Annotated in this window: 50 protein-coding genes (1 of these 50 running past the window's edge); 19 read left to right on the forward strand and 31 right to left on the reverse strand. The window is 64.4% G+C overall.

Annotation, left to right across the window (positions count from 1 at the left end; all coding sequences use genetic code 11):
* The first annotated feature begins 578 nt into the window (after positions 1 to 578).
* On the forward strand, positions 579 to 1,574 hold the full coding sequence (locus P1T08_07855; protein ID MDF1595994.1) for a hypothetical protein: 996 nt from the start codon (positions 579 to 581) through the stop codon (positions 1,572 to 1,574).
* Positions 1,575 to 1,588: 14 nt separating this feature from the next.
* Here P1T08_07855 and P1T08_07860 read toward each other — a convergent pair whose 3' ends face one another.
* The 6 genes from P1T08_07860 to P1T08_07885 all read right to left on the reverse strand — a co-directional run bounded on the left by P1T08_07860 (position 1,589) and on the right by P1T08_07885 (position 5,899).
* On the reverse strand, positions 1,589 to 1,930 hold the full coding sequence (locus tag P1T08_07860) for a hypothetical protein (protein MDF1595995.1): 342 nt from the start codon (positions 1,928 to 1,930) through the stop codon (positions 1,589 to 1,591).
* A 10-nt stretch (positions 1,931 to 1,940) separates the two neighbouring features.
* A complete protein-coding gene (locus P1T08_07865) occupies positions 1,941 to 2,627 on the reverse strand; it encodes a hypothetical protein (protein MDF1595996.1) in 687 nt (228 codons plus the stop codon).
* Positions 2,627 to 3,055 carry a hypothetical protein gene (locus tag P1T08_07870; GenBank protein MDF1595997.1) on the reverse strand — a complete coding sequence of 143 codons (429 nt, stop codon included), beginning with the start codon at positions 3,053 to 3,055 and terminating at the stop codon, positions 2,627 to 2,629. Before P1T08_07870 ends, P1T08_07865 begins: the two co-directional genes overlap by 1 nt.
* 125 nt (positions 3,056 to 3,180) lie before the next feature.
* On the reverse strand, positions 3,181 to 4,077 hold the full coding sequence (locus P1T08_07875) for a hypothetical protein (protein MDF1595998.1): 897 nt from the start codon (positions 4,075 to 4,077) through the stop codon (positions 3,181 to 3,183).
* A gap of 84 nt (positions 4,078 to 4,161) precedes the next feature.
* Positions 4,162 to 5,430, reverse strand: coding sequence for an MFS transporter (locus P1T08_07880; GenBank protein MDF1595999.1), 1,269 nt, complete (start codon positions 5,428 to 5,430; stop codon positions 4,162 to 4,164).
* A 121-nt stretch (positions 5,431 to 5,551) separates the two neighbouring features.
* A complete protein-coding gene (locus tag P1T08_07885) occupies positions 5,552 to 5,899 on the reverse strand; it encodes a TfoX/Sxy family protein (GenBank protein ID MDF1596000.1) in 348 nt (115 codons plus the stop codon).
* 250 nt (positions 5,900 to 6,149) lie between these two features.
* On the opposite strand from P1T08_07885, the gene P1T08_07890 reads away from it, so the two are divergent.
* The gene (locus tag P1T08_07890) at positions 6,150 to 6,629 is read left to right on the forward strand and encodes a CoA-binding protein (protein ID MDF1596001.1); all 480 of its coding nucleotides are present in this window, start codon (positions 6,150 to 6,152) and stop codon (positions 6,627 to 6,629) included.
* 10 nt (positions 6,630 to 6,639) lie between these two features.
* Here P1T08_07890 and P1T08_07895 read toward each other — a convergent pair whose 3' ends face one another.
* The 3 genes from P1T08_07895 to P1T08_07905 form a co-directional block, all read right to left on the reverse strand.
* The gene (locus tag P1T08_07895) at positions 6,640 to 7,413 is read right to left on the reverse strand and encodes a hypothetical protein (protein MDF1596002.1); all 774 of its coding nucleotides are present in this window, start codon (positions 7,411 to 7,413) and stop codon (positions 6,640 to 6,642) included.
* 266 nt (positions 7,414 to 7,679) lie between these two features.
* A complete protein-coding gene (locus P1T08_07900; GenBank protein ID MDF1596003.1) occupies positions 7,680 to 9,995 on the reverse strand; it encodes an aminotransferase class III-fold pyridoxal phosphate-dependent enzyme in 2,316 nt (771 codons plus the stop codon).
* Positions 9,996 to 10,030: 35 nt separating this feature from the next.
* Positions 10,031 to 12,376, reverse strand: coding sequence for a 1-deoxy-D-xylulose-5-phosphate synthase N-terminal domain-containing protein (locus P1T08_07905; protein ID MDF1596004.1), 2,346 nt, complete (start codon positions 12,374 to 12,376; stop codon positions 10,031 to 10,033).
* A gap of 181 nt (positions 12,377 to 12,557) precedes the next feature.
* Here P1T08_07905 and P1T08_07910 point away from each other — a divergent pair, with 181 nt between their 5' ends.
* Positions 12,558 to 13,631 carry a HAMP domain-containing sensor histidine kinase gene (locus P1T08_07910; GenBank protein ID MDF1596005.1) on the forward strand — a complete coding sequence of 358 codons (1,074 nt, stop codon included), beginning with the start codon at positions 12,558 to 12,560 and terminating at the stop codon, positions 13,629 to 13,631.
* Here the strand turns inward: P1T08_07910 and P1T08_07915 are convergent.
* Positions 13,547 to 15,412, reverse strand: a complete 1,866-nt coding sequence (locus P1T08_07915; protein MDF1596006.1) for a TM0106 family RecB-like putative nuclease — start codon at positions 15,410 to 15,412, stop codon at positions 13,547 to 13,549. The genes P1T08_07910 and P1T08_07915 overlap by 85 nt on opposite strands.
* Here P1T08_07915 and P1T08_07920 point away from each other — a divergent pair.
* The 4 genes from P1T08_07920 (at position 15,386) to P1T08_07935 (ending at position 21,633) form a co-directional block, all read left to right on the forward strand.
* On the forward strand, positions 15,386 to 17,509 hold the full coding sequence (locus P1T08_07920) for an FAD-dependent oxidoreductase (protein MDF1596007.1): 2,124 nt from the start codon (positions 15,386 to 15,388) through the stop codon (positions 17,507 to 17,509). The two genes, P1T08_07915 and P1T08_07920, sit on opposite strands and share 27 nt — an antisense overlap.
* A gap of 69 nt (positions 17,510 to 17,578) precedes the next feature.
* Positions 17,579 to 18,472, forward strand: coding sequence for a GNAT family N-acetyltransferase (locus P1T08_07925; GenBank protein ID MDF1596008.1), 894 nt, complete (start codon positions 17,579 to 17,581; stop codon positions 18,470 to 18,472).
* An 87-nt stretch (positions 18,473 to 18,559) separates the two neighbouring features.
* Positions 18,560 to 20,116 (forward strand): FGGY-family carbohydrate kinase, encoded by a 1,557-nt coding sequence (locus P1T08_07930; GenBank protein ID MDF1596009.1) that lies wholly within the window; start codon positions 18,560 to 18,562, stop codon positions 20,114 to 20,116.
* A gap of 11 nt (positions 20,117 to 20,127) precedes the next feature.
* On the forward strand, positions 20,128 to 21,633 hold the full coding sequence (locus P1T08_07935; GenBank protein ID MDF1596010.1) for an aminotransferase class V-fold PLP-dependent enzyme: 1,506 nt from the start codon (positions 20,128 to 20,130) through the stop codon (positions 21,631 to 21,633).
* Positions 21,634 to 21,648: 15 nt separating this feature from the next.
* On the opposite strand, the gene P1T08_07940 is transcribed toward P1T08_07935, so the two are convergent.
* Positions 21,649 to 22,014 carry a potassium channel family protein gene (locus P1T08_07940; protein ID MDF1596011.1) on the reverse strand — a complete coding sequence of 122 codons (366 nt, stop codon included), beginning with the start codon at positions 22,012 to 22,014 and terminating at the stop codon, positions 21,649 to 21,651.
* Between the two features lie 118 nt (positions 22,015 to 22,132).
* Between P1T08_07940 and P1T08_07945 the strand changes: the two genes are divergently transcribed.
* Complete coding sequence (locus tag P1T08_07945) at positions 22,133 to 22,528, forward strand: PAS domain-containing protein (GenBank protein ID MDF1596012.1); 396 nt, start codon at positions 22,133 to 22,135, stop codon at positions 22,526 to 22,528.
* On the forward strand, positions 22,525 to 23,352 hold the full coding sequence (locus P1T08_07950) for an MBL fold metallo-hydrolase (GenBank protein ID MDF1596013.1): 828 nt from the start codon (positions 22,525 to 22,527) through the stop codon (positions 23,350 to 23,352). The genes P1T08_07945 and P1T08_07950 overlap by 4 nt, the downstream gene beginning before the upstream one ends.
* A gap of 84 nt (positions 23,353 to 23,436) precedes the next feature.
* On the opposite strand, the gene P1T08_07955 is transcribed toward P1T08_07950, so the two are convergent.
* Complete coding sequence (locus P1T08_07955; protein ID MDF1596014.1) at positions 23,437 to 24,603, reverse strand: MFS transporter; 1,167 nt, start codon at positions 24,601 to 24,603, stop codon at positions 23,437 to 23,439.
* Between the two features lie 76 nt (positions 24,604 to 24,679).
* On the opposite strand from P1T08_07955, the gene P1T08_07960 reads away from it, so the two are divergent.
* Positions 24,680 to 25,369, forward strand: coding sequence for an MBL fold metallo-hydrolase (locus tag P1T08_07960; GenBank protein MDF1596015.1), 690 nt, complete (start codon positions 24,680 to 24,682; stop codon positions 25,367 to 25,369).
* A gap of 80 nt (positions 25,370 to 25,449) precedes the next feature.
* Here the strand turns inward: P1T08_07960 and P1T08_07965 are convergent, their stop codons facing one another.
* Positions 25,450 to 26,526, reverse strand: a complete 1,077-nt coding sequence (locus P1T08_07965) for a DUF389 domain-containing protein (GenBank protein ID MDF1596016.1) — start codon at positions 26,524 to 26,526, stop codon at positions 25,450 to 25,452.
* Between the two features lie 241 nt (positions 26,527 to 26,767).
* On the opposite strand from P1T08_07965, the gene P1T08_07970 reads away from it, so the two are divergent.
* Positions 26,768 to 27,151, forward strand: a complete 384-nt coding sequence (locus P1T08_07970; protein MDF1596017.1) for a hypothetical protein — start codon at positions 26,768 to 26,770, stop codon at positions 27,149 to 27,151.
* Between the two features lie 46 nt (positions 27,152 to 27,197).
* On the opposite strand, the gene P1T08_07975 is transcribed toward P1T08_07970, so the two are convergent.
* Positions 27,198 to 27,467, reverse strand: a complete 270-nt coding sequence (locus P1T08_07975) for a hypothetical protein (GenBank protein ID MDF1596018.1) — start codon at positions 27,465 to 27,467, stop codon at positions 27,198 to 27,200.
* A 107-nt stretch (positions 27,468 to 27,574) separates the two neighbouring features.
* Between P1T08_07975 and P1T08_07980 the strand changes: the two genes are divergently transcribed.
* Complete coding sequence (locus P1T08_07980) at positions 27,575 to 28,021, forward strand: heme-binding domain-containing protein (GenBank protein ID MDF1596019.1); 447 nt, start codon at positions 27,575 to 27,577, stop codon at positions 28,019 to 28,021.
* A 106-nt stretch (positions 28,022 to 28,127) separates the two neighbouring features.
* Here P1T08_07980 and P1T08_07985 read toward each other — a convergent pair whose 3' ends face one another.
* Positions 28,128 to 28,508, reverse strand: coding sequence for a VOC family protein (locus P1T08_07985; protein ID MDF1596020.1), 381 nt, complete (start codon positions 28,506 to 28,508; stop codon positions 28,128 to 28,130).
* A gap of 154 nt (positions 28,509 to 28,662) precedes the next feature.
* On the reverse strand, positions 28,663 to 29,682 hold the full coding sequence (locus tag P1T08_07990) for an LLM class flavin-dependent oxidoreductase (protein MDF1596021.1): 1,020 nt from the start codon (positions 29,680 to 29,682) through the stop codon (positions 28,663 to 28,665).
* A 119-nt stretch (positions 29,683 to 29,801) separates the two neighbouring features.
* Between P1T08_07990 and P1T08_07995 the strand changes: the two genes are divergently transcribed.
* On the forward strand, positions 29,802 to 30,143 hold the full coding sequence (locus tag P1T08_07995; GenBank protein ID MDF1596022.1) for a hypothetical protein: 342 nt from the start codon (positions 29,802 to 29,804) through the stop codon (positions 30,141 to 30,143).
* Between the two features lie 36 nt (positions 30,144 to 30,179).
* Here the strand turns inward: P1T08_07995 and P1T08_08000 are convergent, their stop codons facing one another.
* Together P1T08_08000 and P1T08_08005 are read right to left on the reverse strand one after the other, a co-directional pair.
* Complete coding sequence (locus tag P1T08_08000; GenBank protein MDF1596023.1) at positions 30,180 to 31,178, reverse strand: tocopherol cyclase family protein; 999 nt, start codon at positions 31,176 to 31,178, stop codon at positions 30,180 to 30,182.
* 105 nt (positions 31,179 to 31,283) lie between these two features.
* Positions 31,284 to 35,018: an adenylate/guanylate cyclase domain-containing protein gene (locus P1T08_08005; GenBank protein MDF1596024.1), complete on the reverse strand. Its 3,735-nt coding sequence runs from the start codon at positions 35,016 to 35,018 to the stop codon at positions 31,284 to 31,286.
* A 138-nt stretch (positions 35,019 to 35,156) separates the two neighbouring features.
* Between P1T08_08005 and P1T08_08010 the strand changes: the two genes are divergently transcribed.
* Positions 35,157 to 35,558 carry a pectinesterase family protein gene (locus P1T08_08010; GenBank protein ID MDF1596025.1) on the forward strand — a complete coding sequence of 134 codons (402 nt, stop codon included), beginning with the start codon at positions 35,157 to 35,159 and terminating at the stop codon, positions 35,556 to 35,558.
* Positions 35,559 to 35,696: 138 nt separating this feature from the next.
* On the opposite strand, the gene P1T08_08015 is transcribed toward P1T08_08010, so the two are convergent.
* The gene (locus P1T08_08015; protein MDF1596026.1) at positions 35,697 to 36,920 is read right to left on the reverse strand and encodes a thiolase family protein; all 1,224 of its coding nucleotides are present in this window, start codon (positions 36,918 to 36,920) and stop codon (positions 35,697 to 35,699) included.
* A gap of 468 nt (positions 36,921 to 37,388) precedes the next feature.
* Here P1T08_08015 and P1T08_08020 point away from each other — a divergent pair, with 468 nt between their 5' ends.
* The 3 genes from P1T08_08020 (at position 37,389) to P1T08_08030 (ending at position 42,920) form a co-directional block, all read left to right on the forward strand.
* Positions 37,389 to 40,703 (forward strand): adenylate/guanylate cyclase domain-containing protein, encoded by a 3,315-nt coding sequence (locus tag P1T08_08020; protein MDF1596027.1) that lies wholly within the window; start codon positions 37,389 to 37,391, stop codon positions 40,701 to 40,703.
* Positions 40,704 to 40,983: 280 nt separating this feature from the next.
* Positions 40,984 to 41,469, forward strand: coding sequence for a hypothetical protein (locus P1T08_08025; protein ID MDF1596028.1), 486 nt, complete (start codon positions 40,984 to 40,986; stop codon positions 41,467 to 41,469).
* 317 nt (positions 41,470 to 41,786) lie between these two features.
* Positions 41,787 to 42,920, forward strand: coding sequence for a mechanosensitive ion channel family protein (locus P1T08_08030; protein ID MDF1596029.1), 1,134 nt, complete (start codon positions 41,787 to 41,789; stop codon positions 42,918 to 42,920).
* A 472-nt stretch (positions 42,921 to 43,392) separates the two neighbouring features.
* Here P1T08_08030 and P1T08_08035 read toward each other — a convergent pair whose 3' ends face one another.
* From P1T08_08035 to P1T08_08085, 11 genes are all read right to left on the reverse strand, one after another.
* On the reverse strand, positions 43,393 to 44,127 hold the full coding sequence (locus tag P1T08_08035; protein MDF1596030.1) for a DUF4386 domain-containing protein: 735 nt from the start codon (positions 44,125 to 44,127) through the stop codon (positions 43,393 to 43,395).
* A 576-nt stretch (positions 44,128 to 44,703) separates the two neighbouring features.
* Positions 44,704 to 45,276: a WHG domain-containing protein gene (locus P1T08_08040; protein MDF1596031.1), complete on the reverse strand. Its 573-nt coding sequence runs from the start codon at positions 45,274 to 45,276 to the stop codon at positions 44,704 to 44,706.
* Positions 45,273 to 46,091, reverse strand: coding sequence for an alpha/beta hydrolase (locus tag P1T08_08045; GenBank protein MDF1596032.1), 819 nt, complete (start codon positions 46,089 to 46,091; stop codon positions 45,273 to 45,275). Before P1T08_08045 ends, P1T08_08040 begins: the two co-directional genes overlap by 4 nt.
* Before the next feature lie 557 nt (positions 46,092 to 46,648).
* Positions 46,649 to 48,364 carry an ATP-binding protein gene (locus P1T08_08050; GenBank protein MDF1596033.1) on the reverse strand — a complete coding sequence of 572 codons (1,716 nt, stop codon included), beginning with the start codon at positions 48,362 to 48,364 and terminating at the stop codon, positions 46,649 to 46,651.
* Between the two features lie 65 nt (positions 48,365 to 48,429).
* The gene (locus tag P1T08_08055; GenBank protein MDF1596034.1) at positions 48,430 to 49,566 is read right to left on the reverse strand and encodes an FIST N-terminal domain-containing protein; all 1,137 of its coding nucleotides are present in this window, start codon (positions 49,564 to 49,566) and stop codon (positions 48,430 to 48,432) included.
* 185 nt (positions 49,567 to 49,751) lie between these two features.
* Positions 49,752 to 51,140 carry a serine protease gene (locus P1T08_08060; GenBank protein ID MDF1596035.1) on the reverse strand — a complete coding sequence of 463 codons (1,389 nt, stop codon included), beginning with the start codon at positions 51,138 to 51,140 and terminating at the stop codon, positions 49,752 to 49,754.
* 73 nt (positions 51,141 to 51,213) lie between these two features.
* Positions 51,214 to 51,447, reverse strand: a complete 234-nt coding sequence (locus P1T08_08065) for a hypothetical protein (protein ID MDF1596036.1) — start codon at positions 51,445 to 51,447, stop codon at positions 51,214 to 51,216.
* Positions 51,448 to 52,461, reverse strand: coding sequence for a terpene cyclase/mutase family protein (locus tag P1T08_08070; protein MDF1596037.1), 1,014 nt, complete (start codon positions 52,459 to 52,461; stop codon positions 51,448 to 51,450). It abuts the gene before it with no gap.
* Positions 52,458 to 53,366 (reverse strand): hypothetical protein, encoded by a 909-nt coding sequence (locus P1T08_08075; GenBank protein MDF1596038.1) that lies wholly within the window; start codon positions 53,364 to 53,366, stop codon positions 52,458 to 52,460. Before P1T08_08075 ends, P1T08_08070 begins: the two co-directional genes overlap by 4 nt.
* Before the next feature lie 11 nt (positions 53,367 to 53,377).
* On the reverse strand, positions 53,378 to 53,827 hold the full coding sequence (locus P1T08_08080) for a hypothetical protein (protein ID MDF1596039.1): 450 nt from the start codon (positions 53,825 to 53,827) through the stop codon (positions 53,378 to 53,380).
* Positions 53,817 to 56,348: a hypothetical protein gene (locus P1T08_08085; protein MDF1596040.1), complete on the reverse strand. Its 2,532-nt coding sequence runs from the start codon at positions 56,346 to 56,348 to the stop codon at positions 53,817 to 53,819. The genes P1T08_08080 and P1T08_08085 overlap by 11 nt, the downstream gene beginning before the upstream one ends.
* Before the next feature lie 63 nt (positions 56,349 to 56,411).
* On the opposite strand from P1T08_08085, the gene P1T08_08090 reads away from it, so the two are divergent.
* Positions 56,412 to 56,582 carry a hypothetical protein gene (locus P1T08_08090; GenBank protein MDF1596041.1) on the forward strand — a complete coding sequence of 57 codons (171 nt, stop codon included), beginning with the start codon at positions 56,412 to 56,414 and terminating at the stop codon, positions 56,580 to 56,582.
* On the opposite strand, the gene P1T08_08095 is transcribed toward P1T08_08090, so the two are convergent.
* Positions 56,562 to 57,185, reverse strand: a complete 624-nt coding sequence (locus P1T08_08095; GenBank protein MDF1596042.1) for a hypothetical protein — start codon at positions 57,183 to 57,185, stop codon at positions 56,562 to 56,564. The genes P1T08_08090 and P1T08_08095 overlap by 21 nt on opposite strands.
* Positions 57,186 to 57,312: 127 nt before the next feature.
* On the opposite strand from P1T08_08095, the gene P1T08_08100 reads away from it, so the two are divergent.
* Positions 57,313 to 57,671: the 5' end (the start) of a class I SAM-dependent methyltransferase gene (locus tag P1T08_08100; protein MDF1596043.1), read on the forward strand. 397 nt of this gene lie beyond the right edge of the window; the window shows 359 of its 756 coding nt (coding positions 1-359); the start codon lies at positions 57,313 to 57,315; the stop codon falls past the right edge of the window.

Below are 57,671 nucleotides of genomic sequence, written 5' to 3' on the forward strand. Positions count from 1 at the left end.
ATCAGTGGTGGACCCGACCAGGAGGGGGTCAAAATTCGAGCGGTGATAAAGGGTCAGTATTCACCCGGTGGCGACAGCGGCTTCGGTTGGTCTTGTGGTTGAGACCTTTGAGAGGCAGTCGTGACGGTTCATGAGTCGTGGTGGCCGTAGACCTCGAGATGGGTCTCGTCGCCAGCCGATACCCTGATGGAGCTGCGGTGCCGATTGGCATGTGCCATGGCGGCTAGATCACTTCCAGTCGGGTGTGGAGCGGGATCGAAAGGGTCTTATTCCTCTGGTCGGGTTGCGTGGATCGGACTATCGATGCTGTTGCCGAGCTCTCTACAGCCATTGGGGGTGGTGGATGACCGACTCCGGGGCGCACATGTCGGGAAGCACGGTCGCCGATGCGGGCACGAGGTGGGAGCCGGGTCCGTCCCTTCCCCGGCTGGAGGCTCGGGGCGATGAGTCGCCCGGGCATACCGAGGCGTTCGACGCTTGTGTGGAGGACATTCGCAGGCGGTTGGCCTCGGACATTCCCTTCCTCGTTCCTCGTCTGGAGGATCAGATTCGGCGGCGGCTGGGAGTGGCACCGCTGAGTGCACGAGCAGCAGTGCTCTTCGGTTCGCTGGGTCGTTCTCAGGCTGGCTCTGGTGCTGCTGGTCACCGCGCTGGCCGGACAGTGGGCCGGGATTCCCTGGGGCCGGTGGGCGGTGATCCTCGTGTTCTACGGTCTGAACGACGCCACGCAACCGCTGAGGATGCCGCCCCTCGATGTCCAGCTGGGGCCGTGGCAAACGCGGACAATGGAGGACTGGTTGGCGCTGCTGCCGACCATGGTGCGGGAGTCCGATGTGCGAGAGCTGGCCGACTTCACTCGCCGCTGGCATCGGTTGCCTTGGGTGGCGGTGCCGGGCGTGGCGGTGGCCGCCATCATGCTGGTGGCCTGCGCGCTGTTCACCCCCACCGCCATCGGTGAGCTGCCGGCGGGCAGCATCGTCCTGCTGGCCTTGCTGCTCTTCGACTTCGGGGTGAACTTCAACCCGATCGACTGGGCGGTCATGACCCGTGAAGCCAGATATGAGCATCACCTCTTCTTGTCCAGCCCGGTCGACTCGCCCGAAGTCCAGAAGGCAGTGCGGACGACGAATCTTTTTGGGTTCGCCTCCGGAATATGGATCACCATCCATCTGGTGCTGGCGGTGGTCCTGGTGTCGTGGGAGTCGCCGCTGGTGCTTCCCCTGGCGGTGGGGTTCGTCGTGTTCGGCTACCTCACCGCCATTGGTTCGACCCTCGGTTTCCGGGCCGGTATCGAGAAGATCGTCCGGCGGGCCCGCGACCAGCGCCTAGCGGTGCTGCGGCGTCGCATCAATGCGTTCGAGCCACGGTTCGGGGAACTATCTCCCGAGGAGTCCGAGCAGCTCCGGGGTCTCATCGATCTCCACAACGTGATCCGGGACGCCCCCACCACCCCCACCGCCACCCACACCCTCCTGCACGCCGCAGTTGGACTGACCGTCCCCACCATCATGTTCGTGATAGCCGTGTTCGGCGAGGTTTACGCCGAACGCATCCTCGACGCCCTCCTCCCCTAACGGCCACCGGCCGCTCAACCGTCCATCTGATCGAGGTCGCACAGGGCTTGACGGGCAGCATCCCCGATCGCCCCTCCCTGGTCGGTCAGGGACTGGAGCCCTCGACGGGCGCGGGCGGACCCGATGCTCGTCAACACATCCACCAGTTGAGGTGATCCCGTGCCGCCGGTCAGAGCGTTCGTGACTGGATCAACCGATCGGTCGCCCGCCCGGACCAGCAGCATGCCGGCCAGCATCTGGTTGTTCTCGTCGGTTGAGCCGGCCGCTTCGATGAGGACCGTTCCGGCCCGGGAGGCGCCGGTGAGCCGCCACACCGCTCCGGCGGTGAGCACCCTGGCCGAGGCAGCGAGACCCATCAGCCTGTCCTCACCGGTTGGCCAGCTTGGCGGGTAGATCGTGCATGTCCCAGTAGCCGGGATCGTGGGTGTGCCCGTGGTCAAACCACCCGTGTTTGTAGCTCTTGACCTTGGCCCGGTGGGCGGCCGGCGGGTTGAATGTCTGCCCTCCCCGGTCGGCAACTATCACGAGATCGAACCTCACTCGCACGTCGATCACAAGGCGAGCGTTGCTGAAGTTCGGGATCCATCCCTGGTGAACCGGCCAGCTCAGCAGGACGAGACGATCGAGCCGCAGCCCGTCACGCGTCGCCAGGTTGCCCACGGTCCCTCCGTGGCTGTGGGCGATGAAATCCGGTGTGTCCAGTTGCTGATCGACGGTCCAGGCTCGCAGTTGATCAGCGGCCAGTTGCCGTCCGGTCTCCGAATAGAGACCCGACCATCGGAAGCTCGGATCGTGGAGGTGCAGAGGCGGTGCAAGGCCATCGAGATACTCGTAGAAGTCACCGCCGGGTCGCCACCAGCGACTCCGTGAGGCGAACGTTCCGTGGGATAGCAGCGCGGTATTCGACTTCTCCAGTCGTCCCGTGAGCTTCGCCGGCCGTCCGACGACGTTCTTCAGCGCCTCATGCGTGTGATCGATCCGGCCGAGCGCGACTCGTGCGATGTCCCTGGTGAGAGGATCACGGGCGCCGGCGCCTTCGGACAGGCAGTGCATCACGTCGGGGCGCGGGCGGTCGTATCGAGGGCGGCGACTGCCGCAGCCGTCCGGACCAACTGATGCCGGCTGTGCATGCTGGCCTCGACGAGTGAGGCGGCGCGGATCGGGTCGGGACGATCGATCAGCTGACGGGCGAGGGCGGCTCCTTCCGCAGCCGGGACTTTCAAGTTCTGCTGCTCGGTGTAACCCGCGGTATCGACGTCGAGGTAGGTCGGGGCTCGTTCGACAGAGATCTTCCGCTTCCGTTCCAGCTTGGCGAGTTCAGGGAGCACCATCTCCTTCTGGTGAGGGAGGCGATCGGCGTACCCGGCTACACCCGAACCGGCGGCCAATACGAAGGCCGCTTGAGAAAGCTGGGCCGAGCGGCTTCGTTCCTCGAACGCCTCCGGTCCCGGTATTGGTATCGCTTCTCGATAGGCGGCCATGCGGTTCCCCTCTCTCGACTGGCTGGTCTGTGGCTAGCCGTCTGGCTCCAAGGTAACGCACCGCGCCGCTTCTGTTCCTCCCCCGGGTCGATGCCGGACCCTGGGGCGCTCCGTGAGCGATGTGCTCATGCCATTCCGTAGACCTGGTGCGGGGTCAATACCTCCGGGAAGCGGTGCAAGAGCGAGCGCCGCGTCTCGAAACAGAGGTGGCACTCATCGACGTACTCATCATCCGGATCAAACCCGTACGAAAGTGCCAGCGCGGCCGGCCCGCCTTCGACGAGCGGGCCACAAATCGGATGGTCGGCGGCTCGGTAGTGCTCCATGATTTTGCGGACCGGCGCCTTCCACACGTTGCCGATCGAAATCCCCTGACACAGCTGTACGTGCCCGTAGGGATCGACGTGGATCCGGGTGGGAGTCTCTAGTTCTTCGAATGGGCACTCCTTCATGGTGTCCCACGCCCGGCCGGGCAAACCCGGGGCGAGGCGGTCGACTGCCCTACCTCTGAACATGACGGACCCACCCGCCACAGGTTCGCCTTTCGCCTGTCCGACGACTCCGAACCCGTTGGGAGGATCGATGGAGATCGAGCCGGTTGGAATCCCGAGATGCTTTGCGACCCTCATTGTGCGTTTGGCCGGGTTGTCGGTCTCCTCACCGTGGTGGAATACGTCGTCACTGACGCTGAGATCGGCGATGCCGAGCCCGGCGAGCGGACGCAGCCAGAGTTCGGCGTCTGCCTCCGTCGCCGCGAAGAAGCCACTGGTCACGATTCCGACTTCGAATCCGCGCTCCCGCGCGGAGCGCACACCCTCGACCAGGAGCGGGTAGAACAGGAATGACTCGCCTCCCTCGAAGTAGATCCAGTCGATTGTGGGGACATCCTGTGCCTGGTCGAGCAACTGGTTGAGCCGACCTACGCTGAAGGTTCCCTCGGCGTAGGGACTCGAGTACACAAAACAGTGGTCGCACTCGAATGGGCATGTGTAGGTGAGCAGGATGTGGAGCTGGGCAAGCATCGTGTCCTCTCTACCGGTACCACCGAACATAGCGGAGCGGCGCACGCGGCGACCCAAAATTCGTTTTCGCGCGGGATTCCCACCCTATGGGGTGGGATCGCCGCGCGAAAACGGGTCGGTTGCTTTGTCGAGGTTGCCGAGGATCATGGGGGATTCGTCGAGGAAACTCGTTAGAGCAATGACGAGTGCCGTCAGGGCGATGAACACCACCATCGAGCCGGTCATCGAGTCGGTCGTTTCGGCCTTGAAGGCGTCCATGCCGAGGATGAACAGGACTCCCGAGACCTGCCCGGCCATCACAATGATGCCCTGGGAAGTGGATTCCGGCGCCGGATAGCTGATCTCCGCGCTGTACTGAAACCCCAGCGGATAGGCGCTCATCAGGAAGAACCCGAACACGAAACTCGACAGAAGCAGCAGCGGATAACCGGAGGCGAAAGTCAAACCGATCAGTCCGGGAGCCATACCGGCCACCGCCAGAAGCAGGAACGGTTTGCGCCGGCGTCGACGATCAGACAACACCGGCAGGATCCCGGCGCCGAAGATACCTCCGACCACCATCAAGGCGCCGATCATCCCGGCCTCCCCCGGCCCGAATCCGCGAGGGGCGACGATCTGCTCGATCCACGTGCTGATCGCGTTGAACATCCCCAATCCGACGAAGAACAGCAGCAGCAGGATCAGCATGTCTTTCTGCCGGAAGATGTGTCGCAGCCCCTCGAACACCCTGGTCCGTTCATTGTCGTCGGTGAGGCTCGGTGGCGTCGGCGGCCGCTCCCGAATCAACACCAGGGCCACAACCGCTCCGACCACCGAGAGAACTCCGTAGATCATCAGCATCCCGATCATCCCCTGGCCGCTCACCAGGTACGGCGTAGCCGCCATCGCCACGATGATCCCGACGAATTGGGCTAGAGAGGGGATAGCCGCGGCAGTCGCTCGCTCCTCGAGGGGAAACCAATGGGCCGCCACTTTGGTGATTGCGTTCATCACGAATGGCTGCCCGACGGCCAATCCGATCTGGCTGATCAGGACGGGCGTGTAGGCGTCGGCGAACATGCCGCGCGTCAGGGCGAACACGCCGGTCAAAAGAGCACCGATCCCGATACCGACCCGGATCCCGTAGGTGTCGATGATGTAGGAGGCCGGGATTGAAACGACGATGAACACCACCATGAACACGAGCGACAAAAGACCGATCTCCAGTTCGCTCACTCCGTAGAACAAAGCTGCGTCCCCGGTCACCGGCGCGAACGTGATCCAGTTCATTTGGACGAGAGCGTTGAGAAGGGAAAAGCCGCCCAGTACGACCCAGCGGTATTCGTACAGCCGAAGGGTGGTCGTCTCTGCCATCACTCCCTCGCGATCGGGTGATCGTCACGGTAGTAAGAAGCCCGGACGGAGGGGATAGGGATCGAGGAGTTTGCCGTCGTCCGGAGAGAACTGGCGAGCGTCAGTTAGACCGTCGAGCGGATTACTTCTTCGCTTTGGGGGGCAGGCTTGCCGTGTGATCGAGTGCCTTCTCTACCCATTGCGCCGTGGGTTGTGGCTCCGCCCGCCAGGAAGGTGGAAGTGCCACGTACTCCTTCATAGGACGTTCCTCTGGCCCGAATGGACCGGCCCCATCAAACGCCAGTAATTCGTCTCGGTCGTTTTCAGGGAGTCGGACACCCACAGCCGGGCCGAACAAGCCCATGAACATATTGCCGTTCACAAAAGCGGCAACATTCCCGAACGTCGGCTTGATCTCGACGGCGCGGTGATCCGGAACGATCGACCGCAAGTACACCTTGTCCTCTTCGGTTGGCTTGGGCATCTTCATATCTGTCCTCCTCGGGCTTCGACGGCGCCGGACCTCCGCCGGACTCGGTCGTCAGCATGGTCAGGATGAGGGCTGCGGCGCTAGAAAGAACCATACGGATGTGAGCGCAGTCCGGCCGCAGGAGCGGGCCACCGGGAACGGTGCGTTTACTCAGCTGAGAGGGCCATTCGCCTCTGGACTATCCCGTCAAGGTTCGAGAGACTCGCGGTGAGGCGCCGCACTTCGGCGCCTGCGAATTGGAGGGTTCAACATGGTGACAATTAAGGAAGCGGCCGCCGACTTCCTGGCTCAGAAGCGAGTGGCGGTAGCCGGCGTATCCCGGAATCCGCAGGGACACGGAAGCAACATCGTCTATCAACGACTCCGGGACCGCGGTTACGACGTGTTCGCGGTGAACCCCAACGCAGATGAGATCGAAGGGGACCGGTGTTACCACGATCTCGGCTCGATCCCGGGTGGAGTCGATGCGGTTGTGATCGGAACGAGTCAAGACAACGCGGCTGCCGTCATGCGCGACGTCGTGGCGGTGGGCGTGAAGCGAGTATGGATGCACCGCTCATTTGGACCGGGCAGCGTTTCCGAGGAGGCGACCCGCCTCGGCCGCGAAAACGGCGTGGTCGTCATCGATGGCGGTTGTCCGCTGATGTTCGACCCGACTGCCGACTTCGGTCACAAGTGCATGCGGCCGGTCATGTCGTTGATGGGGGCGGTCCCGAAACAGGTCTCCTAGTCACAGCCGTTCAATCGTCGTTGTCGTCACCTTGTGAGTCGGCACCGCCGGTCTTGTCCGTCTTGTCGGACTTCTCTCCATCGGCCCGGGCCTGATCGGGGACGGGCTTGTCGATCTTCTCCGGTTTGTCGGTGTGCTTCTCATCGGCGGGGTCGAGTGCGTCGCTGTCGTCGAGTGACTCTAAGTCGTCGGCGGAATCGAACTCCTCGTGGTCGTCCGATTGCTCTGCGCCGGACTCGTCGTCATCGTCGAGACCGAACTGGGACGGGCGCGGGTGGGGGCCACAGACATCCGTCGGATTCAGCCCCTCTTCGTGGTAGCCCTTTGCATAGTCCGAAACACAATCGGCCCACTCCTGGGCGGCCGCGGCGAGTTCACGGGCGCTCACAGCCTGGCTCTGCGCAGACGAAACCAGCGCGATCATCTCGTCGAAGGTGAGGTCGGTCGAAGGAGCGTCGATCTGATCGCCGGGTGCGTCGATCTGGACGCCGGCCACGGTCGATTCCGTTTCTCCTGCGAACGGGTTGGGAGCCGGGACCACGGATGCGGAGGCGAAGCCACCGACCGCCGCCAATGCCACAGACCCCATCATCAATTTGATGACGAGGCCGGATGAGAAAATGCCAATGACGGCCGTTCTGCGGCGTCGGGGTGGGGGGATCGTGATCGGGCCATTCCCGAAGGTACGGCGGACACCGCATCGACCACAAACCAGCGCCCCGCGCTGGTAGGCGACGGCCTGCCCGTTGCAGAACTCGCAACGCTCGGTTGTGATTGTTTTCATGTGCCCGCTCCTTACCCTTCTCATCGTCAACCACCGAGAGTGGTTGAGAGCCAAAGGCCCTGGTGACGAAAGGACTAGTCAGCCCCGGGAGGGGCGGAAGCCACCCGGGGCGCTCGTCGCGGCTGGGTCAACCGCTCAGGAATCACGCAGGGCATCAACCCGGATTGCTGAGAGGACCGCCGGCCCGATCCGTTCCCTCTCGTTTGGCAAGGCCCCCAGGAAGGCGGTACCCGAACCTTGACGAGGGCTGGCTCCGCCCAGGCTGGTCAGCCGTTTCGCTCGCTGAGAATCGTGTCGAGCGCTTCGACCACGATATCGGCATGGGATTCGTCGAACACCAGGGGAGGACGGATCTTCAGGACGTTCTGATGCAGCCCGGTCCGACCGATGAGCACGTGTCGACGACGCATCTGGTTGACCAGCCATTCGGCGGTGTCCGGATCAGGCTGATCACCTGAGACGAGTTCGACGCCGACGAAAAGGCCGGCACCCCGGACGTCGCCAATCGACGGATGACGGATTGCCAGCGTACGGAGTTCGCCTCGCAGGTATTCGCCCACGCGCTCGGCGTGCGCCGGGAGATGCTCCGCCTCCATCACGTCCAGCACCGCCATGCCGGCCGCCGCGGACACCGAGTTGCCTGCGAAGGTCGAGAAGAAGTACCCGCGCTCCGTGAATGCTTCTGCGATCTCGGTCGACGTGACGACCGCTGCAACAGGATGTCCATTACCCATCGGTTTGCCCAGGGTGACTATGTCGGGAACCACGCCCTGCTGGGCAAAGCCCCACATGCGCTCACCGACCCGGCCGAAGCCCCCCTGGACTTCGTCGGCAATGAACAACCCGCCGGATCGGTGGATGTGGCCTGCCGCGGCTTCGAAATACCCGGAGGGAGCGTCGTAGATCCCGTCGCTGGCGAAGATCGTGTCACAGATGAAGGCGGCCGGTTGGTGCCCGGCCTCGCCGAGAGCCTCGACGGCACCGGGCACGAATCCGGCGTAGTAAGACCCGACTTCTGCGTCGCGACCACGGCGGGTGTCGGGTGCCGGAACCGTCGCAACCCAGGACTTGAGACCGTCGTGTCCCAATTCCTCCGGCGAGGTGGCCATGGTGAGGTAGGTCGAGCCGTGATAGGCGTAGCGAGTGATGACGAAGCCCTGATTGCCGGTCACGGTTCGGGCGATCCGCCAGGCAAGGTCGTTCGCTTCGCTTCCTGAGTTGACGAAGAGGACGACTTCGAGCCGGTCCGGAAGGAGTCCAACCAGCCGGTCGGCGTATTCGACCACGTCGTCGACGAGGTAGCGCGTATTCGTGTTCAGCACGCCCGCCTGGCGGGCGATGGCGGCCGTCACGGTCGGATTGCTATGCCCGACATGCGGCACGTTGTTGTACGCGTCCAGGAACCGATCTCCTGCGGCGTCGAATATCCATACGCCCTCCGCCGACGCTGCGTGGACGGGTTCTGCATATGACAGTCGAAGGCCCGGGCCGAATCTTCTCTCCCGATGCGCGATCAGCTCGCGTTCGGGCAGGCTTGACGGTGCCGATCGCCGACGGCACCGCCTCCGGATCTTCTCAACGAGCTCATCAGGGTCGACGTCGGAGAGGCGTTCCAACGCAAGCCAGGTGCTGTCGGAGTAGGCGAGGATGTACTCGGTGTTATCCTCGTGATGCCCGACACGCCACGCACCGATCACCAGCGACTGCAGCAGTCTGCCTACCACCAGATCCGGGAGAACTTCCAGATCTCCGGATTCGAGTGGGATCAGCTCGTGATACGCAGCCGCCATTTCTGCGATTACGTCGGTCGGGTCTTCGTCACCGAGGATCTGGTAGGCGATGGCGACCGCCAGGTCGATAACCAGAGGACCGTGGACCATGTCGCCGAAGTCGATGATGCCTGCGATGCGGTCGGGGTCCTCGGGGTCGACGAGGAGGTTGTCCGGGTTGAAGTCGTTGTGGATGATCTGTGCTCGCAGGTGAGGTAGGCGCGGGGCAACCAGATCGTCGAACCGGTTGAGCCAGTGCTCGATGAGGGGTTGCTGGGCGGGTTCGACGTGGTGGAGCTTCGGGCGGAGCGCGGCGAGATGGGCCAGATCCCAGAGGAGCACTCGCCCGGCAGCCGGATGGAAGAACCCGCGTAGTGCCAGCTCGAGGCGGGCCAGTGTGGTGGCAACGCTGTGACGAAGCGAGGCCGATGAGACACCCTGTTCAAGCGTGGCCCCCGGGAGGTAGCTCACCATCCGCACCGGCAGATTTGCTTTCCCCGCCACGTAGGTACCCAGGGTTTGATCATCGAGAGTCCGGCGCGGCCGGGGTACCGGCAGGTCCGGATCCATTGAAGCGATGTGTTCGAGAGCCGCCGCTTCCATGAACAGCACTTGGGAGCCCTCAGCCGGGTTGGCGAACTTGAGGACGTGGGCCCCGTCCGGGCCCATGATCAGGAAATTGCGATCACGCTCGCTGTCCAACGGACGGACGTCTCCGTCCACGCCGAACATACGGGATGCCACGTCTGTGGCCTCCGCGGTGGTGACTTCTGGGACCGGTTGCTCGAGCAGTTCGTCTGCCGGATGGGACATACGCAGACGATACCGTGCTCCACCCATACCGTGGATCAGCTGCGTAGGTTCACTGCCGCTACGGCCGCGTTGACGATCTGATCGGGTAGTAATCCGAAGGACTCGTAGAGTTCGTCGATCGTCCCGGATTCGCCGAACCTGTCGACTCCAATCGGCATGACCCGTTGCCCGAAAACGGAGCCGATCCATGACATGGCGTGACTCGATGCATCATGGATGGTGACGATCGGTAGGCGCCGCTCATTCTCCGGAATCAGGTTCTCCAGGTGAATCGTCGCGCTCGCAGGTTGCATTGACCGGACCGCACTTGCCAGGTGGCGACGCCACTCATGAAACAGGCGGTCCAGGCTGGTGAGGTCGAGAACCGTGGCGATGATGCCTTCCTCCTCGAGCAGGTCGGCAGCGGCGAGGACCTCGGGCATGGTCGGCCCGCTGCCCGCCAGGACGACTCCGGCCGACCCGCCGGCGGACGGCTCCCGGAGCCGGTAGCCGCCGGCCAGCACGGCGGCGCGCAGATGTTCGGGGCCGTACCGGTCGACGGCCTCCTCAAACGGGGTCTGGTCGATCGGCCGGGTCGACAGACGGAGGTACAGGCTGGTGCCGTCGGGGTCTGCCAGACTCGAGATGCCGGCAGAGAGCTGCCAGTCGAGTGCCCGACCGTAGGTTGGTTCACAGTAGGTGATGCCGGGCAACTCCAGGCCTACGGAAGGAGTGATGCTCGACTGATGAGCGCCTCCTTCCGGGGCGAGGCTGACTCCCGATGGAGTGCCGGCGACGATGAACCGGCTGTCGTTGTACAGCGAATACACCAGACCGTCGAGCCCGCGCAATACGAACGGGTCGTAGACGGTGCCGATCGGAATCAGCATCTCGCCGTGATGGTCGTGAGCAAGACCGAGTTGACCGAGCAGCAGGAAGAGATTCATCTCGGAGATACCGAGTTCGATGTGGTGGCCCGATGGCCCCGGCTGCCAGCGGAGTAGCCGGCCGTCGCCGAAGTAGTCGGTGCGCTCGGTCGGAGAGAAGACGCCCATTTTGTTGATCCACCCGCCGAGGTTGGTGGACGTCGCCACGTCGGGTGAGACGGTGACGATCCGGCCGGCGACCGCCGGATCATTCCCGAGTGCGACCAGCGCCCTGCCGAATTGCTCCTGGGTCGACGTTGGTCGACTTCCACTGTGCGATGAGATCTCGGAAGCAATCGGGACCACCGGTCTCGGAGGCGAGGGACGGTTGTTGATCTCGCCACCGACCGCGGCACACAACATGCCCTCCGGTGAGTCTGCGGGAAGACGGTCCCACTCCGTGTCCGGCGTCAGGCCGGCCGCATTGCGAAAGCGGTCTATTTGCGCGGGGGAGAGCAGCGCCGAGTGATTGAGCGGATCACCGGCAATCGGAAGTCCCCATCCTTTCACGGTGTAGGCGAAAACAACGCTGGGCCGGTCGGTTTCGGCATCGCAGGTGCGATACGACCGGATGAGGGTGTTGAGGTCGTGGCCGCCGAGGTCGCCGATGAGCGTGGCGAGGTCCTGGTCGGCGACGTCGTCCAGGAACGTCTTCAGCTCAGCAGGGGCACTCGCCAGAAACCTCGATCGCAGGTCGGCGCCTTCGAACGCGAACAGGCTCTGGTACTCCTCATTCGACATGTCATCGATGTGCCGGCGGAGGCTTTCGCCGCCGGGCCTGGCAAAGGCGGCCTCGAGTCTGTTCCCGTACTTCGCCTCCACGACATGCCAGCCGGCGTCGCCGAAGAGCCGCTGGAGTCGGCCGGACTGGATGCCGGGGACGACCCGGTCGAGGCTCTGCCGGTTCAAGTCGATGATCAGCGTCACGTTGCCCAGGCCCTGCAGTGCGGGTTCCGAGATGGCCTCCCAGACGTTGCCCTCATCGAGTTCGGCGTCTCCCACGGTGGCGATGAACCTTGCAGGCGGGCGCGACCCGAAGTGGTGGTCGACGTAGCGGCGGGCGGCCGCAGAAAAGAGAGGAGCGACGGCCCCGAGCCCAACGGAGCCGGTCGAGAAATCCGCAACGTCCGGGTCTTTGGTCCGGGAAGGATACGCCTGGAGGCCGCCCAGGCGGCGGAGCCGGGTCAGGTAGGAGCGGTCGAGTTCGCCGGTCAAGTACTTGATGGCGTGGTAGACCGGCGAGGCATGCGGCTTGACGGCGACCTTGTCATCGCCTCCGATGTGGGCAAACCAGAGCGCGGTCATTATCGAAACCATCGAGGCCGACGACGCCTGGTGACCGCCCGTTTTGATGCCGCCTGCATCAGTTCGATTGGCATGGTCGACCATTCGGACGGCGAGCCAGAGAACTCGCTGTTCGATGGTTCTCAGCACGGCAAGATCGGGAGGGTGGCTCAGTCGGTCGGTGGCTGCCATCGTGGGCGCATTCTCGCGTTTCACGGGTCCGACTGCTGGATGGTCCCACTTCGGTAGGACCTAATCAGATCCGGGGGAGGCGGCGAACGGCCACGAAACGGCTTGCCAGGCCCGCGGTCGAGGTGATCGGATCAGACCCCGGCAGGCCAATCCGAGATTTCCGTTCAGTTCGGCTCGCCGGTTGCCGATATCTGAACTCGTGGATTCAAAGCGCAACACCGTGGCCCGATGGGGGATCTACGGTTTCCTGTTCGGAGCTCTCTTTCCTGCGATCGGGTGGACCGCGGCTACGCGGACCGGGGCGCAGACTCTTGCAGACGCTCACGCCGCACAACCCGTTCTGTGGATCGTGGATCTCGCTCCCTTCGTACTCGCCATGGCCGGGTTCCTCATCGGAATCCAGCAAGCCAAGCTGGCGGCGGCCCTCAAAGCAACAGATCAAAAGGTGCACGACCGAACCCGGGAGTTGCGCGTCGCCAATGATCGACTCCAACACCTCATCCAGTCGAAGGACCAGTTCCTGGCAACGGTGAGCCACGAACTGCGTACGCCGCTGACCGTCGTCTGTGGATTTGCGCAGGAATTGCTCGACGACGAGGTGCGGATTTCCGGACTCGAAGCTAAGGAACTGATCGGCGTTATCGCCGACCAGAGCCATGAACTCAGCAACATCATCGAGGACCTCCTCGTGGCTGCTCGCGCCGACATCGGAGCGGTGTCCATTTCCAAGGTGGAAGTCGATGTCGCCGCCGAGGCGGAGATGGTCGTATCGGGTTGTGTCTGCACGAAGGACGAGCGCGCTTCCATCCGTCTGGACCTCGAGCCCGCCGTGGCGGAGATCGACCCCACCCGGCTACGCCAGATCGTCCGGAATCTATTGACGAATGCCATCCGTTACGGGGGGCCCGTGCGGTCGGTCGAGACCCGGACCAGCGATGGGGTCGTGACCATCCGCGTTCGTGACAACGGGCGAGGGATCCCGGTTGAGGATCGCGAGCGAGTATTCGAGCCGTATCAGAGCACCGGAGCCGAACGCGGGGTGTCCGGTTCGGTTGGGCTCGGCCTCACGGTGTCACGCAAGCTCGCCACACTGATGGGCGGCGACCTGTCCTACACATACGATGACGGAATCAGCACGTTCGTGTTGTCGTTCCCCGCACTGGAGTCGGGTCAGATCTCGGTGATCGAAGGAAACGAAGAGCCGTCCATCCAGTCCCGGAGTGCCTTCGTCGCTCGCACATCGTCCTCGTTGTAGGCGAGAACCCGCTCCCGCGCGGCGGCGTCGCCGGCCACTGCCTGCTGGTACCAGACCATGGAGTTCCCGCCTCCCGGCTGTGCGTCCCTCCAGGCGAATCCGGCGAGGGCGGCCACCGTCTTCAAGCCTCCACTTTCGCCGGTAATGAGTTGCGACTCGAACTCCTTTCGCATATCGACCCAGCGCCCTGATTGGATGAAGGCTTCGACGGATTCGGCCGTTGCGGTGTCGTCGCCGGCGATGCCTCTCCGCATGTGGCGCTCCTCCGCCTGGCTCGAGTAGCAGTAGACGGCAACAGTTCCTCCGGCCGACTCGGTGGATTCGATCAACGTGGTGATCCAACTCCAGAAACGGTGGAACACTTCCTGCCGGGCGGTGCCATCGGAATCCATCGGATCCCACCGAACAAATGGGTGGTAGATGGTCCCCGACCTATCGGTAACGAGCGCCCCCCAGAGGTAGGCCTGCTCATCGATGGTGTTCTCCATGTCTATGTCGATTTCGACATCGGCGCGTGGCACGCTGACCCGGTCGATGTCGCGCTTTCGGTAGGCCGTCTCGGTGCCTATTCGGGCCCGGGCCATCTCGATGTGAGCCGGCAAGGTTCGTAGCGACGAACCTGCGCGGGCCGTTGCGACCTCCACCGTATGTGCGTCGAGCCGAGCGGCATCTCCGGCCGTGGTGAATCCGGCTTCGGAGAGCACCCTGATCTGTTTGGCCCGTCGCCTGCCGATCACGTCGGCCACCGGCGTGGCAGGCTCTGCGACGGCGGCTCCCTCGAGGTAGGTGGCGACGTCGACGCCCTGACGGATCAGGTCGGCCGTCTGCCAGTCGAGTTGGGCCAGTTGCTCGGTAGTTGTGATTCCGCCGAGATGAAGGTCGCGCCACTGTGGCCATCCGATGCGAGGGAGAAGGCTGACATCGTCGGAATCCTCGAGAACCGGCCGGCATACCTCCCACCATTCGCAGGTGCCGCAGTCGGTGATCTTGACAGGCACCACCAACGGCTCGATCGTGGCGTCGATGCCGCGTTTCTGCGCGATGGCGATGATGTCGAGTCGGAAGTCGAACTCGAAGTCGTACCGTTCGAGAGTGGTGCGAATCCGACCGCCCGATCGCCACATCGGTTCGTGGAAGTCGTACCAGACCACCACAAGCTCTTTGCCGATGATGCCACCGGCCGGACGCGGCGAAGCGTGGGCGCAAGCTTCGAGCATCCGGTGGTAGTGGGCGAGTTGTAGTGCGTCTCCTTCGTGTGGGCGGATTGTGGAGCCGGCCGGATTGGCGGCCGATGCGAGGGCCGGGGAAGACAGCGGGCTCGTCCGGGCTCCAGCGGCCCGGTCTTCGGCTGCGAGCGTCAGGTGATGCTTCACGTCGATCGGGTGGTAGGTCCACCGACCGTCGACGGCTTCGTCGCGTACCAGCAAATCCGGTTCACCGACCCGCCGGCCGGCGGCGTCCGCTGGCAGCCTCCCGCCCACAATGAGCATGACCCCACCGTCCATCGCGGCTTTGGTTCTTGCCTCGCGGTCGGCCCTGGAGGAGTCCCTATCGACGATCGTCGCCTCCGGGTGGAGTTTGCTCAGTTCGGCGAAGATCTGTACTTCGAACTCGATACCGCGGTCCATTCGCAACTGCACGTCATCAGGCCGCTCGATGAGTACGACGTCGATGGTCGGGTCGTTGGCGAGGTGGGCGACCACGGGGCATTGCTTGGCGATGTACCCGCCCTGAGGTGGGACGGTGCTGATGTCATGGCGGGTCGGCACGATCTCGAGCATAGGGCGGGAGGTAGCCTGGATCCCGTGTCTACTGCGCGAGATCCACGCTACGACGTCTTGTTCGAACCGGTCGCCATCGGACCTGTCACGGCACGCAACCGATTCTTCCAGGTGCCGCACTGCAACGGTATGGGATATCGAGACCCGAATGCCCTGGCGGCCATGCGGGGCGTCAAGGCAGAAGGAGGATGGGCGGTCGTCTCGACCGAGGAAGTAGAGATCCATCCCTCGTCTGAGACGACCCCCTATGTCGAGGGCCGGATCTGGGACGACGCCGACCTCCCTGCTCACTCGCTGGTCGTGTCGAAGATCCACGCGCACGGATCGCTGGCCGCTATCGAACTGGTTCACAACGGGATGTCTGCTCCCAACTTCTACACGAGGGTCCCGCCGATGGGACCCGATCACTTGCCTCTATCCGGCAGCCACTTTGAACCGGTGCAGGCACGGCGAATGACCAGGGACGACATCAATGAGTTGCGTGGCTGGCATCGAGCGGCCGTGCGGCGGTCTGTGCAGGCCGGCTACGACATCGTCTACGTCTATGCCGGGCACAGTCTGAGCACCCTGCAGTTCTTTCTCTCGCCTCGCTACAACCACCGGACCGACGAGTACGGCGGGTCGCTCGAAAACCGGGTCCGGCTACTGCGGGAGGTCCTCGAGGACACACTCGAAGAGGTGGATGGCCGGGCCGGCGTGGCCTGCCGGATCGCCGTTGATGAACTGCTCGGCACCGAAGGCATAGATCGAGACGACATCGAGGGCGTCCTCGGACTAGTGGGGGAACTGCCCGATGTGTGGGACTTCATGGTTGGCACCTGGCCGGACGACTCGGTGACGTCGCGCTTCGGGCCGGAGGCCGGGCAGGAGGAGTATGTGCTGGGGTTGCGGCAACTCACCACCAAGCCGGTAGTAGGGGTGGGCCGATTCACTTCACCTGACACGATGGTGCGCATGATTCGCCAGGGCGTGCTGGACTTCGTCGGGGCCGCCCGTCCCTCAATCGCCGACCCGTTCCTGCCGAACAAGATCGCCGAAGGGCGTCTCGACGAGATCAGGGAATGCATCGGCTGCAACATCTGTGTGACCGGCGATTGGACCATGGCGCCTATTCGCTGCACTCAGAACCCGGCGATGGGAGAAGAGTGGCGCCGCGGCTGGCATCCCGAGACCTTTCGGAAGACCCCCGAACCGGAGCGGGTCCTCGTGGTTGGGGCAGGTCCGGCCGGTCTGGAAGCGGCCATGGCAGCGGGCAAGCGGGGCTATGAAGTCGTTCTCGTTGAAGCCGGCCGTCAACTCGGCGGCCGGGTTGCCCGTGAAGCAAGTCTCCCGGGTCTGGCTACCTGGAGGCGGGTCGTGGACTACCGGCAAGGACAGATCGACCGGCTTCCGAACGTCGAGTACTACTTCGAGAGCCCGATGACGACAGATGAGATCCTCGACTACGGCTTCCGCCACGTTGCGGTAGCGACTGGTTCGACCTGGCGACGGGATGGGGTCGGGCATCGGCACACCAGCCCGATGGTGATCGACCCATCAATGGAGATACTGACTCCAGATGACGTCCTGTCCGGGTCTCGCCCACTCGGGCGGCGGATCGTGCTTTTCGACGACGAGCACTACTACATGGGCGGTGTGCTGGCGGAATTGCTGAGAGGCGAAGGCTTCGAAGTGACCCTGATAGCCCAAACCGCCGAAATCTCTGATTTCACCCGTAACACCATGGAGCAGCACCGGATCCAGCGGCTTCTGCTGGAAATGGGTTGCCACCTTCTGACTCGTCGGACGGTCGAGCGAGTCGAGGAGGGGGCGGTCTCGACCAGGTGCGTGTTCACCGGCCGTGAATCGGTCGTGGAGTGTGATGCGGTGCTTCTGGTGACCGCCCGGCTGCCAAACGAGCAACTGGCGATCAAATGTGAAGACCGCAAACAGGAGTGGGAGCAGGCGGGACTCCACACGGTACGTGCTATCGGCGACGCGCTGGCGCCGGGAACGATCGCGGCGGCGGTGTGGGACGGCCGGCGATTCGCGCAGGAACTCGACGGCGCCGATGAGGGCGCCCTGTATCGCCGCAATGTGCCCGGCCTCGTGGTCTGAGGCGGCTCCAGACCCACCGGAGTCAACGGCTTTCGGTAGCGTGAGGGGAGCCTCCGCCGCGGAGCCGCTATGAGGATTCATTCGTACAACCATGTCGCGGACTACGACCGGGTCGGCCGGTTCCTGGTCGACATCTATCGGCCCGAAGTGTTGCGCGCCTGGCTGCAGCCGCGCTGGGAATACATGCATTTTCATCCGATGTCGGAGGGATTGCCGTTCGATCGATGCGGGTTGGCTGAGGAGGGGGGCCGCGTCATCGGATTCATCCATTTCGAAGACAACCCTGCGTTCAATTACCTACAGATTCGACCCGGACATGAATCTGTGGCATCTGAGTTGCTCGATTGGGCCGACGTTCACCTCGGTGGAGAATCCAGATCGTTCGGACGAGAGGTGCTCGGGGTCTTTGTCGACGACTCCGACCCGGGCTTGGAGGAACTCGTGGTCCGGCGCGGGTTTGAGTGCTCTGATCGGATATCCGAGGAGCATGCACGGTTGGAGATCGGGGTGCCGCTTCCGGAGGCCCCGTTGCCCGACGGGTTCCGGCTGCAGTCTCTCGAAGACGACAACGATCTCCACAAGATCAACCGTGTCCTGTGGCGCGGGTTCAATCATGAGGGGCCGCCTGAGAAGGAGGCGGTGGCCGGGCGGGAGCTGGCGCAGCGGGCACCCAGCTTTCGCAAAGATCTCACCATCGTCGTCTCGGCCCCCAACGGTGACTACGCGACTTTCGCCGGGATGTGGCTGGTGGCTGCCAACCGGGTGGCCTACGTGGAACCTGTGGCAACGGATCCGACCTACCGCCGTCTCGGGCTCGGTCGGGCGGCCGTGGTTGAATCGATTAGGCGGGCGGCTGAGGATGGCGCCGAGGTCGTGTGGGTCGGGTCGGGCCTGCATTTCTACCAGTCGATGGGATTCGCGATTCGGGCAAGGTCGAGGTTGTGGGTCAAATCGCTGGATTGAGCACGCCCATTGGGATGCTGAGCCGTTCGGCCAACAGAATCCTGGTTGCGGCGAGAGCCGGGACGACCAGCTCGCTAGTGTCGCAGCATGTCTGTCGGATCGTTCGTCCTCGCTATCGATCTCGGGACCTCAGGCCCGAAAGTGGGGCTCGTTTCGACGTCGGGGGAGGTGGTGGAGTGGGGCTTCGAGCCGGTGCCCGTCGTCTTGCCTCCTGACGGTGGCGCCGAGCAGGATCCCGAGGCCTGGTGGCAGGCGGTGGCGGCCACAACCAGGCGGGTGATAGAGCGCGGGTCCGTCGACGTTGCCGGCATCGTGGCCGTTGGCGTCACCGCCCAGTGGTCCGGGACGGTCCCGGTGGCCGGATCCCGCCACCTGAGCAATGCCCTCATCTGGATGGACTCCCGTGGCGCTTCCGAGATGCCCGCCCTCAACGGTGGACCCGTGGCGATCTCCGGGTATGCCGTCTCCAAGCTGATCCGGTGGATTCGGCGGACGGGCGGTGCTCCGGGGCATTCCGGAAAGGATCCGATCGCCCACATCCTGTATCTGAAACACCATCGTCCGGAGTTGTACGCCGAAGCGACGATGTTCCTCGAACCGAAGGACTACCTGAATCTGCGGCTGACCGGTATGGCGGCAGCCGGTTACGACTCGATCACCTTGCACTGGGTCACCGACAACCGGGACCTCGATCGGGTCCACTACGACCCTGACCTCGTCAAGCTCTCCGGCATCGATCCTGCCAAGTTGCCGCCGCTCCGACCTCCCGACGACGTGCTCGCCCCGCTCTCAGATGAGGCAGCCGGTGAACTGGGCCTGCCCGCCGGAATCCCGGTTGTGATGGGCACGCCGGACACCATGTCGGCCGCCATCGGCGCCGGGGCAGTACGCGACTTCCAGGGTCATCTGTATCTCGGAACCTCATCTTGGATCAGCTGTCACGTGCCGTTCAAGAAGACCGACCTGTTCCATGGAATCGGGGCACTTCCTTCCGCCATTCCAGGCCGTTACTTCGCAGCCAACGAGCAGGAGAGTGCCGGAGCTTGTCTCACCTATCTGGTGGAGAATCTCGGCCTGCACGGCGATGGCGGTGCCGGCAACGTATACCAGGGCCTCGACCGGGCGGCCGAGCGGGTCCCGGCCGGCAACAGCGGCGTGATCTTCACTCCGTGGCTGAACGGGGAGCGAAGCCCGGTCGATGATCACCATCTGCGGGCGGGTTTCTTCAACCAATCGCTCGACACGACCAGAGACGACCTGATCCGGGCCGTCTTCGAGGGTGTTGCCTTCAATTCGCGCTGGCTGTTCGGATACGTCGAGAAGTTCGCAGGCCGCCCGATGGACGAGTTGCGGGCGGTCGGCGGTGGCGCCAATTCGGCAGTGTGGTGTCAGATCCACGCGGATGTGCTGGGCCGCCCGGTCCTCCAGGTGAAGGAGCCGATCCTCGCCGGGCTACGCGGGGTTGCCTTCCTCGCAGCTGCCGCGCTCGGCCGTATGGACTACAACGAGATACCAGAGCTCGTCGAGATCGCCGCCACCTACGAACCCGACCCGGGGAACCGGCAGGTCTACGACCGTCTTTACCGTGAGTATCTCAAGTTGCACAAAGCCAACCGCAAGATCTATGCCCGGCTCAACGGGTAGGCGAGGAAGTCATGGACATCGAGACACTGCTGGCGGGACCGCTGAGACGAGTCAACCCTCGACTGGCCGGGTGGGCGTACTCGGGCCTGCGTCGAATACCACCGGTTCGGCGTCGCCTCGAAGCGGAATTCGATGGCCTGGTCGCCGGCATGGAAGAGGCCGTCAAGCCGTACCGGAAGGATCTGCCCTCCTATCACCGGATGCCGGATCAAGGGGTCGATCGCGCTGAGATTCTGACGCAGATGGCGGACCTGGCGGGGCGAGAGGAGTCTCGCTGGAAGGATGGCTTTGCCTCCGGCGCCGTGTACAACGGGCAACCCGATCACATCGAATTCCTCAGCAAGGTGACTGCCCTCCATTCGCAGGCAAATCCTCTCCATGCGGACCTGTGGCCCTCTGCGACCAAGTTCGAAGCCGAGATCGTGGCGATGACGGCGTCGATGCTGAGTGCCGGCCGGGAAGATGATGAGATCGTCGGGACGGTCACATCCGGCGGAACGGAGTCGATTCTTCTCGCCATGAAGACCTATCGCGACAGGGGGATCGAACGGGGTATCAAGCACCCGGAGATCATGGCCCCGGTGACCGCCCACGTCGCCTTCGACAAGGCCGCCCACTACTTCGGGATGAAGATGGTGCGCATCCCGGTCGATGGAGCCTTTCGCGCAGACGTGAGCGCGGCAGCAGGGATCATCAACCGCAACACCGTCGTAGTGGTGGGTTCGGCGCCCGCCTTCCCGCACGGCACCATCGACCCGATCGAGGAGTTGTCGTCTCTGGCCGCCGAGCGAAAAGTTGGATTCCACACCGATGCTTGTCTGGGTGGGTTCGTGCTGCCGTGGGCCGAGCGGCTCGGATACCCGGTACCCGCCTTCGACTTCCGGCTACCCGGGGTGACGTCGATGTCGGCAGACACTCACAAGTACGGATACGCAGCCAAGGGCACGTCGGTCGTGCTGTATCGCGGACGGGACTTGCGCCACCACCAGTATTTCACCGCCTCCGACTGGCCGGGCGGGCTGTACTTCTCTCCGACGCTGGCCGGGAGCCGCCCGGGGGCGTTGAGTGCGGCCGCCTGGGCGGCAATGGTGTCTATCGGGGAGCAGGGCTACCTCGATGCCACTGCTCGGATCCTCGAGGCGGCCGCCGTCATCCGATCCGGCATCGAAGACTTACCGGAACTCGAGGTGCTCGGCGACCCGCTGTTCGTGATTGCATTCGGATCGGAAGTGCTCGACATCTACCAGGTGCTGCAGCGGATGAGCGAACGGGGCTGGAACCTCACGGGATTGCACCGACCACCGGCGCTGCACCTGGCGGTCACATTGCGCCACACCGCGAGCGGGGTCGCTCAACGATTTCTGGATGATCTGGCTGCGGCCGTCGAAGAGGTCAAAGCTCATCCCGGTGAGGCAGGTGGGGTCGCCCCGGTGTACGGGATGGCCGCCACGGTGCCGGTCCGGGTAGTGGTCGATGAACTCCTCGAGCGCTACGTCGATCTCCTCTACGAGGTGTGAGCGGCGCCCGGCGGCCTACTCCGGTGGAGGCCCGTCTCGATCGCGACGCCGGCCCGCCGGCGCCCCGGCGGCTATGAGGTGGCGGGCCGCTTCGGTCACGAAGGCGACCAGCAACCCGACTCCGATCAGCACATAGGCCATGGTGAAGATCTTCCCGGCCGGCGTCTGCGGGGCCAGGTCGCCGTACCCCACCGTCGTCAGCGTTATGACCGTGAAGTAGAAGCTGTCGACCCACGAGAAGTCTTCGATGCGGTGGTAGAACGTGGCGCCTCCGGCCACGAGCCCACCCACGAGGAGCACCAGGCCCCGGTTGTTCGGGTCGGCCGCCATACGCCGGGCGGCCCGAAAGAGAGTGCGGAGAACGGCTACAAGTCCAAACATGCGCGGAGGGTACCCGCTTGCGGCCTTCGTCTCGAGCATCGTGCCGGGCCTCCGATAATCATCCCTTCCGGAACCGGCGACCGGCGCGTAGACTCACCGAACGATCGCAGGGGACACAATGGCGACGCAATATCCGATTGAGCTGATCCTGGCCAGGCAACTGGCTGATTCGATGTCACATCCGGTGTGGATCACGGATGCTGCCGGGAACCTGGTTTTCTACAACGAACCCGGCGAGGCGATCCTCGGAGTTCGATTCGATGATGCGGGCAAAATGCCGGCCACCGAACTGGCCGAGCGATTCGCCACCCAGGAGCTCGACGGATCCGAACTGCTCGCCGAGGACCTGCCCATCGTTGTGGCGCTCACTGAGTGGATTCCGGCTCACCGACGGATACGGATTCGAGCCTATGACGGCATCTGGCGCAAGATCGGCGTGACGGCCATCCCCCTCGTCGGCCAGGGTGAACGCAGGGTCGGCGTCCTCGTCACGTTCTGGGAGTTGGAGGATTGAGGGTCACTCTGCTCGGTACACGTGGTTCCGTCGGCCGGGCTGGACCGGCCACCGTTCGATACGGCGGGGACACCTCCTCAGTTGAAGTCCAGGCCGACGATGAGAGCACCTTGTTGCTGGATGCAGGATCGGGGGTTGTCCATGCCTCGCCGGGGGCGACCGCCGGTCCCGTACACGTGCTCCTCACCCATCTTCACATGGACCATATCCAGGGTCTCGGATTCCTCCATCCACTCTTTGATCCAGACACCGAAGTTCACATTTGGGGCCCCCGCGCTTCGGGGCACTCGCTGGCCATGCTTCTGGGTCGGTACCTATCTCCACCCCTCTTCCCGGTCCACTTGCGTGATCTGCCGGCCCTCACGCTGCACGAACTGGGGGCGGGCACGACAACGATCGGTCCGTTCACTGTGACCTTCGATCTCATCATTCATCCTGGTCGAACTTTGGGTTACCGGGTCGAAGCCGACGGTCGCAGCCTGGCCTACCTGCCGGACCATGAGCCGGTGCTGGGTTCGGAACATCTGACCACAGAACCGGCCTGGACGTCGGGCTACGACCTGGCCCATGACGTTGATGTGTTGATTCACGACACGCAGTACACAGATGACGAGTACCGGCAACGGGTCGGGTGGGGTCACAGCACGTTGACGCAGGCGGCGGATTTCGCCGAGTTGGCCGGGGTCGGCCGGCTCGTGACGTTCCACCATGAACCCGATCACCCGGATGAGTTGATCGATCGACTGGTCGAGGAGTTGCGGAAGAGCCGGGAGTTGCCTTTCGAGTTGGTGCCTGGTTTGGCCGGCGCTTCGTTCGACGTTTAGCCCGCTTCTGCATTTCCTGTTCTTGCGTTGGTAATCACGCGAAATCGAGTGCATGGCGACGCAAGAACGGGTTTGGAGAGCCGATCAGCGGGCGGCCGTCCGGACGCCGACCGAGCCGACCACCACCGACGAGACAATCAAACCGATTCCGGCCGCCACCCACGCACCTGAGAAGGACCAGCGCTCGATAGCCGCTCCGAGGACGAGGGGTCCGGCCCCGGCGCCGAGGAAGATCCCCGCTTGAGTAATGGCGGACGACGTAGCGACGGTGCCTCGATTGGCATTGACCACTGCGAACGTCAGGAGGCCCGGCCACGCCCAGCCGGTGGCGAAGGCGACGATGACGAGGGCGGTGAATGCTGCCCCACCGACCAGCGGGAGGATGAAGAAGGCAACCGAACCGGTGAGGGTGAGGGCAACCATGGCGGCAAAGCCGCGACCTCCGAACCGGTCGGTGAGCACCCCGTAGAACACCCGGGCGGCGATCGACATGCCAGATCCGGCGAACTGCAGGGTCCCGGCGGCGGATTCCGAGAATCCGGCGTCGACGGCCGCCGACACGAGGAAGGTACCGAGGGCGATGGCCCCCCAGGTAGCAAAGGACGATCCGACTGCGAGTGCCAGGAGCTGGCGCGTGGACAACCGCACCCGGCGGGCATCTGTCGGGTCGTCCGATTCGGCCGGGTGTCCGATCTCAAATGTAACCCGCGGGATGAGAAACGATACGGCGACGGCGAGTGCAGCTGCCGCGACGTAGGCCCAGCGCCAGCCGAACTGGACGATTACCACCGGAACCGCCAGGCCGGCCAGAAGGGTGGAGGCCGGGATTCCGCCGTGCTTTGCTCCGAAGATCGTGGCTCGCCGCTTCGGGTCCGTGTGATCGGCCAGGGCTTGGTTCGCCGCCGGGTTGGCCGCTCCGTAGATGGCGGCTGCCGCGATGAGTAGGCCGGCCAGCGTCCATGTGTTCCGTGCGGCGGCGGCGATGGTCAGCAGCACGACAGCCGAGATCCGGGTGTTGAGCACCATGGCGTGTTGCCATCCGACCCGGGCGACCCAGCGTCCGAGCGGCGCGGACGTGGCGGAGGCGGTGAGGAAGAAGGCGGCCGTCAGTGCACCGAGACCGACCGGTCCCAGATCGAGCTCAGGGCCGATCTGAACGAAGCCCGCACCCAGCAGGAACACCGCCTGGGTGCTGGCGGTGACCACGAGCACGGCAACCACGAGCAGGCGAGTGAGTGATGGGGGGCGCACCGGTGGATCCTATCGGCAAGGATGGTGAATCTCTCGGGTCGGAGCGTTTCTCGATGAGTTTTGCTACGTTGCCGGCATGGAATCAATCGCTCCCGGGGTGCATCTGGTACCCAGCTACTCGAATGCCTTCATCATCGACGGCGATGCGGGCGTCACGCTCATCGATACGGGAATGCCCAGGCGCCACGGTGCGATGCTGGACGCTTTGGCGGCTCTGGGCCGTGCCCGGGGCGACGTCACTGCCATCGCAGTGACCCATTCCCACGTCGACCACGTTGGCAACGCCGCCGTTTTGAAGCGGGAGACCGGCGCGCCGGTGTTCGCATCGGCGGTGGATGCGCCGGCCGTTCGTGGTGATGAGCCTGCCCCGGCGCCGCTGTTTCTCGATCGGGTTCGGTTCCTCAAACCCATCTACAGGCTGATGCCGGGCGCCGAAGGGGTCGAGGTCGATCACCTGATCGGAGAGGGTAAATCGACCGGCTTGCCCGAAGACCTGACCGTGATCGACACGCCGGGCCACACGCCGGGACATGTGTCGTTCCTACTCGACCGGCAGGGAGGCGTTCTCTTTGTGGGCGATGCGGCGGTCCGGACCAAAGCCGGAGAGATCAAACGCGGTTGGATGAATCGCTCGACGCCGACGTTCGACGCCAGCCTGCGCCATCTAGCCGGGTTTGACTTCGAGGTGGCGGTCTTCGCCCATTCCGCCCCGCTGGTGGGCTCGGCTGCGGCCGCCTTCAAACGCTTCGCCGCCTCAATCGGCTGATCATCTCAGAGTTCGACCGTACGGAAGGGTGACGTTGCGGTGGAAGCACTCGCCGTCCCGGGCGATTCCGTGCCGACCTGTTATCGGTCGACGATCAGGGCACGTTGCACGTCGGTGTCGAGCACCTGCAGCCGCAGGTCGATCGTGCCTCCCAGTTCGTCGGCCAGGCTGGTAGCCAGCTCCCGGGCAGGCGGAACCGGCCCATCGCTGGTCAGAACGAGGTCGATCATCGTCACGCCGTTGTCTACTTCGACTCCGACATCGACGATCTCGACATTGAGATGTTCGAGTCCCGGCCAGGAGTCGAGGGCAGCCTGCACTATTCCGCTCTGCTCCGTCACAGGAATCAAGGTTGCCCTTCCGAAATGGATGGGAAGGGCAACGAGCAACACGGCTAGCGCGATCCCGCGCAACGTCGACCACTTCGCCGCCAGGAGCGGTTTGCCCGGGACAAATCCGCTGATGACGAAGGTGAGCGCTCCGCTCAACGTGATGCCGGTCACGTTGGCCAGGAAGAGGAACCCGGCGCCGCGTGCCAGTTCGATCTCTGCTGCCGCAAGTGCCATTCCGACGACGGCGAGCGGCGGAACCAGGGCTACCGCGACTGCTGCGCCGGCCAGCGCGTCGGCAGACTGCCGCTGGACGTGCCCGTAGGCGCCGGCCGCTCCCGCCGCCAGCGCCACTGCCAGATCGACGAGATTGGGAGAGGTTCGGGCGAGCAACTCGCCGGACGGAGGACCGGAGGCCCCGGGAACGACCAGGGCGATCACAAACGCCAGTAAAACGGCACCGAGCGAGGCGGCGATGACCAACGCCAGACTCGTGAAGAACCGGCGCCGCCAGCCCATCACGGCGGAGGCGGCGATCGCCAGTACCGGTCCCATCAACGGTGCCACCAGCATCGCCCCAATGACGACGGTAGGAGAGTTGGCCCGGATCCCGAGCACGGCCATGGCGACGGACAGCGCCATCGTTGTTATGTAGCGACGGACGAACGGCAAGAGGGCGACGCCTTCGTGGAACAACCCGGCGATGACACGTCGACGCTCGTTCGGTGAGAGTTCGCCGTCGCTTTGCAGCAACTCGAGAATCCTCAGCTTTGCGAGGGTCACCAGCGCGGCGATGAGGCTGCGCGCCGGTCGTTCCGTGGACTGCACGGGTGGTCTCGCACTCTCTGTAGGTGTGGGTTCACCGTATGCGCGGGTCGCCTAACGCTGGATCATCGCGGGGTTAAGTGAGCGCAAAGCGATGGCAGCGTCAACCCATCGGACCGGGCACCCTGGAGCTCTCGCCGGGATTCGTGCGTTGCGCCGACCGGTTCGCAGACCATCGATTACCAGTTGGACGTTGTTTGCCCCGGTTATGGTTGGGTCGTTGTTCCAGGAGAAAGGCAGTCGCATGGTGCGCGAATTGGGCGAGTGGGCCGTCAACTACATCCCCGAAGAGGGTGGCAGGTACACCGGGAAGCTCAAGGTCACGGATGAGATGTTGAGCTTCAAATCGCTGTACGAGTCGAGCAACAAGACGATCGTCAAGGCCATCTTTCTCGATGTTGGAAGCTTCGCGGCTGCCGGGGGTCACACCGTCTATCGCTATTCAACCGACGATGAAGTGCGGGTAGAACTACCCCTGGCGGAGGTAGCCGGCGTCGAAGCCTTCAAGAAGGGGCTCATGAACCGTGCAATTGTGAAGATGGCGAACGATGAGCAGTTCGTCTTCGACTACGGCATGATGTCGGTCAAGAAGATCGTCGCCGCCATCGAGTCTGTTCTCCCCGACTGACAAATCCGATGAGGTGACCGGAGCGGGAGGTGCGTCTAGCTCGCCGTCACTTCCCCTCCCAGTATGCCTCGGCTTCCTTTTCCATGGCCGCCAGGCGGGTGTAGTAATCGGGGAACTCGTTGAGGTGGGCAAGGGCGATCTTGGCGGTCGTCAGACGGTCATCGTCGGTGACGTTCGTCGCCGCATCGCGGGTGCCGTGTTCGAGCTCAACGTCCAGACCCATCCGGAACTGCTCGACGTCGAACCGGGCCGTGTCCCAGTCGATTCCGATCCGGCTGCCGAGGTCCTTGGCCTGTTCCGGTGTGAAGGTTGCCATGGTGATGACTCCTGTTCGTTTCACGGTGCTTCGACTGTCGCGCCCAGGCTAAAGGAACGAAAGGGCAGCGCGGCGAGGCACTTGCCGGGTGTGCATACACTCATGGAGTGAAGAACTACAAGACATGGATCAAGCGTGGGTTGTTGATACTGGTCGGTTTGCTGGTCGTCATCCAGCTCGTTCCGTACGGACGGGATCACACGAATCCGGATTCTGCAATTGTTGAACCTGCCTGGGACTCACCTGAGACACGGGAACTGGCCGTTCGGGCGTGTTACGACTGCCACAGCAACGAGTCGGAGTGGCCCTGGTATTCAAATGTGGCACCCGTATCGTGGCTCGTGCAACACGACGTGGAAGGGGGCCGGGACAAGCTGAACTTCTCTGAGTGGCATTTGCGTCAGGAGGGGGAAGAGGCAGCGGAGACCGTGCGCGAAGGTTCGATGCCTCCCCCCAGTTATCTCTTCACGCACCCGGACGCACGACTGACCGATGCCGAACTGGATGCCCTCGCCGCCGGCTTGGCCGCCACCCTGGGTGACGAGGGCGACTGAGGCATCGCGGGCAAGCTGGCATTAGCGCCGGGGTTTGCCGACGTGAACTTCAACCCATCGTGTGATCAGCGGAGCCGCTTCTCACGGAATCACTCCGCGATGCGCTTCACATCGTCGAGATGGCCAGGATGTTCGCTTCGCTGTCTTTGAACCAGGCGGCCGTCGACCCGTCGGGCAACGTCAGTACGCCGTCGACCGTCTTGAAGTCGCCCATGTCGTACTCTTCGAACACGACGCCGCGCTCGCGCAGTTGGGCGACGGCATTCGGAACGTCGTCCACGGTGAACGTGGCCGCCGTTGCCTGGTTCGTGCCTGCGAAGGTGGATGGGTAGAGCAAGAATCGCGTCCCGCCGCTTTCGTACCAGGCTCCGCCGCCGCCCTCCTCCACCTCGGTGGGTGTGAGGCCGAGCTTGTCGGCATACCAGGCTTGCGCACGCTCGAAATCGGCTGCGGGCAGCGTCGCGTGCAGTTGGATGTTCCCGAACATCTGAGTCCCTCCTCGGTCGGGTATTCGCCGAACCTACACCCGCCGAGTCACGTTTGGGCTCCTTAATTCAATTTGCATCCGTCGTTTTCGCGCGGGATTCCCACCGTATAGGGGGAGATCCCCGCGCGAAAACGGTCTAATTGGGGCGGCGCGGTCAGCTGTTGCGGACCAGGGGGGCCACTTTCGTCCCGAGCAGTTCGATCGACCGCATGACCTGATGGTGAGGGAGTGTGCCGACGCTGATGTGCAGCATGAAGCGTTTGATTCCCAGCACGTCCCGCAGGTGGATGATCTTTCGGGCCACCGTTTCAGGGTCGCCCAAAACCAACGAACCGCCCTCACCGCGCATGATGTCGTAGTGCTGGCGGGTCATCGCTCCCCACCCCCGTTCCCTGCCCAGCTGCGTCATCGCCACCGCGTAGGACGGATAGAACTCCTCTGCGGCTTGCTCGTTGTCGTCGGCGATGTAGCCGTGGGCATGGACGGCCAGTGGGGCGGCGGCCGGGTCGTACCCCGACTCGACCAGTGTCCTCCGGTGGAGGTCGGCAAATACGGCAAAGCGGGAGGGGTCCCCGCCGATGATGGCCAGCGCCACCGGCAATCCGAGCCGCCCGGCTCTGACGATGGAGGCCGGGGTGCCACCGACGGCGACCCAGATCGGCAGCTGTTCATGACGGGGGTAGATCGGCTGGTCGTCGAGCGGCGGCCGGAACTTGCCGGACCAGGTCACCCGCTCTCGGTCGCGAATCTGCAGCAGCAAGTCGAGCTTCTCGGCGAAGAGTTCGTCGTAGTCGGAGAGTGAGTAGCCAAAGATCGGGAACGACTCGATGAACGAACCCCGGCCGACCAGCAGTTCGGCTCGCCCGTTCGACACGAGGTCGAGGGTGGCGAAGTCCTGGTAGGTGCGCACCGGGTCGGCCGACGAGAGGATGATCACCGCCGGGGTCAGCCGGATCTTGCTGGTCCTCCCGGCGGCGGCCGCCAGGACGATGGCCGGGGCCGAAGCGGCGAAATCCTGCCGGTGGTGCTCGCCGATGCCGTAGACGTCCAGTCCGACCTGTTCGGCCAGTTCGATCTCCTCGAGGACTTGCCGGAGCCGGTCGCCATGGCTGATGGTCGTTCCCGTCTCCGGGTCCGGGTACGTCTCTGCGAAGGTGGTGAGGCCGAGTTCCATTGGCGGCATTATCGCCGACCGGCGCGTCTACCCCGGAGGGGTAGCGGGCGTGCCGGCCGCGGCGGCCACCCTGCAGTCGCACCCGGCAGAGGACTCACGAGGCGGTATCGTTCCCCGCCATGTCTAACCACGCCGCCCTCGGACCCGCGTTCGATGCTCTCGACAACTGCGAGGCTGCCCTTCGCAAACTCGACGCGGCCTGTTGCGAGCCCGGACGCAGCCCCAGGATGAAGGCCCTCGCCCACACGTTGACCGAGGCACGGGCCGGGCTGCACCGGACGGACGACGATCCTGCCGCGGCGGACGTGGCGCTTGTCCATCTCGAAGACGCCGGTGCCCAGGTGGGGCGCCTGCAAGTCGGGTGCTGCACTCCAGATCGCCTGCCGTTGTACGCCGGTCTCCTGGAGGGCCTGGCCACGGCGCAGCTCACCCTCAACCGGGTCCGCGGGCAGGGGCACTAGCCGTTTCGGACGCCGGCCGCCGTAATGTCCGCGGCCTCAGCCCTTCTCATCGGTCTGCAGCGCCAGCAGACGCTCCAGGTCTCCGTGCAATTCCAACCCGGCATTGCGACCGGTGCCGGCGAAGATCACCGATCCCGCCTCATTGGTGAGGTTGACCGTCACGCGGGACAGCATCGTTTCTCCAACCCGGTCGCTCATGTCGGTGCGAGTCGGCCCGTACAGCAGGCCGCCGGATGCGCGATCGGCTCGAATGGTGAGCCGTTTGATCCGGTCGGCGACCGTCCACTCGACGGTCTCATCGGTGAAGTGCAGGTCGACGGTCTTGGCCCCCGTGTAGGTGGCGAACTGGTGCAGCACACCTTCGTGGTGGAGTCCGATGATGAATCCGGGAAACGCCGAAAACAGCCAGGGGATGATGGCGATAGATCCCACGAAGCTGGTCCCCGGTTGCTCGAAGTGGTTGGACTGCATCCACACGTATCCGGCCGGGAACGCCTTGCCCCAATCCTTCTCGCCGTACCCGCGTCCACCGTCGAAATCGATCGATCGGCCGTCGATGGCAAGCGTGCCGGCCAGCGAATGGTCGAAACTCACCAGGCCGTGATTGCACTCCATGCGCGGTGCCCACCCGTAGGGGCCCATGATGCCGAGGCGCGTGAGACTCACCGGCCACGGACGGGGCGTTCCCAGGCGAACCTCACCCTTGACCACCCGGTCGCCGTCCGCGATGTCGAGCACTACGCCCTCGCTCGAAAAACGGCTCGGACCGATCTCGACCTCGAACCGGTCGGTGGCCGCCCGGAATTCATCGGCCGGATAACGGTGGTAGGTCGCCTGGCCGGTCGTGCCGTCGAGGATCTGGATGAAGGCGTGATGGCGGTCCGGATCCTTGCTGAGGAAGATGCCGGGAATCACCGCATAGCGGTGGGTCTCGGTGGCGTCGACCAGTTTGAAGTACCAGCCTTCGAAGAAGGGCGGGCGCCGCCGGTGGCCGTGGTAGCGCTCGGGATGGAACAGGGTTGGGGAGAACGACATGGGATCCTCAGGCGGGGGCCGGGATGGTACCCGGGACTAGCGGCTTCCTGTCGGCATGATCAGCGTTGAGCCCTGATCGTCCCGGCGCCCGGGCTGTGGCTCCGACTAGGCAAGCGGAATGTCTGGGGTGCGGACGATGCCCATCCGCCGGAACGCGGCGATGGCGGCGTCGGCATGATCCTGATCGTGGCTCACATAGGCAAGTGCCTGGCGGGTGAGGGCCTCTTCATACGGCGCCTCGGCCTCATTCGCTTTCTCCAGGCTGGTCCGGAACGCCGACTCGGCCTCGGTCCGTTCCGCCTGCTGCCAGTGTGCGTAGCCGAGGATCCGGTAGAGGGCTGCTTCGAGAATGGCCACGCCGACGGTATCCCCAGCAATCGCCAGGAGCTCCCGGGTCCTTGTTTCCACTCCGGCATCGCCGGTCATGAGGAGGTTCTCCGCTCTTCGTACCTCGGTTTCGAGCACGAAGGCGGCCGCTCCGATCGCCTGGAATCCGTCCACCGCCTCCGCCAGCCATTTCTCGGCCTCGTCGTGGTTCTTCGATCGGGCCTCGACCCGGCCCAGGTTGGAGGAGGCGAGGGCGATCCCGACTCCGTAGCGGGCGCCCTGCCAGATCCGCAGAGCCTCGGTGAAGCAGCGGCGGGCGTCGTCCCACCTGCCTTGATCCGAATAGATCTCGCCCAGGTTGTTCGTCTGGGTGGCGGCCCCGACGATGTCGCCGCACGTCTCCCTGGCTTCCTTGCTCTGCGTCCAGTATTCGAGTGCCTGATCCCATTCACCGCGGTAGTAGGAGTTCATCCCGAGGTTGTTGAGCACGTTGGCCCGCCCGATCAGATCACGGACCTCGTCGAAGGCGGCCAGTGCTCGCCGGCCTTCCTCCTCGCTTCTGGGATCGGCCAGATGGGCGTAGGCGATACAGAGGAGGTAACGGGCGTGGGCTTCCTTGTCTGGGGGAAGACCCGGCAAGTCGAGGGCTTGATGACAGCGGCGGACGCAATGGTGATAGTGCCCCTGGCGATACCGTACGCCGGCGTAGGCCAGGATCAGTTCTGCCATCTCGGCGGTGACCGCCGGCCCCGGGGTGGCCGCCTCAAGGTTCCGCATGCCCCGGGTCAGCCAGCGCAACGCCACGCTGTAGTTGCCGCTCCGTTCCCGGAGCAGACCCTGCCGGCCCAGGATTCGTCCCTGCACGACCCGGTCATTGGGGATTCGCTTCCTCGTCGCCGCAAAGGCGTCGTCGGCCTCGTCGTAGAGGCCGGCCAGTTCTGAAGCCGTCCCGAGCGCCTCCGAGACTCTCGCCAACTCGGAGACCGCCAGTCCCTCGACCCGACGGGCCGAGTCGAGCGCCTGCCGGTAGAGACCGGCTGCGTCGACGTGGGCATAATCCTCGCTGGCGTTGTCGCCTGCGATCACCGAGTATCGCCACGCCCTGGTGTGTTCCCCGGCCAGCGCGAAATGGCGAGAGAGGAGTTCGGCGCTTTCCTCTCCGAAGCGCTGCTCGAGCACTTCACCGACTCGCAGATGCAGTTCCGCACGCAGGTGGAACGGCAAGCCTGCGTAGGCGACGTCCTGAAAGAGATTCTGTCGGAATCGAACGTCGCCGTCCCGAGTCGTCTCGACGTACTCGGCCAGCTGCTGCCAGATGTCCGCTCGTCCGGCCTCCGGAACAGCATCTCCGATGCTGGCGGTGAGGATCCCGGGTTCGAACTGCCTACCGAGGACAGAGGCATAGCGCAGCACCTTGCGGATGCCGGGTTCGAGCCGATCGATGCGAGCGTTGATGAGATCCTCGACGTTGGCCGGCAGCTCACCGCCTTCGATCGCCGCTTCAACGAGGCTGATCAAGAACATGGGACTGCCCCCCGATCGCTCCACGGCTTCCACCAGCCGGTGATGCGGTACCGGGCGATCCGCCGCCACGGCTCTGGCCAGTTCGAGGCCTTCGTCTGACGAGAGGGCGCCGAGTTCTATCCGCACGGCGGGTGAGTCGTCGCCTTCCGGAAGAGACCGCCCGGCCAGGCAGATAAGCCAGGGGAACTGATCGTTGGCGGCCAGCTCGATTGTCTCCCGGGAGCTGTCGTCGAGCCACTGGGCGTTGTCGAACACGATGGCAGCCGGGGCGGGGAGCAGGGCGGCGAGCAGCTCCAAAGCTGCCTGCTGGGTCCGTTCCTTGCGGAAGCGATTATCAAGCGAGTTCGCCTCGGGGGTCTCGGCAACGGTGGCTGCTATTGGAATGGCGACGAGCGGCAGCCACGGCAAGAGATCGGGGGCTTTGCTGGCGACACCGTCGCGCAGAGCGGTGCCGGCCGAGTGCGTGTCTGCGTCGTCGGAGATGCCGAGGAGGCTCCGCAGCAGCGTCCTGAGTGAGAAGTAGGGGGTCGATGCTTCGTAGCGTTCACACCCGACCTTGAACCACGCGCCCGGATCGGTGCGGGAGCGGGCCTCGCCGAGCAGGCGCGACTTGCCGACACCGGCCGGCCCGACGATCTCGAGCAGCCGGGCACCGCTCGCCGCCGCCTCGAATTCCGCGATCACCTCTTCCAGCGGTTCGAGGCGGCCGGCGAAGGGGAGTTCGGTTCTGGTCTCGAGTTCGCGGGTGCCGCGGATCGGCCCGACCGCGACTGCCTTGACCGGGGCCGCCTTTCCCTTGACCAGAAACGGCTCTACCGGTTCGGTGTTGAAAAGCGTTTCGGATCGTTCCAGAACTCCGGTTTCGGCGAGGATCTGACCGGGCTCTGCCCGCCCCATGATGCGGGCGGCGAGGTTGACGGCATCCCCGATGACCGTGTAGGCGGCCCGGGTTCTGCTGCCGACGTCACCGGCGAAGAGCGTCCCGGTGTTGACCCCGATCTTCAGCCGGAGGGGAGGACTCGCCTCAACGATGGAGCGCAGCGCCCGGAGGAGGCGTTCGGTGTCGTTGTCGGTGGTCGACGGAGCACCTGCGATGAGAATCACCTTCCCGCCGTCTGCGTCGATGTCCGAGGCGAAGAAGGTGACGCCGAACTCGTCTGCGGCTGCCTGAATGATGCGCACCGTTCCGTCGAGGTCCTCCCAGACGGCGTCCAGGCCCCTGGCGGCGATCATCCCATCGAGGCCCTTGAACTTGAGGAAAGCTACGACCGCCCGGCGATGCTCGCCTTCCCCGGCCGGGGTCCCCACGACCGGGCGGAGGGCGGTCGGCTGAAAGCCACCCAGGTCGGTGTTGGTGGTGGTGACGGGCCGCTCCAGAGGCGGGGCGATCGGAGAGCGGATCAGGAGGTTGCGTCCATCCGAGGTCGTGTCGAGGAGGGCAGCGTCCAAGAGCGTGCCGGCAGCCCTGCTGACCACAATCTCGCCGGCCGCGGCGCTGCTCTCCGCATTGACGGTGGCAGAAGCATCGGGCCCAGCGACGATGAGTTCACGATGGCGGTCGCCGACCAGGAACAGGTCGAAGCAACCGGTGTGCACGCCGACGGTCATGTTGAGGACGACCCGGCCGGTGCCGGTGTCGATCCTTCCGACCGTCTGCAGTCGCTGCTTCATCTCGAAGGCGGCCGCCGCTCCCCGTTCGACGTCGTCGGGTCCGGTGAAAAGGAGCAGCAGTGCGTCGCCCCCGAACTTGAGCAGGTCGCCGCCCCGGCCGATGGCGATGTCGAGCAGTTCAGAGAAGACGCTGGTGAGGGCCGCCGCCACCTCTTCGGAGCCCACCCGGCCCTTCTTGGCCAGGCGCTCGGAGAGTGCGGTGAATCCGGAGATGTCACAGAACACCATGGTGCCCGGCATGCATTGATGGCGGACACCATCGGGCCACGAAGAGAGCAAACGTGGCGTGTAGCGCTGGAAGTTCAGTGTCGCGACCATCCGGGTTCCTCGGGGCGTCAGAGCGTACCTGCAATATTCTTGCAGGATCTGCTGGACACCTGGATTCCGTTTGCGGTAGGGTCTAAAGACCTTTTCTTGGCGGGATGGGTTATAAATCTAGTTCGGGAGGCGGGGATCGTGCGGAGTACGGGAAATCGTTGGGCTTCGATCGGGATTTCGTTCCTAATGGTGGTCGGATTGTTGGCTGCGCCTTTGTCGCCGCTGGCGGACACTGCAGCTGAAGCGCAATTCTCGACCGAATTCACAGTTTGCGATATATGTGAATTCCCGACGATTCAAGCCGCGATCAACGCAGCCGATCCGGGCGACGTGATAACGGTCGATGAGGGCACATATGTTGAGAACCTCTCCATCACCAAGAACATAACGATTGTCGGCTCCGGAGCGAGCTCGACCATCGTTGATGGATCGGGAGGAAGTTCGTCCAATGGAACGGTGAGCGTTCCAACAGGCCCAGGACTAGGTGTAAGCGTCGATGAGGCGTCGCTCGGCGAGCCCGTATTCGAGCTTCGAGCATAAGGTTATGGGCTCCGTCTTGCTTCTGAGGCTTCGAGCTGTGGCGTTAATCCACCAACTAGCTCTGGATCGAGGGCGTCGGCGGATCATCTGTACGTCGGGCGGGTATTCGCGGAGTGGCCGGTTGCTCGTCGGGTCCGGTCAGGTGGCGTTTTCGAACAGAATCGATTCGCCTTGTCCGACACCGACACAGGCGGTGGCCAGGCCCTTGCCGATTTCGGGATTGCGGCGCATCCGATGCAGCATCGTGGCCACCAGCCGGATGCCGCTCATGCCCAGAGGATGACCGAGGGCGATCGCTCCACCGTCGGGGTTGAGTATGTCCATCGGGATCGGCAGGTCTGAGAGCACCGCCAGTACCTGCGCAGCGAATGCTTCGTTGAGTTCGACCGTATCGAGATCTTCTACCCCCCAGCCGGCTCGCTGGAGCGCGATGCGGGTGGACCGCACCGGACCGATGCCCATAACCGACGGGTCGACACCTGCCTGCCCGGAAGCTACCACCGTGGCCACCGGATCGAGGCTGAGCCGTTCGCATGCGGCCGCTGAGGCAAGCAGGACCGCTCCTGCCCCGTCGTTCAATGTGGAAGAGTTGCCGGCGGTCACCGACCCGCCTTCGCGGAAGGCCGGTCGAAGTCGGGCCAGCGCCTCGAGCGACGTGTCGGCGCGTGGACCCTCGTCGCGATCGACGACCACCGGGTCGCCGCGCCGCTGGGGTATTCGCACTCCAAGGACATGATCCTGATAGCGGCCCTCATCCCAGGCAGCGAGAGCAAATTGGTGGGACCGGAGAGCGAACCGGTCTTGGGCCTCTCTGGAGATCCCGTAGCGCTGCACGAGGTTCTCGGCAGTTTCTCCCATGGCAAGGGGTGGATGCATCGCCGCCAGGCGCGGGTTGACGAACCGCCAACCGAGAGATGAGTCGTGGATCTCGGGGGGCCCTCCTGAGAAGGCCCGCTCGCCCTTGGCCATGACATAAGGGGCGCGAGTCATGGATTCCACCCCTCCGGCAATCACTACGTCGGCTTCTCCCAGGGCGATCATCCGGAATCCGTGGACGACCGCCGCCAGTCCCGAAGCGCACAGCCGATTGAGGGTGATGCCCGGCACCGTGGTCGGATACCCGGCCAACAGCAGCGCCATCCGCGCCACGTCGCGGTTGTCCTCGCCAGCCTGCCCGGCGCATCCGGCGGCCACCTCGTCGACCTCTGCCGGGTCCAGGTTGTTGCGGGCAAGGATCTCCCGGAGGGTGAGGGCTAGGAGATCGTCGGGTCGCACGGTTGCCAAAGCCCCCGCATAACGACCGATCGGGGTGCGCACCGCATCGACGACGAAGACGGGTCGTCGGCCGTCGGAGAAGGTCATGAGTCTGGCCGGGTGGATCGCGGTGGAACGAGGGTCACAATGCAACGATAATCGCTGATGTATTGGGATCCCAGCGGCACCGATTTGAGTGCTTCGGCGAGGGTTGGGAACGACTCAAGGGTCCTTGATCAGTTGCGGTCGGGGCGCAATCCCCATCGCAGGTCTGGAGTCCGCCGGACGGCACCTCCTCTGCATATCACGGGCTGCTGTGCCGGCTACCCGTGGTAGCGGGCATGCCCTTCCTGCTCTGGCGGGTGACACCGCTTGCTTTGCCCACTAGCGTGCCCGTCAGGAGGGGCCATGACCTGTAGTAGCTGTGGTGCGGAGAACCGTCCCGGAGCCAAGTTCTGTTCGGAATGCGGCACGCCGCAGTCACAGGCGTGCGCGTCGTGTCAGTCGCCCCTCCAGCCATCGGACAAGTTCTGCGCCGAGTGCGGTACCCCGACCGGTGGAGACGTCCCGGCCACCATGGGTCCGGATTCGGCAACCGTCGGGGATGCTGCGACGCCCGAGGAGCGCAGGTTCGTCTCGGCGCTCTTCGTCGACCTCGTCGGGTTCACCCCGCTCACCGCGTCGCGTGATTCCGAAGAGGTGCGCCACATGCTCACGGTCTACTTCGACCGGGCCAGGGAGGTCGTCGACCGCTTCGGTGGCGAGATCGAGAAGTACATCGGCGACGCCGTGATGGCCGTGTGGGGAGCCCACACTGCCCATGAGGACGACGCCGAGCGGGCCGTGCGAGCTGCCCTCGAGCTTGTCGATGCTGTGCATGCAGTGGGGGAGGAGCTCAACCTCCCCGATCTCCGCGCCCGGGCCGGCGTGGTCTCGGGTGAGGCGGTCGTCGGCGGAGACGGCAACGCCTCCACGGGCCTCATCGTCGGCGACACCGTCAACACCGCCTCGCGGGTCCAGTCGGCTGCCGCGCCCGGCCAGGTGCTCGTCGGGCGATCGACCAAGGATCTCGCCAGCAAGTCGATCGAGTTCGAGTCGGCCGGCTCCCTCGACCTCAAAGGGAAGGAAGGGCCCGTCGAGGCGTTCCGAGCTGTGCGGGTCGTCGCCGGGGTTGGTGGGACTCGCCGAGCCGGCGGCCTTGTTTCTCCGTTCGTGGGACGGACGGATGAACTGCGCCTCCTCAAGGACAATCTGCATTCCGTGCAGCGGGACGGCATGCTGCGCATGGTCTCGATCGTCGGCCAGGGTGGAATCGGGAAGAGCCGCCTACTCGATGAGTTGTGGAGCTACGTCGATGGCCTCAACGATGACGTGTACTGGCACCACGGCCGTTCGCTCCCGTACGGGGAGAACGCCGGGTTCTGGGCGATCGGGGAGATGGTCCGTCAACGGTGCGGGATCACCGAGGGAGACGACGAGCACAAGACGCGGACCCGACTCCGCACCGCCCTCGCCGAACTGGTTCCCGACGCTGATGACCGGGCGTGGATGGAACCGAAGCTGGAGAACCTACTCGGCATCTCTGAGGCGGTCGCCGAACGGGCGGAACTCTTCGCCGCCTGGCGGATGCTCTTCACCAACGTCACGGCCCTCGGCCCCGTCGTGATGGCGTTCGAGGACCTCCACCGCGCCGACGATGGAATGCTGGAGTTCATCGAGGATCTCGTCGAGATCGCAGCATCCGAGCCGATCCTTGTCATCTCTCTTGCCCGCCCGACGCTGCTCGAACGGCGAGCCGGGTGGGGATCAGGGCGGGCGAGCAGCGTAAGTCTCCACCTCGCCCCTCTTCCCCCGCCGACGATGGAGGAACTGTTGCGCGGGGTCGTTAACGACGCACCCGCCAGCCTCGTCGACCAGCTCGTGGAGCGGTCTGGCGGGATTCCGCTCTATGCCGTCGAGATGATCCGCATGCTCATCGCTCGCGAGCTCATTCGCCCACTGGACGAGCATCGATACGAGATGGCGGGCGAAGTGGGGGGCGTGGATATCCCCGATTCCCTCAGCGGCCTCGTAGGCGCCCGCCTCGACCAGTTCGGTTCAAGCGCGAGGGCTCTCATCGCCGACGCCGCCATCTTGGGACAATCGTTCCGGGCTGAGGCGCTGGCCTCGCTCCGCGACGACCCGGTGGAGGCGCTGGAAGAGCGACTGGCAGAACTCGTCCGCAAGGAGATCCTCACTCTCAACCGCGACCCGCGCTCGCCCGAACAAGGCCAGTACCAGTTCGTGCAGTCGATCATCCGCGAGGTCGCTCATGACCGGGTGAGTCGTGCCGATCGGGTGCGACTTCACCAGCAGGTGGCCGCCTTCTACGAGTCTCAGAACGAGCCGGAGATGACCGGGATCATCGCCAGCCACTACCTCGATGCCCTCGAGGCCGCCGGGGACGGTCCCGGTGTCGACGGCCTTCTGCCGCGGGTGATCGCGAGTCTTCTGAGTGCCGCAGACCGAGCCGATCTGCTCGGCTCCTACGGCCAGGTCGTCAATCTCTGCCTGCGGGGCGTCGATCTCGCCGGCGACCCGGCCTGGCGGGGCGAGTTGCTCACCAGGGCTGCCCGCGCCGCCCACTCTGCCCTGGACGAACGAGCCCGGGACCTCGCCCAGCAGGCGGTGGCGGAGTTCGATGTCGCCGACAGCCCGCTCGGCCGCGTGAAAGCGGCGGCCGTGCGCGCCAAGCTCCTCGACGACGTCGGGGAGTCGAACGATGCCTGGCCGCCGCTGTTGGAGGCACTCGAGGCCGACCCGGGTGAGACCCCCGATCACGTGGTCGCAATGGCCGAGCTGGCTCGGGCATTCATGCTCGATGGTCAGCCCCAGGGAATGGACTGGACCGAGCGAGCACTCGGTGTTGCCGAGGATCTCGACATGATCCCGACCATCGCCGAACTGTGGGCGACCAAAGGTGCCGGCCTGGGCACGTCGGGCCGCCTGCGTGAGGCGCGAGTTCTCCTCTCGGCTGCGCTCGATCTCTCCCGAGAACACCAGCTGAGCGCCACCAAGCGCCGTGTCACCGCCAACCTCAACTACATTTCGGGGGGTTCCGTTGACCCGTTCGTCGAGGAGCGGATCGAGGATGCTCGCCGTATCGGCGACCCTCGCCTGCTCCTGGAAGCGCTCATGTCCAAGGCTGGGCGTTGGCACATCACCCTCGACATGGATGAGTACTTCGAGGCGATGGCCGAGATGGAGACCATCCCGATGGATGCGGCAATGGCAGACCAGGTCGAGGAAGGACGGAACGAAGTCGACCTCCTGCGAGGAGATGTGGAGAGAACGGTCGCAGCCATCGAGGAGCGCTGGGCCTCGCAGGGAACGGGCGATCAGCAGACCCAGGCGAATCGCCAGGTGGCGAGAGCCACGCACGCCTTCTACCGGGGCGACCCGGTGTCTGCCGTCAGGCTGGCCATGGAGAGCGGCCATCGATCGCCGGTCGGTCACCAGTACAACTTTGCGATGGTTTTCGCTCTCCGGATGGTGGATGCAGAGACGCTTCGATCGATCCGCGACGCGGAGGCCGAGCTGCCCCGGCTACGGGTCGCCATCCTCCGTGAGCACGGCTTCGAAGGAGCGCTGGCCGCGCTCGCGGGAGACGTAGCGGAGGCCGAGGCCCGTTTTGCGGCGGCCATCGAGATCGGCGACGAGATTTGGGGACCGATCTACTGCGGGCTGGTGCGGGCGTCGACGCCGCTCTACCTCGGCGGTGATCACCCCCGGGCCAGGGAATGGGCAGGGGAGACGCGCGCCAAATGGGAGAAGGCAGGGTTGAAAACCCTGCTCGACGTCTACGCCGAGCCGTTCGCGCTGCTCGACACGGCGGCCGCCGAGACCGCGTAGGGCTCAACTCGGGACGGATAGGGCTCTGCACTGATCTTGACGTTCCCTCCGCGGAAGTCGCTGTGCAGCAGTCGCATCGGCTCTCGATCGGGCAGCGACCGGAAGAGGTCTCGTACCAGCGCCCGGCCTTCCTCGTATGTGGCCCTCCGATTCGGTGGTGCGGGCGGCATCGAGGTCGTACTCGTCGAGCACCTGTTCAGCAATGGCCGCCGATAGGAGGGCGGGAACCCGGGAGTGGGCGCGCAACGTCAGAAACGGGATGAAGGAAAGGCAAGGAATCATGTATCGCCTCATTGCACTGCTCGCAGCCACCGCCATACTGCTCGCCGCCTGCGGCGGCGGGATCGCCGACCCGGCACAGCCATCCGATGTCGGCAATGCGCCCACCACCCAACCTCTTGAAACGGGAGGCGACACTCCGCTCGCCGACGACGCCGGTGGCACGATAATGGCCGGTATGGGCCCCGGCATCAGCGTCGCCGAGCTACTCGCTACGACCGGCGACGGTCCGTTCCTGGTCAACGGCTACGTGTTCGTCGGCACCGACGGCAGTGTCGTCATTGCCGATGCCATCGCCGAGTCCTATCCACCTCAGCCCGCGGGTGCGCAGATCCCGGTCGAGGGAGTCGACCTCATGCAACTCCCCCTCGTCGAGGGCGCGGTCGACGCTGAGATCCCCACCTCGTCGTGGACGGAACAACCGGTCCAGCTGCTCGGCGACCTCATCGACGGCGTGTTCGTTGGAAACTCGGTCGCATCAGCCTGAACCGGCCCTACCTCGACCAATAGTCGCGGCAAACCCGTCAAGCGCCTGAAGACCGCCGAGGTCATCCACGGCAAGCCCGGTGGGATGACGCTGGTGATGGGCTTCGACTCCGCTGACGACATCATCGCCAGGTTCACGAGTACAACACCACCGTCTGGAACCCTGCGCCGTTGATGAGTATCGGTACAGAGGACACTGCGAGCTGGAAGCGTCGGTCTCCGGCTGCTACCGCGGGTCGGGTCTGGTCCCTGTTCGAGATACCATCGGCCTTGCTGGTACCTTGGCCGGCATCAGGTGTCGGCTGCTGCGGAGGACAGATGGAACCCACCCTCGTGCTTGCTCAGGAAACGCTCACCGATGCGTGCGGTGCCGACCCGGGCCCCCTGTGTGAGTTGATTCTCGACATCACAGGCAACGAATCGCTCGCGTCGGCATCGGACTGGTTTCAGGCGCCGCTGGCTGCCCTGTTGATTCTCGCCGTCGCCTGGCTGGTCAACCGGATCGTTCGCCGGATGATCTCGAGAATGGTCGACAGGATGGTGGCAAGCCGCGAAGCCGAGCAAGCTTCGGAAGCTGTGGAAGCAGAGGCCAAGGCTCGAAACGAGCGCCGGCCGAATCTCCGGCAGCGGGCACTGGCCCGGGCCTTGGACTTGCGCGAGTCTTCTGAACGCGCCGCGCAGCGCGCCCGCACCCTCGGCAATGTGATGGGCGGCCTGGCCTCGATCATTATCTACACGATGGCCGCCTTGATGGCGCTCGCCGAGTTCGACGTCAACCTGGGACCTCTCATCGCCAGCGCCGGGATTGTGGGTATTGCTCTGGGCTTCGGTGCCCAGAGCCTGGTGAAGGACTACCTGAGCGGGATCTTCATGCTGATCGAAGATCAGTACGGCGTCGGGGATGTCATCGATGTCGGCGATGCGGCCGGGGTGGTCGAGGCGGTGAGCCTGCGCACCACCCAACTTCGGGACGTTCATGGCACGTTGTGGCACTTTCCGAATGGTGAGATTCGTCGTGTGGCCAACAAGTCTCAGGAGTGGGCCCGCGCGGTGTTGGATGTCGAGGTCGCATACGACACCGACATTGCCCGGGCGATGTCGGTCATCAAGCGCGTTGCTGATGAGGTGTGGGAAGAGGCCCCGGACAACGCCACCATCCTGGAGGAACCGGAGATATGGGGCGTTGAGGCGTTTGGGGCGAATGCCATCGCTCTTCGTCTGGCCATGAAGGTGGAACCGGCCGAACAGTGGACCACCGCCCGCCTGGTTCGTGGGCGCCTCAAAGAGGCTTTCGATGCCGAAGGAATCGAGATACCGTTTCCGCAGCGCACCGTGTGGATGCATCAGGTCGAGGCCGAGCCAACCGAGGAACCGGTCGGTGGCGCCGTGGAAGACCACGCCCACGAGGAAATAGTTGCCGAGGAGCCGGCAGAGGAGGAAGCGGGGGAGTAGTCACGGGTCTGGCATCCAGCTGCTGGGGCGTGTCTGGCTTGTGCTCTGTTCGCTCCCCGATGAACCCCGAACCAGGGCAAGTCCCGAGCTGAGTGCGGGACTCCGGAGAGGCTTCGCTGCGACCGGCCTCAGTATTCGAGTGCAGCCCGAGCCTGCCTGCAACCTTCGAGCGTGCACCACGCAACTCTTCTCTTGGCTTCGACTTGAAGACGATGTCGACTCTCAGTCAACTGCTACCCAACCACCGATCGGCCGTAGAGATCGAAGCTACGCAATGGGCCGTCGAGAAGACGCGGTAGGGGTCCGATGCCAAGAGACCCGGCGCAATCGGGACTGCTTCGTGAATCGTCCGGCTGATGACGCGCAGGCACGGGTCACACCACCGGGGCGGATTCCGTTCAGCGTTCCGGGGATCGAGAGCGCAGGGTATGGAGGTCGGCGCGCTTGGCTGCGTGTTCCGGTTACCTCTATTTCATCCCTGGAGCATGGCGAGGGGAGCTTCCTCGCTCGCCAATCTGTCGAGGGCCGCCCGGTCGAAGCCCTTGAAGATGAACCAAAGAGCCAGGACCATTTCCTGCACGGCAAGCGGGGCAATCAGCGTTATGGCGAGGGCACTCGAGACCTCGAGGAAGAGCACCACGATCGCCAACCCGCCGAGGACCGTTCCCAAGACCATCCCCCAGCCTGCAATCCACTGCGGCACCAGTCGCGATTTCCAGAGCATCCAGTTCAACATCAGCATCCCGACCACGAAGACGATGTTGTAGAGGGAGCCGGATGTGCCCGACCAGGCTTCGCCACCCATCAAGGTGCGTAACAGCAGGTCGATCTGATCGGTGTTGGCGGTGGGCGCTGCCACAAACTCGCGGGAAATGGCCAGCACCAGAAGCCGGTCGACTTCGATCTGAAAGAAGATCGCGGCTTCGAACAGGCGAAACGCCACGTACCCAATGGCCAGAGTGGCGCTGACGCGCCGCAACACCGGGTACAGCGCGACTGCGATCAGGGGAATCGCCAGAACGCAGGCGAATTCGATGAGAACGCCCAGTGGGATGTCATTCTTCGCACCTGCTGCCGCGGTCAGCACATCTGGGTCGGTCAGGGCAGGCTTGTAGAATGCCTCCCCAACGAACAGGAACGCAGTAGCAATGATGAAGAAGATCCCGGCCCAGATCGCGTTGTTCCGGTAGGTCGGTGTCGCTTCCATCTTGTCATTACCCTTCCTTGCGGTGGCGGAAGTCGTGGACAACGGAGTACTTCGAGCGTCCTTTCGCAGGTCGTGAGGATCGTGGCGCTGCGGGTCCTCTGGTCGATCCTCCGGGCTCGGCAGTCCAACGCCCGGCAGCTCTCCGCCTCTCTCGAGTGACGGTCACCGACATAGTCGGTGTTCCCCGCTGCGGGGAGACTCTCCCTACCATGCCTGAGTTGCCGGGAGTCCGCCAGGGGCCTTTGGACCAGGCTGTCTGGGGCGTTCGTTCGGTCCGCCTCTCGTGTTCTACGCAGAGCTCCTCGACGATGTAGCCCGGTTTGGTCACAGTTCGGCACTTTGGATAGAAAGCGTCACTCCGTGGAAGACACCTCCGGAGAAAAGGGCCCCTTGGCGCAGAACCGGCCTTTCCAGGTTGGTCTCATCCGTCGAAGCGCAGTTGGCGTAGACCGCTCGCTAGTGGTCCGTCGCGGATTTGGTGACTTGGTCTCCTGCCGGACGATCCCCGCTGTGGCAGGGTTCGTGGCACTGCCTACCCCGGTCATCAAATAGCAGACAGACCACTAGTCCGGCGAGCTAGCTCCGTACCGCGGACGATTCGAGTGCGTCGGCGAGCCGCTCGACGAGCCATGCGAATGATGCGTCCACCTCTACCTCGAGTCCGAACCCGCCGATGCCCTCGAGCGACACGAACCCGTGGAGCGCAGCCCGAAGCGTCCGGGCGGCATGGATCGCCTCCTCCTCGTCGAGGTCGTATCCGCGCAGGATGGCGAGGACCGGTTCCACGGGCCGCATGGAGACTCTGGCGTACTCCTCGTCGTCGGGCCGCGCTCGAGCAGTCAACTCGTAGAGGCCGGGGTGGGCGGCGGCGTAGGAGCGGAACTCAACGGCGATGGCATGTAAGGCAGCCCGTCCTGTGCGGCCCATGGCCGCCGCGCTGAGCCTGGTGGCGAGGTTCTCGATGGCCCGCATGGCGACGTCGCGGCGGAGGGTGTCGAGTCGGGTGACATGGTTGTACAGCGAAGGCGGTTTGACGCCCAGCTCCCGGGCGACCCGGCTCAGCGTGAGCCCCGATGTTCCCTCCGCTTCGACGATGGCGGTGGCGGCATCGACGACCGCCTCCGCGGTGAGTCCTCTGCGCCCGGTCAAGTCCGGGTCTCAGCGAGGAAGTCGGTGATCTCAGCGGTCACCTGGCCTGGGAACTCGACGTGCGGGTAGTGGCCGGCATCGGGGACCACATGCACCTTGCCGCCGGTGTCTGCCGCTATCGACTCGCCCGTCGCCGCCGGATCTTTGAAGTGGGAATCGGCGCCACCCATGACGACCAGCGTGGGGACATCTACCCGGGCGATGCGTTCGGCCAAGCCGTTGCGGTGGGCCGTCAGGGTCTCCCGCACCGCCCTTCGCCGTCGGGGGTCGGCCATCATCTTGGCCAGCGCGGCTGCTTGCTCCCCGAGATCAGCTGGCGGTGCCGCCGGATGCCATTTACGGAACTGGCCGGACCACAGCCCTCCTGCGAACGGGCCGCGCAGCATCAGGCCGAGCGGGATGCGTTGCCAGATCGGAGCCGTCTCGAGGTGAGCGCTGATGAGGACCAGCCGGCCGATCAGGTCGGGGCGATCGGCCGCCGCCCACAACGCGGCGGCCGGGGAAAACGACGTTGCCACCACGGTGGCCGGACCTGCATCGAGGTGATCGAGGAGCGCAACCAGATCGCCTGCCGTCTCGACCACTCCATACCCCGGCCAGTCCGCCGATGAGTCGCCGTGCCCGCGCAAGTCCATGGTTACTACGCGGGCGCCGCCCGCCACAAGGTCGGGTGCCACCAACCGGTACTCGTGGCGAACGTCGCCGGCGCCGGGAAGCATCACCACCAGCGGGCCGCTTCCACCGCTGTCATCGAAGCCGATCGTGCCGCCGGCCAGGTCGAGCTGTTGCGTATTCATGTCTACTCCCGTACTCAACTAATGAGTGTAGTCAATACACTAATGACGTTAGTTAGGCATGTCAAGGGAGACGGTCGCCGACCGCGGCGGTTCCGTTCCATCGAGGTGACCACGCCTTGAGCGCTTCGACAGAGGAGCGTCCATTGGCACCGGACGTTCTCCATCAGAAGCGTCTCTGAGAAGTAGTTGAAGAACTTGAACGGAACTCGTTTGAGTTTCAGCCAATCCCGAAAGGCGGTGCTGTTGTGGAACGGTCCGGTTGTGAAGCTCTCGCGGAGCAGTACGAGCAACAGAGGTATCTGGCGGCCGGGCGGGATGGCGGTAAGCAGGCTGCGACCGAACCTCGCCGACGTGGGGGAGTGCTGCCCTCGACCCGGTTGCCCGATGGTCAGGGTTCCGATTCGTTGCCCGTTCACTCAGTCGAGGGCTTCGGCGAGGGTCGGGAACGACGTTTCCAGCAACCTGGCGAACAGACGGGGCACGTTGTCGGTATCGAAGGAGAATCAGTATTCGTAGTCGTCGCCCTGGCCGCTCAACACCTGTCCTTCGAGGGTGAGACGCCCATGGCGAGGCCTTCAGCGATGCGCAGGTTCGGTCGCCGCCGGGAGCGTCAGGTCGAAACTCGAGAGCGAACCGGAGCGGACGTAGCGAAGCTCACCGCCCATCAAGACGGCCAGCTGGCGGGCCACCGTGAGCCCCAGTCCGACCGATCCCGGCACGCCGTTGGCAATGTGGGCACGGTGGTAGGGCTCGAAGATGGCTTCTCGCTGATCGGCGGGAACACCCGCCCCATCATCTTTGACGGACAGCGCCAGGTAGCCGTCGGCGACTTTGCTGTGCAGAGTGACCTGGGAACCCCCGTAGCGGAGGGCGTTGGTGACGAGATTCCGGATGATCTGGCGGAACCGGAGCGGGTCGGCGATCACCCACCCTTCCAGCTGCTCGAGGTCGATCTCGTGCGGGGTTTCGTTCGTGCTGACGGCCCGGAGGGCCGATTCGACTTCGACGCGGATGTCCATGGGCTCTACCTTGACGGTCAGACTCCCGATGTCGGCCCGGGCGGCCACCAACAGGTCCTCGACGATGTTGGCGAGCTCCCGGCTCTCCGAAGCGATGTATCCGACCAGCTCGAGGCGCTCGTCGGAGGGGAGCCGGCCCCACTCCTCTAAGAGGACTTCTGCACTTCCGTACACTGCGGTCAGCGGTGTCCGCAGTTCGTGACTTACGCTGGCCAGGAACTCGTCCTTCGACCTGACCAGACTGGCCATTTGGTCCTCGACCAGCTTGCGGGCCGTGATGTCGGTTACGGCAACCAGCACCTTGGATAGGTCCAAACGACCGCCGATTCGACTCGCCGACCACTGGAAGATGGCGTCGAGCCGGTTGTTCTGCAAGGTAGCTCCGGTCAACTCCATCAGCACCGAGTCCCTGTCCTCCCAGATGGCGATGAGTTGCTCCATCATCGAGTTGAGCGTTTCTTCGGTGAATACTTGCGGGTTGAGCGGGCCCAGTAGCTGGCTCGGATGGTCTGCTTCGAGCATGTCGAGCACTGCCGGGTTGACATCTTTGACGATGACGAGGCTGATCGCCTCGCGTAACTTGGTCCGGTTGGATTCGAGGTAGCTGCGTATGTCTGTGACTCCGGCGGTTCGCAGCTCATCGAGCCAGCGCCCGACGGCGCTGAAATCTTCCTCGTATACGGCGATCGGCAGCGCATGGAACAGGGTGTGGTAGTGCTGTTCGGTGCGGTGGATCGCCTCGAGGGCCTCGCGCCGTTCGGTGAGGTCGCTGAACAGGAGGACGGCTCGTTCGGCTCCGTTCCCCGTTCTGATCGGGTTGACGACACACGCCACCGGCACCACTTGCCCATCGGCGGCGAGGAGGAGTGCCGTGTCGTCCGAGAAGTGTTCGCCCCTGGCGATCGCCTTCAGCACGTCACCGGGCGTGACGTGTTCCGCCGGGTGGTCGGGAAGGAACCTGAACCTGGACAGAATCCTGGTTCCTCGCATGTCTGCGGGGGTCAGCCCCAATAGCCTGGCAGCTGACGGGTTGGCGAAGGCCACCCGGCCCTCGGAATCGAGGGTGCACAACCCGTCGCTGAGTGAGTCCACCACCGCCCGCAGGCGGGTCTCCTGCTCCTGTTCGCGCGCTTCGCTGCTCCGTTTCAACTCCTCGTAGAGGTCTCGCATCTCCTGAGAGGAGATCTGGAGCGACCGTTCAAGCAAGTAGCGGTTCTGTTCGGCGTCCTCGTAGGACCGCTCGACTCGCTCGAGCAGGCTCCTCCACGCCATGGGGTCTCCGGGAGGGGCGTCTTCGGTGAGCCCCAGACGACGAAGCTGGCGAGCGAGAAGAGGGTTCAAATGTCCTCGCTTATGGTGGTGAGGGTCATGGTCTGGTTGTGGAGTTGGCAGGTTCCGTCCGAGTAGGGAGAAATCTCCCCGTAGGAGTAGAAGCCGAGTTGGTGGCTGCCTGCGGGAAGCCCCTCGAGGGTCGCTTCAACCTCTTCTTCGGTCCGGTCGCCCAACACGAGTCGACGGCCTACACAGCTGATGGCGATTGACAGAACCGGTCCGGTGGTGCCGTTGCCGGCCTGATGGGCCGCCTGTTCGGCGCCCCCAATGAGCCGGTCGAAGTTGGCTTGCATCAGCTGGGCTCGCTTGCCCATCGGGACGTCTCCGGCGAACGTCAGCGACTGCTGCCGTTCGTCCACAGCCAGGATTGTTCGCACGAGGTAGCGGCCGTCCGGATCCTGGCGAACTGCCAGCGGGAACAGCAGGCCGGTTGCCGGCAGGCCTTCCGCAAGGTCGCCCAGGTACTGCTTGTAGAGCTCCAGGGCGGGCCGGCCGTCGAGCTCGTAGAGCACGCTCCCTTCCGATCGTGTGATGATCCGCTCGGGGCCGAAGATGTCCCAACCTCCCTGCGAACCGTGGCGGAATCGAATCGAATCCCCGTAGAATCCGACCGCAGTCACCCGCTGTTCGACCGGTGCGCCGTCGACCAGCACCCAGGTTCGTTCGAATCGATCGCCGTCGGCGGCCAGGCCGCCGGTGACGGGGGTTCCCTTTGGCAGCCGGCTGGTGATGCCCCTCACGAGTTCGGATCCGTTCACGTGTAGTCCGTCGGACAGGACCAGGACCGCGGTGAGATCCGGTCCTTCGAGCTGGGCGGCCAGCGACTCTCCGGCCCTGAACGAATCCTCCCCCGATTCGCAATCCGCCACCGCCATCCGCACCCGGGCGGAGCCGAACTCCACGACGGCCACGGACAGCGAACCGTCCCGGACCCGTGCCCCGGAGATCTCGCCGGCAGTCGAGCAGCCGGCGATGACGGCCCCGGGCATGGCAGAGCGGAGTTCGACCAGGGGACCGGGATCATGGCGATAGGTGTCGGCTGCGCCGAAGGCAAGAACCAGCGTGCGCTCCGGATTGGACACCGTCGGCAATGGACGGGTCCACCCTTGACTCAAGTCGTGTTCGGTGCAGTAGACATCCACCGGCGCTCCCTGGTTGTTCTTCTAGCTAGTCGACAGTATTCCCGGTCCGCCTTAGGAGATTGCTCACGCCCGGGTGAATGCCGGCTGCCGTTCGGGGCCTACTGCAGAAGCGATCAACAGTCGTCGAGCCGCGGCTGGGGAGGAACAGGCGCTTGCGCGCGGCTGGTGGAGCTTCCTCGGCCGGATCAACGCTCGATTGTCATCACATACCCACCCGGGCCGTAGAACTCATCAACCACCACGAGGAAGTAGGTGGCGTCGGTGTCGGCTCTGAAGCTCAGCCGGGCGTCGGTGCCGAACAGGCCGCCTCCCGAGCTGTCGTCCCGGCCGAGGAAGTCGGCCTCATTGCCCTCCAGGTCGATGATGATTTCCGGATCCATCAATACGGCACTCACCGTCACGGTGATCCGGTCTCCGGCCGACAAGTCGATGCGATAGGTATCGATATCACCGGGATAGTCGGCGTACCCAACGACGGTCTGGCCCGGCACAACGACCGTCTCGTCGTCGGGGTCGGACAGCGGCCGCAACGGAAGGTTGCTCGTCAGCGTCACGTCGATCGGTACGGGTGCGAAGGAGTCGAGGGTCAGGAAGTATGGGCCGTCGAACGGTGCTACCACGGTCAGCGATTCTGTTCCAGTTTCGCCTTCGTCGGCCTCCCCTTCCAGGAACCCGTCGAAGGCGGTGAGCGCCACGTATACGTCACCATCGCTGGTGGCCTCTACCTGCAGTTCTTCGCCCGCCAGCATGTCCACCACCCATGTCTTCTCAACGAAGTAATGTTCAATCGGCCCGGTATAGCTGAGCTCGCCGGGCCCACCGGGGAAGGACCGGTCGGCGATACCGTCGGTGTCGCGGCCGGCCAGCATGTCGGCCAGCCTCTCCCGTACGTCGGCCGCAGATGCGGCTAGAGCGAAACCTTCCGATCCGAGGCCGGAGATGCCGATCACCGTTCCGTTGTCGTCGACCAGGGCACCGCCGCTCTGGCCGCCGGCGATCACCGCGTCGGTCTGCAGAAACTCGAGACCAAGCGCATCGATTGTCCGCACCCGGGACAGGATCCCCCTCGTCAGGGTCGGCTGCGGATATTCCTCGACCTCACCGGGATAACCGATCAGATACAGCTCGCCGCCCACTGCCAGCCCGTCCGGGTCGCCGAGCGTGACCGGTTCGGGCAGCCGCGGTGCGGCCCGGCTCACATCCACGATGGCCAGATCGGCGATCTCGTCGATGTGGGTGACGTCGGCATCGAGGAGTTCCGTCCCGTCCGGAAAAACCACCCTCACGTCGTCGTAGGGCCAGACCACATGAGCGTTGGTCACCAGATGCCACTCGTCGAACAGCACCCCCGAACCTGAACCCAGGTCGGTTTCGATGTACGCCAGGGCCGGCGACACAGTCTCGAAGACCTCCTGTGGGCTCAAAGCAGCCGAAACGGTTGAGGTAGTGGTCGAGGTGGGGGGTACAGTTGTAGAGGGCCGGCGAACGATCGAAGTCGATACCGACGGCCCGCTGCAGGCCGCCAGTAACACCATCATCCCGATCGCAAGCGCTCTTCTCACCGTCGTGTCCATCTCCGGGTCCTTGGTTGACATCGGCCGGAGGCCGTCGTGTCTGAAGCAGCACACTATCCCGCCTGCGCCACGATCACGAGGGCTCGTTCGAGAGATCAAGAAGGACTGCGGGGGCCCGAACAGCTGATTGCCGCCGAGTCCTGGGTGCCGGCAGCAACCGATTGTCCTTGAGGTAGGTGGCCCCTCGCAGCAGGGTGGTGGTCACCTCTCGGTCGGTGGTCAGCAGGATCGTCTCGTAGATCTGCACCTGCCCTGGATCGGCGACGGTGTCGTAGTGGGGTTCGGGGGCCTGATTCCAGGCTCTCACTCAACTGCTGCGCAACCACCGATGGGCCGCAGAGATCGAAGCTACGCAATGTGCCGTCGAGAAGACGCGGTAGGGGTCCGGTGCCACCAGACCCGGCGCGATCGGGGCCGCTTCGTGAACCGTCCGGCTGGTGACTCGCAGGCACGGGTCACACCACCAGGAACCGTCCGTCAGTTGCTGGGCGAGGAGTCGCGTTACCCCGCGTTCGATCTGGTTTCGATCCACGATTCCGACCGCGGCGGCGAGAGCAAACGCGGACTGGGGTGCTGAATGGGACTTCGCAAGCTCCTCCTCCGCTCGATGAGCAGGAGGTGGATCCGGCTCGATCTGGCGGTCCATCCACAGGCTGTATCCATACCCCGGCCACCAATACGAGGGGCGCTCCCATCGACGAGCGAACCGCTCCAGCCATTCGAGACATTTCCGGTACGGCGCCTCATCGCCCATCCGGCGGAAGTACCAGGCCGCCATCTGTGTCACGTCGGGGTGAGCGGCATGCCAGCCGGTCGTTTCGGCCGCGGCGTCGGTCACGTAGGTCGGGTAGGAGCCGTCCGACCGTTGACTGTCTTTCACCCACTCGTTGAGGAACCGTGGAGCCGACAACCCCTCGCTCTCGATCACCAGCAGCGCCTGGAGAGTCGAATCCAAGTCGCGACCGACTCTTCTGTTGTACCCCCAGCCCCCGTCGAGGGGTCCCACCTTCAGCAGATACTCCGCGGCCCGACTGCGGAGGTCGGCGAGTTCATCGACCCCCATCGTCACCAGCGCCACGTGCGCCGTGATCCACTCGACCGATGCTCCCGGCGTCAGCTGGAACCCACGGAGGCTGCCGTCGTCTCTCTGACACGACTGGAGGAATTCTGCTCCGAGCCGAACGGCCTCGGGCGCCACATCCGCCGACGGCACCGGCCAGGCAAGCGAATGACGTGGTGCCCGACTCCGCCAGGCCTGTATCCGATCTGTCGAGGAGGCGAGGGCAAACCGGGCCATCCGCCACACCTCCGATGGAGTCATCGCAGCAGCGCCTCGACGAAGCCCAAGGTGCGGGAGCGGGCAACGTGGTCGAGAGCCATCGCCTTGTGGATCGTGGCTTGCAGCTGCCGGCGCAGGTCGCTCCTGACCGGCCGGTGCGCCCGGCTGCTTGCCACCAGCTTCACCGCCTGGACCAGGTAGCACATCACATTCCAGCCCTGGGGGTTACCGAGGTATCTATTGGGCCGGAAACCGAGAAGGTCTTCGTCGAGATCCATCCAATCGTCCCAGGCTGCCAGGAAACGACCGAGCGCCCGATGCATGTCGATGTGTGCTGGGTCGTTCGTGCCCATCAAACCGAGAAAGGCACTGGGCAGAGCCTTGGCCGGCATTGGGTCATCCGACTCTCCTACCTCGGAGCGATACATGGTCGACAGTAGATCGAGTGCCAGTGACATATGTCCCCGGTCGTTGCCCCATCGCCCGACGAACCCCGCCAGAGCCACGTGGAAGAGCTCGGTCACCGGTTCATGCTCGGACCCAACCGGCTCGAATCGCTGTCGCTCGGGATCATTCAACACCCTCGCCAGATGAGGGGGCGCCAGCGATCCAACCAGGGCCGCCGATCGTTCGGGACCCCGGTCCAGCACCGAGTCGAAGACGGCGACCGCCAGATTGAAGGCCCCGGCGGCCGCATAGACCACGTCTTCGGTATCCGGTTCCGCAGTGATCCAGCAGGCCGCCGCACCCCACCCGGCAATCTGGCTGAGGCGCTTGGTGTCGCCCCGCTCCGGGACCGCCGCGGCAACTCGAGCAAGCAGCAGCTCGTCAAAGAGACGCTCGAAGGCGGGTGGTGGGGAGCACTCGGTGTCGACCGGCACCACCCCGCGCAGCAATTCGAGTGTCTCCGAGCGTCCCGACCCGGAGACACCCAGTCTCCGACGCAACCATCGACCGGCTACCAGATGCCGCTATCCGAGAATGCGCTCGAGGCCGAGACGTTGCCGTTCAGCGTCTGGCGCTCGATCCGGACCGACACCGTCGACTCCACGCTATCGATGTCGAGGATGGCCCCACCACCAACGTCGGTCACCGAGTCGGCCGGAAGGCTGACGGTCACACCCACCGCCCACTCCTTCAGTTCACAACTCGATGCATTGGTGCAGGTCTTCTCTCTCGTTCCGGTTCCGGGGCCGGTTCCGCTGTACACGTTGCGGATGAAGATCGAATCAGCATTGCGTCGCACCCAGTCCGTCTTCTTGTTTCCCCAGACGTTGGTGGTCTCCTCCCGGTGGTAGACCTTCACTTCGCAGCCGATGCTTGAATAGAACAAGAGGTTGGTCTTGAACGCTTCAATCTCGGCTTTCCATTGGCCATCGCCGCTCAGGACCGATATCTCACTTGGCACTGCGTTCCCCCTTCTCTTTGCTGTCATTATCCTTCGATTCCGAGTGGTGCCCGCCCGGGCCACAGTCGATGTCTTCACGGCCGGGGAGTTCGGGCACCCGCACCTCGTCGACGATGTCGATGCCCACCTCGAAGCGGGGGCTCAACTTGATGGCTACTGCGGCCAGGTCGAGCTCGAACACGGCTCCGTCGTCCTTTACCGCCTCCCGGTTCTGCTCCACCTTCGGCCCGAAGTCGAGCCGGGGGATCTCGACGTCGAGGTTGGGCAGCTCAAACTCCACGCCGGGCTCCTCGCAGCCACATCGGTTGGTGTCGGGCACGTCGGCACGCCAGGTCCGTCCGCCCTGAAGACGCCAGTCCACTCTGTCTCCACCGTCCACCCAACGATCGAAGGTCCGAGAGTCGAACTCTCTCACCTCGACGCGTTCCGAACGACGAAAGGCAGTCGCCTCGACCGAGTGAAGCTTCCAACCCGCCGCGATCGACTCGCCGAGCGTTTCGAAGAAGGTGTCCTCGGCGTCGACGATGCCGGCGCCCACGTTGCCGGCGAAGTCCCTGAGCAGCTCGTCGCGGTCACCGGACGACTCGTCGTCATGTTCGTAGACGGCCACCGCCACCGAGATGAACCCGTAACGCTGCGGCACTCGCACCGTGAAGGTGCGATTGATCGACCGGTCTTCACCAGAGTCGACATCGCTGAAGGGGCCGGTCCGCCACGAGATCATCGGCTGGGTTCCACCGTGGGGGATAACCAACCCCAACACGAACGGCTCGTCGGAGTTGGAGAATCGATCCCAATCCGACTCCTCGATGCAATGAAGCTGCCTGAAGTGAACCCGGTACTCACGCCACGGCACACCATTGCCGAAGGTGCCGGTGGTGGAGGTGGCGTCCACATGTCCGTAGATGCGGTAGTCGCCTTCTGAACCGCCGTCACATCGCAACGAGAAGTTGTGTCTCCCGCCCGGACCAAGTGCATTGAGGGTGGCGGCGCTGATCATCTGGTGGTCCTTGTCGACGAAGTCGGCGTCGTAGCCCCATATGCCCTTGAAGAAGTCGACGACCGACTCCAACACTCCGACCACGGTGTCCCACAGCCCTTCGAGGGCGGCGAGGATGACGTCGCCGACGTTCGGGGCATCGTTGAGCAGGGTCACCGTGTTGGGAATACCGTCTATGGGTCCGATCACATAGGCGGCAGTGTCTCCACGCTCGAAGTCGTTGTGCCCGAGCAGGGTCTGAAACAGTGACCGGCTCGACGCCCCGCCGCTGGGCGGCACCCCGTGGTCGAGGATCGGGTACCGAACCCCGTTGACGAACGGCACGATGTCGGCGTCGGTGCCCGCATTCCCGGTATTGGCGGTTCGGATCTGGAGCCGCAGATACCAGTCCTCGGTGTCGTCGTGACCCTGAACCGGCGGATAGCTGCCGGCGGTGACGAACCGGTAGGGGATCTGAGCGAAGTCCTCCCACGGGTCGGTCGGGGTTTTGTAGTTGGCTCGCGACACGCCCTCGGTCTTCACCTGCTGCCAGAAGTCTTGGAGGCCTGCCTCGTCCATGACGTGGTCGAGGGTGTGAAGCCACTGACACGAGGTTCGATACGCCAGCTCATAGGCGATATCAAAGGCCTCCCGGCCGGTGATTTCCAGGCCCCTCACGTCCACACCAAGTTCCGCCTGCCAGTGGCTGTCGACGTTGATGCCCGGCTCGACCCACAGGATGTCGTCGGGCAGATCGATACCACCCACGTCGGGTGGGGTGAGCGGCACCGCCTCCTGGCACTGTTTGAACCACCGGCACAGCGAGCCCTGCGAGACGGGTGAGGCGGCGTGACAGATCACCGACATGAGACGACGGCCGACCGGGCCGATGCGGTTGAGGATCGTGCAGGCGAAAAGAAACGCCCCATGGGGTTTGATTCCCAGGTGGTGCGGCAGTTCGTACGAGCCGGTCCAGAGGCTCAACTTCGCCCGGTCGGCGGGATCGACTTCGAACCAGGTGCAGTTCCTCAGTCTTTTGTCGTCGATCCAGTTGGAGTGGGAGTAGAAGTCCTGCATGGCATGCAGTGAGACGCCGACGGCGTTGTGGGCCATCCGAATACGCTGCTCCCTCGGGGCGCTGGAGGCGTGGCCGAGCCAGATCAGCGCGGCCGCGGTGCCCGACAGGTAGCGACGCCACATGGCCCGGACCGACTCGGGGTGGAACAGGTCGTCGAAATGGACCTTGATGAGTTCGCTTTGCGACGACATCACCACCGGGAGACGTCCCGGCCCTCCGCCGTTGGCGAGGTCAAACCACCAGAGTGGGTTGTAGAGATAGGAGTCGACGTAGTCGGCGTGGAAAGCGAGGGCGTTCTCCGCCTCTTCGGACCAGCCGGAGCCCCGGGCCGCCATTCTAGTCAAACCTTCGTGATGCCAGTTGTCGGGGCCGGGGGCGGCGCCGAGCGGATCCTCCCCGCCGAACTGTGGGAGCGCGGCGGCGTAGACGGCACCAACGCCGAGCAGATGTGTGAACCAACCCATTGAGTCCCTCCTCGGTTGATCCCAGCCCGCAGCCGAACCTACACCAACAAAGAGGTGCCTGTGATGGGAGATCCGGAAGCTAGGGAAGTGCGTGACGTCCATCCGGCGGAAGGAAAGCGCGTCACCACGCTGCTTTCGTTAGGCGATACCGGCCCACACCAGCGTCTCGGAATGTCACCCGAGGAGCGGCATGTTGCCGGCTACGGTCAGTTTTCAGTTGACTCGCTGGAATAGATATCCGAACGGCGACCTGGTGTATGCAATGCCTCGCCTTCGTTCTTGGAGCATCGCCGGAGTGATCTCTACTTCAGACTTCGGAACCAGGTAGGAGTCGAGTTCGGTTGTTTTGATCCGGTAGTTCCCGGATCGTGACTCGATAACGCTGACAAGGCGGTACCTGGGGTCGATGGAGGCCATGGCCACGTCACCGTGGCTCGGAGCAGCCAGGAGGATGCCGCCAACCCGGAGGTAGTAGGTGCAGTATTTCGCCACGAACCCTGCATATAGCGAGACCAGCAGGTCGAATGATTCAGGGGCGAGACCAAGATCTGCCTGATAGTCCCCGTGAATGAATCGGACCTCGGCTGTTGGCGAACCGCCCTCGCTGGCGATGATCTCAGTGATGCCTTCTTCATCGGCAAAGAAACTCGGAGTTCTCTTGTCCGTATCGATGTAGGTGACCGACGGGAAGACAAAGGAGGGAGCGATGTCTACGAACGAACCTGGGTATATCACGGTGTTTCCGTCTACGACCTCCCTGACAACGGTATGGAGACGCTTCCGATCGCCTTCATGACGATCGCGCTCTTCCCAGAGTTGTCGGGTGGTCGCTCGCACACAACGATCCTACGACTGAGCGGGTACGAAGCCCCTTGCATACGGGGCTGTGCGGTGACCAGAGAGAGCGAACATGGGTTGCGTGGGGGCGTCCGGCATCGATGCAAATCCCGTAGCATCCACTCTGATGGACAACGATTACACGCCGTCCTTCGCCCGGGCCTACGACGGCCAGTACGCCAAGGACCGTGATCCCTCCGGGGACCGAACCTTCTATCTGGAACTGGCCCGGCGTACGGGCGGTCCCATCCTGGAGGTGGGTTGCGGCACCGGCCGGGTGCTCTTGCCCATCGCCCAAGAGGGTTTCGAGTGCGTCGGCCTGGATGCCTCCGAGAGCATGCTGGAGGTCGCCCGTGGCAAGGGCCTGCCCGCCGATCTACGTTTCGTCCTCGGCGACGCCCGCTCCTTTGATCTCGCCCCCCAGCGCTTCGCTCTCATCTTCAGCGCTTTCCGCGCCTTTCAGCATCTGTACACCGTGGACGATCA

Source organism: Acidimicrobiia bacterium (assembly GCA_029210695.1).
Lineage (GTDB): Bacteria > Actinomycetota > Acidimicrobiia > Spongiisociales > JAHEDJ01 > JAHEDJ01.

Excerpts from the sequence above, each read along its gene's own strand:
- P1T08_08015 (MDF1596026.1), bottom strand. The coding sequence starts at position 36,920 with ATGACCTTCTCCGACGGCCGACGACCCGTCTTCGTCGTCGATGCGGTG.
- P1T08_07995 (MDF1596022.1), top strand. The coding sequence starts at position 29,802 with ATGTCTAACCACGCCGCCCTCGGACCCGCGTTCGATGCTCTCGACAAC.
- P1T08_07925 (MDF1596008.1), top strand. The coding sequence starts at position 17,579 with ATGAGGATTCATTCGTACAACCATGTCGCGGACTACGACCGGGTCGGC.
- P1T08_07930 (MDF1596009.1), top strand. The coding sequence starts at position 18,560 with ATGTCTGTCGGATCGTTCGTCCTCGCTATCGATCTCGGGACCTCAGGC.
- P1T08_07975 (MDF1596018.1), bottom strand. The coding sequence starts at position 27,467 with ATGGCAACCTTCACACCGGAACAGGCCAAGGACCTCGGCAGCCGGATC.
- P1T08_07935 (MDF1596010.1), top strand. The coding sequence starts at position 20,128 with ATGGACATCGAGACACTGCTGGCGGGACCGCTGAGACGAGTCAACCCT.
- P1T08_08005 (MDF1596024.1), bottom strand. The coding sequence starts at position 35,018 with ATGGTCGCGACACTGAACTTCCAGCGCTACACGCCACGTTTGCTCTCT.
- P1T08_08085 (MDF1596040.1), bottom strand. The coding sequence starts at position 56,348 with ATGGGTTGGTTCACACATCTGCTCGGCGTTGGTGCCGTCTACGCCGCC.
- P1T08_07865 (MDF1595996.1), bottom strand. The coding sequence starts at position 2,627 with ATGCACTGCCTGTCCGAAGGCGCCGGCGCCCGTGATCCTCTCACCAGG.
- P1T08_08060 (MDF1596035.1), bottom strand. The coding sequence starts at position 51,140 with ATGGACACGACGGTGAGAAGAGCGCTTGCGATCGGGATGATGGTGTTA.
- P1T08_08070 (MDF1596037.1), bottom strand. The coding sequence starts at position 52,461 with ATGACTCCATCGGAGGTGTGGCGGATGGCCCGGTTTGCCCTCGCCTCC.
- P1T08_07960 (MDF1596015.1), top strand. The coding sequence starts at position 24,680 with ATGGAATCAATCGCTCCCGGGGTGCATCTGGTACCCAGCTACTCGAAT.
- P1T08_07875 (MDF1595998.1), bottom strand. The coding sequence starts at position 4,077 with ATGCTTGCCCAGCTCCACATCCTGCTCACCTACACATGCCCATTCGAG.
- P1T08_08030 (MDF1596029.1), top strand. The coding sequence starts at position 41,787 with ATGGAACCCACCCTCGTGCTTGCTCAGGAAACGCTCACCGATGCGTGC.
- P1T08_07915 (MDF1596006.1), bottom strand. The coding sequence starts at position 15,412 with ATGCTCGAGATCGTGCCGACCCGCCATGACATCAGCACCGTCCCACCT.
- P1T08_07860 (MDF1595995.1), bottom strand. The coding sequence starts at position 1,930 with ATGGGTCTCGCTGCCTCGGCCAGGGTGCTCACCGCCGGAGCGGTGTGG.
- P1T08_07880 (MDF1595999.1), bottom strand. The coding sequence starts at position 5,430 with ATGGCAGAGACGACCACCCTTCGGCTGTACGAATACCGCTGGGTCGTA.
- P1T08_07970 (MDF1596017.1), top strand. The coding sequence starts at position 26,768 with ATGGTGCGCGAATTGGGCGAGTGGGCCGTCAACTACATCCCCGAAGAG.
- P1T08_07905 (MDF1596004.1), bottom strand. The coding sequence starts at position 12,376 with ATGGCAGCCACCGACCGACTGAGCCACCCTCCCGATCTTGCCGTGCTG.
- P1T08_08050 (MDF1596033.1), bottom strand. The coding sequence starts at position 48,364 with ATGGCGTGGAGGAGCCTGCTCGAGCGAGTCGAGCGGTCCTACGAGGAC.
- P1T08_07940 (MDF1596011.1), bottom strand. The coding sequence starts at position 22,014 with ATGTTTGGACTTGTAGCCGTTCTCCGCACTCTCTTTCGGGCCGCCCGG.
- P1T08_07990 (MDF1596021.1), bottom strand. The coding sequence starts at position 29,682 with ATGGAACTCGGCCTCACCACCTTCGCAGAGACGTACCCGGACCCGGAG.
- P1T08_07890 (MDF1596001.1), top strand. The coding sequence starts at position 6,150 with ATGGTGACAATTAAGGAAGCGGCCGCCGACTTCCTGGCTCAGAAGCGA.
- P1T08_07885 (MDF1596000.1), bottom strand. The coding sequence starts at position 5,899 with ATGAAGATGCCCAAGCCAACCGAAGAGGACAAGGTGTACTTGCGGTCG.
- P1T08_08090 (MDF1596041.1), top strand. The coding sequence starts at position 56,412 with ATGGGAGATCCGGAAGCTAGGGAAGTGCGTGACGTCCATCCGGCGGAA.
- P1T08_07945 (MDF1596012.1), top strand. The coding sequence starts at position 22,133 with ATGGCGACGCAATATCCGATTGAGCTGATCCTGGCCAGGCAACTGGCT.
- P1T08_08020 (MDF1596027.1), top strand. The coding sequence starts at position 37,389 with ATGGGTCCGGATTCGGCAACCGTCGGGGATGCTGCGACGCCCGAGGAG.
- P1T08_07870 (MDF1595997.1), bottom strand. The coding sequence starts at position 3,055 with ATGGCCGCCTATCGAGAAGCGATACCAATACCGGGACCGGAGGCGTTC.
- P1T08_07985 (MDF1596020.1), bottom strand. The coding sequence starts at position 28,508 with ATGTTCGGGAACATCCAACTGCACGCGACGCTGCCCGCAGCCGATTTC.
- P1T08_08000 (MDF1596023.1), bottom strand. The coding sequence starts at position 31,178 with ATGTCGTTCTCCCCAACCCTGTTCCATCCCGAGCGCTACCACGGCCAC.
- P1T08_07895 (MDF1596002.1), bottom strand. The coding sequence starts at position 7,413 with ATGAAAACAATCACAACCGAGCGTTGCGAGTTCTGCAACGGGCAGGCC.
- P1T08_08035 (MDF1596030.1), bottom strand. The coding sequence starts at position 44,127 with ATGGAAGCGACACCGACCTACCGGAACAACGCGATCTGGGCCGGGATC.
- P1T08_07900 (MDF1596003.1), bottom strand. The coding sequence starts at position 9,995 with ATGTCCCATCCGGCAGACGAACTGCTCGAGCAACCGGTCCCAGAAGTC.
- P1T08_07920 (MDF1596007.1), top strand. The coding sequence starts at position 15,386 with ATGGCGGGTCGGCACGATCTCGAGCATAGGGCGGGAGGTAGCCTGGAT.
- P1T08_08025 (MDF1596028.1), top strand. The coding sequence starts at position 40,984 with ATGTATCGCCTCATTGCACTGCTCGCAGCCACCGCCATACTGCTCGCC.